The organism is Pigmentiphaga humi (genome assembly GCF_900606115.1).
Lineage (GTDB): Bacteria > Pseudomonadota > Gammaproteobacteria > Burkholderiales > Burkholderiaceae_B > Pigmentiphaga > Pigmentiphaga humi.
The window spans coordinates 1-54,753 of record NZ_UWPJ01000017.1 but is presented as its reverse complement, the minus strand read 5'-3'; the positions used below and the strand labels follow the sequence as shown (position 1 = coordinate 54,753).

Annotated in this window: 51 protein-coding genes, 1 pseudogene and 2 riboswitches (1 of these 54 only partly in view); of the genes and pseudogenes, 27 read left to right on the top strand and 25 right to left on the bottom strand. The window is 69.1% G+C overall.

Going from position 1 to position 54,753, the window contains the following annotated elements; all coding sequences use genetic code 11:
* Both aspA and PIGHUM_RS10465 read right to left on the bottom strand, forming a co-directional pair.
* Nucleotides 1-678, bottom strand: partial view of an aspartate ammonia-lyase gene (gene aspA / locus PIGHUM_RS10470; RefSeq protein ID WP_124079534.1) — the start only. It extends 747 nt beyond the left edge of the window; only the first 678 of its 1,425 coding nucleotides appear in the window; the start codon lies at nt 676-678; its stop codon lies off the left edge, out of view.
* Nucleotides 679-829: 151 nt separating this feature from the next.
* Nucleotides 830-1,744, bottom strand: a complete 915-nt coding sequence (locus PIGHUM_RS10465; RefSeq protein ID WP_124079533.1) for a LysR family transcriptional regulator — start codon at nt 1,742-1,744, stop codon at nt 830-832.
* Between the two features lie 209 nt (nt 1,745-1,953).
* Here PIGHUM_RS10465 and PIGHUM_RS10460 point away from each other — a divergent pair, with 209 nt between their 5' ends.
* Both PIGHUM_RS10460 and PIGHUM_RS10455 read left to right on the top strand, forming a co-directional pair.
* On the top strand, nt 1,954-2,322 hold the full coding sequence (locus tag PIGHUM_RS10460) for an acyl-CoA thioesterase (protein WP_124079740.1): 369 nt from the start codon (nt 1,954-1,956) through the stop codon (nt 2,320-2,322).
* A gap of 257 nt (nt 2,323-2,579) precedes the next feature.
* Entirely contained in the window at nt 2,580-3,179 is a 600-nt protein-coding gene (locus tag PIGHUM_RS10455; RefSeq protein WP_124079532.1) for an SRPBCC family protein, read from the top strand.
* An 8-nt stretch (nt 3,180-3,187) separates the two neighbouring features.
* On the opposite strand, the gene PIGHUM_RS10450 is transcribed toward PIGHUM_RS10455, so the two are convergent.
* Nucleotides 3,188-4,627, bottom strand: a complete 1,440-nt coding sequence (locus PIGHUM_RS10450) for an MFS transporter (protein ID WP_342773187.1) — start codon at nt 4,625-4,627, stop codon at nt 3,188-3,190.
* 103 nt (nt 4,628-4,730) lie between these two features.
* On the opposite strand from PIGHUM_RS10450, the gene PIGHUM_RS10445 reads away from it, so the two are divergent.
* Entirely contained in the window at nt 4,731-5,309 is a 579-nt protein-coding gene (locus PIGHUM_RS10445; RefSeq protein WP_124079531.1) for a type 1 glutamine amidotransferase domain-containing protein, read from the top strand.
* 195 nt (nt 5,310-5,504) lie between these two features.
* Nucleotides 5,505-6,407: a LysR family transcriptional regulator gene (locus tag PIGHUM_RS10440; RefSeq protein ID WP_124079530.1), complete on the top strand. Its 903-nt coding sequence runs from the start codon at nt 5,505-5,507 to the stop codon at nt 6,405-6,407.
* Between the two features lie 45 nt (nt 6,408-6,452).
* On the opposite strand, the gene PIGHUM_RS10435 is transcribed toward PIGHUM_RS10440, so the two are convergent.
* The 3 genes from PIGHUM_RS10435 to PIGHUM_RS10425 all read right to left on the bottom strand — a co-directional run bounded on the left by PIGHUM_RS10435 (nt 6,453) and on the right by PIGHUM_RS10425 (nt 10,290).
* Nucleotides 6,453-7,802 (bottom strand): amidohydrolase family protein, encoded by a 1,350-nt coding sequence (locus PIGHUM_RS10435; RefSeq protein ID WP_124079529.1) that lies wholly within the window; start codon nt 7,800-7,802, stop codon nt 6,453-6,455.
* 9 nt (nt 7,803-7,811) lie between these two features.
* Nucleotides 7,812-8,849 carry a Bug family tripartite tricarboxylate transporter substrate binding protein gene (locus PIGHUM_RS10430; RefSeq protein ID WP_124079528.1) on the bottom strand — a complete coding sequence of 346 codons (1,038 nt, stop codon included), beginning with the start codon at nt 8,847-8,849 and terminating at the stop codon, nt 7,812-7,814.
* 199 nt (nt 8,850-9,048) lie between these two features.
* On the bottom strand, nt 9,049-10,290 hold the full coding sequence (locus PIGHUM_RS10425) for a DUF445 domain-containing protein (RefSeq protein WP_124079738.1): 1,242 nt from the start codon (nt 10,288-10,290) through the stop codon (nt 9,049-9,051).
* 173 nt (nt 10,291-10,463) lie between these two features.
* Between PIGHUM_RS10425 and PIGHUM_RS10420 the strand changes: the two genes are divergently transcribed.
* A complete protein-coding gene (locus PIGHUM_RS10420) occupies nt 10,464-11,153 on the top strand; it encodes a substrate-binding domain-containing protein (protein WP_124079527.1) in 690 nt (229 codons plus the stop codon).
* A gap of 18 nt (nt 11,154-11,171) precedes the next feature.
* Here PIGHUM_RS10420 and phhA read toward each other — a convergent pair whose 3' ends face one another.
* From phhA to PIGHUM_RS10395, 5 genes are all read right to left on the bottom strand, one after another.
* Nucleotides 11,172-12,053: a phenylalanine 4-monooxygenase gene (gene phhA / locus PIGHUM_RS10415; RefSeq protein ID WP_124079526.1), complete on the bottom strand. Its 882-nt coding sequence runs from the start codon at nt 12,051-12,053 to the stop codon at nt 11,172-11,174.
* Nucleotides 12,050-12,358 carry a 4a-hydroxytetrahydrobiopterin dehydratase gene (locus PIGHUM_RS10410; protein WP_124079525.1) on the bottom strand — a complete coding sequence of 103 codons (309 nt, stop codon included), beginning with the start codon at nt 12,356-12,358 and terminating at the stop codon, nt 12,050-12,052. The genes phhA and PIGHUM_RS10410 overlap by 4 nt, the downstream gene beginning before the upstream one ends.
* Before the next feature lie 26 nt (nt 12,359-12,384).
* Complete coding sequence (locus PIGHUM_RS10405) at nt 12,385-13,584, bottom strand: acetyl-CoA C-acyltransferase (RefSeq protein ID WP_124079524.1); 1,200 nt, start codon at nt 13,582-13,584, stop codon at nt 12,385-12,387.
* Between the two features lie 161 nt (nt 13,585-13,745).
* On the bottom strand, nt 13,746-16,151 hold the full coding sequence (locus tag PIGHUM_RS10400; protein WP_124079523.1) for a 3-hydroxyacyl-CoA dehydrogenase/enoyl-CoA hydratase family protein: 2,406 nt from the start codon (nt 16,149-16,151) through the stop codon (nt 13,746-13,748).
* A 74-nt stretch (nt 16,152-16,225) separates the two neighbouring features.
* Nucleotides 16,226-16,792, bottom strand: coding sequence for a TMEM165/GDT1 family protein (locus PIGHUM_RS10395; protein WP_124079522.1), 567 nt, complete (start codon nt 16,790-16,792; stop codon nt 16,226-16,228).
* Nucleotides 16,793-16,801: 9 nt separating this feature from the next.
* Nucleotides 16,802-16,985: riboswitch (yybP-ykoY riboswitch) on the bottom strand.
* 63 nt (nt 16,986-17,048) lie between these two features.
* Between PIGHUM_RS10395 and PIGHUM_RS10390 the strand changes: the two genes are divergently transcribed.
* Both PIGHUM_RS10390 and PIGHUM_RS10385 read left to right on the top strand, forming a co-directional pair.
* Nucleotides 17,049-17,831, top strand: coding sequence for a M15 family metallopeptidase (locus PIGHUM_RS10390; protein ID WP_124079521.1), 783 nt, complete (start codon nt 17,049-17,051; stop codon nt 17,829-17,831).
* Between the two features lie 53 nt (nt 17,832-17,884).
* The gene (locus PIGHUM_RS10385; RefSeq protein ID WP_124079520.1) at nt 17,885-19,237 is read left to right on the top strand and encodes an MFS transporter; all 1,353 of its coding nucleotides are present in this window, start codon (nt 17,885-17,887) and stop codon (nt 19,235-19,237) included.
* A gap of 31 nt (nt 19,238-19,268) precedes the next feature.
* On the opposite strand, the gene PIGHUM_RS10380 is transcribed toward PIGHUM_RS10385, so the two are convergent.
* On the bottom strand, nt 19,269-20,141 hold the full coding sequence (locus PIGHUM_RS10380; RefSeq protein ID WP_124079519.1) for an endonuclease/exonuclease/phosphatase family protein: 873 nt from the start codon (nt 20,139-20,141) through the stop codon (nt 19,269-19,271).
* A gap of 221 nt (nt 20,142-20,362) precedes the next feature.
* Here PIGHUM_RS10380 and PIGHUM_RS10375 point away from each other — a divergent pair, with 221 nt between their 5' ends.
* The gene (locus tag PIGHUM_RS10375) at nt 20,363-20,920 is read left to right on the top strand and encodes an NADPH-dependent FMN reductase (protein WP_124079518.1); all 558 of its coding nucleotides are present in this window, start codon (nt 20,363-20,365) and stop codon (nt 20,918-20,920) included.
* A 57-nt stretch (nt 20,921-20,977) separates the two neighbouring features.
* On the opposite strand, the gene PIGHUM_RS10370 is transcribed toward PIGHUM_RS10375, so the two are convergent.
* The 3 genes from PIGHUM_RS10370 to PIGHUM_RS10360 all read right to left on the bottom strand — a co-directional run bounded on the left by PIGHUM_RS10370 (nt 20,978) and on the right by PIGHUM_RS10360 (nt 22,988).
* Nucleotides 20,978-21,346 (bottom strand): DUF423 domain-containing protein, encoded by a 369-nt coding sequence (locus tag PIGHUM_RS10370; protein WP_124079517.1) that lies wholly within the window; start codon nt 21,344-21,346, stop codon nt 20,978-20,980.
* A gap of 49 nt (nt 21,347-21,395) precedes the next feature.
* Entirely contained in the window at nt 21,396-21,818 is a 423-nt protein-coding gene (locus tag PIGHUM_RS10365; RefSeq protein ID WP_124079516.1) for a VOC family protein, read from the bottom strand.
* Nucleotides 21,819-21,983: 165 nt separating this feature from the next.
* The gene (locus tag PIGHUM_RS10360; protein ID WP_124079515.1) at nt 21,984-22,988 is read right to left on the bottom strand and encodes a LysR family transcriptional regulator; all 1,005 of its coding nucleotides are present in this window, start codon (nt 22,986-22,988) and stop codon (nt 21,984-21,986) included.
* Nucleotides 22,989-23,100: 112 nt separating this feature from the next.
* Here PIGHUM_RS10360 and PIGHUM_RS10355 point away from each other — a divergent pair, with 112 nt between their 5' ends.
* From PIGHUM_RS10355 to PIGHUM_RS10335, 5 genes are read left to right on the top strand one after another with little or no spacing between them, the layout of a single operon-like run.
* Nucleotides 23,101-24,120, top strand: a complete 1,020-nt coding sequence (locus tag PIGHUM_RS10355) for a Bug family tripartite tricarboxylate transporter substrate binding protein (RefSeq protein WP_160142234.1) — start codon at nt 23,101-23,103, stop codon at nt 24,118-24,120.
* A gap of 40 nt (nt 24,121-24,160) precedes the next feature.
* A complete protein-coding gene (locus PIGHUM_RS10350) occupies nt 24,161-25,387 on the top strand; it encodes an FAD-dependent monooxygenase (RefSeq protein WP_124079513.1) in 1,227 nt (408 codons plus the stop codon).
* The gene (locus PIGHUM_RS10345; protein WP_124079512.1) at nt 25,384-26,034 is read left to right on the top strand and encodes an isochorismatase family protein; all 651 of its coding nucleotides are present in this window, start codon (nt 25,384-25,386) and stop codon (nt 26,032-26,034) included. Before PIGHUM_RS10350 ends, PIGHUM_RS10345 begins: the two co-directional genes overlap by 4 nt.
* 15 nt (nt 26,035-26,049) lie before the next feature.
* Nucleotides 26,050-27,114 carry a 2,5-dihydroxypyridine 5,6-dioxygenase NicX family protein gene (locus PIGHUM_RS10340; RefSeq protein WP_124079511.1) on the top strand — a complete coding sequence of 355 codons (1,065 nt, stop codon included), beginning with the start codon at nt 26,050-26,052 and terminating at the stop codon, nt 27,112-27,114.
* On the top strand, nt 27,111-28,133 hold the full coding sequence (locus tag PIGHUM_RS10335; RefSeq protein ID WP_222929245.1) for an alpha/beta fold hydrolase: 1,023 nt from the start codon (nt 27,111-27,113) through the stop codon (nt 28,131-28,133). Before PIGHUM_RS10340 ends, PIGHUM_RS10335 begins: the two co-directional genes overlap by 4 nt.
* A 94-nt stretch (nt 28,134-28,227) precedes the next feature.
* On the opposite strand, the gene aspS is transcribed toward PIGHUM_RS10335, so the two are convergent.
* The 5 genes and pseudogenes from aspS to PIGHUM_RS10315 all read right to left on the bottom strand — a co-directional run bounded on the left by aspS (nt 28,228) and on the right by PIGHUM_RS10315 (nt 34,353).
* Nucleotides 28,228-30,027, bottom strand: coding sequence for an aspartate--tRNA ligase (gene aspS / locus PIGHUM_RS10330; RefSeq protein WP_124079510.1), 1,800 nt, complete (start codon nt 30,025-30,027; stop codon nt 28,228-28,230).
* A gap of 70 nt (nt 30,028-30,097) precedes the next feature.
* Nucleotides 30,098-30,214, bottom strand: a pseudogene (locus PIGHUM_RS24415) (DUF502 domain-containing protein); the annotation flags it as partial.
* 79 nt (nt 30,215-30,293) lie between these two features.
* A complete protein-coding gene (locus tag PIGHUM_RS10325) occupies nt 30,294-30,647 on the bottom strand; it encodes an FmdB family zinc ribbon protein (protein WP_124079509.1) in 354 nt (117 codons plus the stop codon).
* Between the two features lie 182 nt (nt 30,648-30,829).
* Nucleotides 30,830-32,107, bottom strand: a complete 1,278-nt coding sequence (locus PIGHUM_RS10320) for a putative Na+/H+ antiporter (RefSeq protein WP_124079508.1) — start codon at nt 32,105-32,107, stop codon at nt 30,830-30,832.
* 218 nt (nt 32,108-32,325) lie between these two features.
* Nucleotides 32,326-34,353: a methyl-accepting chemotaxis protein gene (locus tag PIGHUM_RS10315; RefSeq protein ID WP_124079507.1), complete on the bottom strand. Its 2,028-nt coding sequence runs from the start codon at nt 34,351-34,353 to the stop codon at nt 32,326-32,328.
* Nucleotides 34,354-34,610: 257 nt separating this feature from the next.
* Between PIGHUM_RS10315 and PIGHUM_RS10310 the strand changes: the two genes are divergently transcribed.
* From PIGHUM_RS10310 to PIGHUM_RS10255, 12 genes are all read left to right on the top strand, one after another.
* Entirely contained in the window at nt 34,611-35,294 is a 684-nt protein-coding gene (locus PIGHUM_RS10310) for a PIG-L deacetylase family protein (protein WP_124079506.1), read from the top strand.
* Nucleotides 35,281-36,201, top strand: a complete 921-nt coding sequence (locus PIGHUM_RS10305; RefSeq protein WP_124079505.1) for a glycosyltransferase family 2 protein — start codon at nt 35,281-35,283, stop codon at nt 36,199-36,201. The genes PIGHUM_RS10310 and PIGHUM_RS10305 overlap by 14 nt, the downstream gene beginning before the upstream one ends.
* Before the next feature lie 61 nt (nt 36,202-36,262).
* Nucleotides 36,263-38,974 (top strand): ATP-binding cassette domain-containing protein, encoded by a 2,712-nt coding sequence (locus PIGHUM_RS10300; protein WP_124079504.1) that lies wholly within the window; start codon nt 36,263-36,265, stop codon nt 38,972-38,974.
* Between the two features lie 31 nt (nt 38,975-39,005).
* Entirely contained in the window at nt 39,006-39,527 is a 522-nt protein-coding gene (locus tag PIGHUM_RS10295; protein WP_124079503.1) for a hypothetical protein, read from the top strand.
* 191 nt (nt 39,528-39,718) lie between these two features.
* Nucleotides 39,719-41,011, top strand: a complete 1,293-nt coding sequence (locus tag PIGHUM_RS10290; protein ID WP_124079502.1) for a glycosyltransferase family 4 protein — start codon at nt 39,719-39,721, stop codon at nt 41,009-41,011.
* A 19-nt stretch (nt 41,012-41,030) separates the two neighbouring features.
* On the top strand, nt 41,031-41,762 hold the full coding sequence (locus tag PIGHUM_RS10285) for an SDR family oxidoreductase (protein WP_124079501.1): 732 nt from the start codon (nt 41,031-41,033) through the stop codon (nt 41,760-41,762).
* Nucleotides 41,753-42,334 (top strand): D-glycero-alpha-D-manno-heptose-1,7-bisphosphate 7-phosphatase, encoded by a 582-nt coding sequence (locus tag PIGHUM_RS10280; RefSeq protein ID WP_124079500.1) that lies wholly within the window; start codon nt 41,753-41,755, stop codon nt 42,332-42,334. The genes PIGHUM_RS10285 and PIGHUM_RS10280 overlap by 10 nt, the downstream gene beginning before the upstream one ends.
* The gene (locus PIGHUM_RS10275; protein WP_246013099.1) at nt 42,331-43,500 is read left to right on the top strand and encodes a glycosyltransferase family 9 protein; all 1,170 of its coding nucleotides are present in this window, start codon (nt 42,331-42,333) and stop codon (nt 43,498-43,500) included. The genes PIGHUM_RS10280 and PIGHUM_RS10275 overlap by 4 nt, the downstream gene beginning before the upstream one ends.
* Before the next feature lie 20 nt (nt 43,501-43,520).
* The gene (locus PIGHUM_RS10270) at nt 43,521-45,260 is read left to right on the top strand and encodes a carbamoyltransferase family protein (protein ID WP_124079498.1); all 1,740 of its coding nucleotides are present in this window, start codon (nt 43,521-43,523) and stop codon (nt 45,258-45,260) included.
* The gene (locus PIGHUM_RS10265) at nt 45,257-46,297 is read left to right on the top strand and encodes a glycosyltransferase family 2 protein (protein WP_246013097.1); all 1,041 of its coding nucleotides are present in this window, start codon (nt 45,257-45,259) and stop codon (nt 46,295-46,297) included. Before PIGHUM_RS10270 ends, PIGHUM_RS10265 begins: the two co-directional genes overlap by 4 nt.
* On the top strand, nt 46,297-47,379 hold the full coding sequence (locus tag PIGHUM_RS10260; protein WP_124079496.1) for a glycosyltransferase family 9 protein: 1,083 nt from the start codon (nt 46,297-46,299) through the stop codon (nt 47,377-47,379). The genes PIGHUM_RS10265 and PIGHUM_RS10260 overlap by 1 nt, the downstream gene beginning before the upstream one ends.
* Nucleotides 47,372-48,370, top strand: coding sequence for a glycosyltransferase (locus tag PIGHUM_RS10255; protein ID WP_124079495.1), 999 nt, complete (start codon nt 47,372-47,374; stop codon nt 48,368-48,370). Before PIGHUM_RS10260 ends, PIGHUM_RS10255 begins: the two co-directional genes overlap by 8 nt.
* Nucleotides 48,371-48,382: 12 nt before the next feature.
* Here the strand turns inward: PIGHUM_RS10255 and PIGHUM_RS10250 are convergent, their stop codons facing one another.
* From PIGHUM_RS10250 to PIGHUM_RS10240, 3 genes are all read right to left on the bottom strand, one after another.
* Nucleotides 48,383-48,706, bottom strand: a complete 324-nt coding sequence (locus PIGHUM_RS10250; protein WP_124079494.1) for a hypothetical protein — start codon at nt 48,704-48,706, stop codon at nt 48,383-48,385.
* A 93-nt stretch (nt 48,707-48,799) separates the two neighbouring features.
* Nucleotides 48,800-50,005: an MFS transporter gene (locus tag PIGHUM_RS10245; protein WP_124079493.1), complete on the bottom strand. Its 1,206-nt coding sequence runs from the start codon at nt 50,003-50,005 to the stop codon at nt 48,800-48,802.
* Nucleotides 50,006-50,106: 101 nt separating this feature from the next.
* Complete coding sequence (locus PIGHUM_RS10240) at nt 50,107-51,588, bottom strand: AMP nucleosidase (RefSeq protein WP_124079492.1); 1,482 nt, start codon at nt 51,586-51,588, stop codon at nt 50,107-50,109.
* Nucleotides 51,589-51,806: 218 nt separating this feature from the next.
* Nucleotides 51,807-51,875: riboswitch (Fluoride riboswitch) on the top strand.
* 171 nt (nt 51,876-52,046) lie between these two features.
* On the opposite strand from PIGHUM_RS10240, the gene crcB reads away from it, so the two are divergent.
* On the top strand, nt 52,047-52,430 hold the full coding sequence (crcB, locus tag PIGHUM_RS10235; RefSeq protein WP_124079491.1) for a fluoride efflux transporter CrcB: 384 nt from the start codon (nt 52,047-52,049) through the stop codon (nt 52,428-52,430).
* A gap of 19 nt (nt 52,431-52,449) precedes the next feature.
* The gene (locus tag PIGHUM_RS10230) at nt 52,450-52,779 is read left to right on the top strand and encodes a DUF190 domain-containing protein (protein WP_124079490.1); all 330 of its coding nucleotides are present in this window, start codon (nt 52,450-52,452) and stop codon (nt 52,777-52,779) included.
* Between the two features lie 118 nt (nt 52,780-52,897).
* Here the strand turns inward: PIGHUM_RS10230 and ssb are convergent, their stop codons facing one another.
* Together ssb and PIGHUM_RS10220 are read right to left on the bottom strand one after the other, a co-directional pair.
* Nucleotides 52,898-53,407, bottom strand: coding sequence for a single-stranded DNA-binding protein (gene ssb / locus PIGHUM_RS10225; RefSeq protein ID WP_124079489.1), 510 nt, complete (start codon nt 53,405-53,407; stop codon nt 52,898-52,900).
* Nucleotides 53,408-53,724: 317 nt separating this feature from the next.
* Nucleotides 53,725-54,753: MFS transporter (locus PIGHUM_RS10220; protein ID WP_148087255.1), on the bottom strand; the 1,029-nt coding region annotated here is incomplete at its 5' end.

Here is a 54,753-nt window from a genome sequence, read left to right as displayed (position 1 = left end):
GCGCGCCTCGCCCAGCCGCGCCTCGTCCTCGCCCAGCATGACCGCGTAGGTCAGGAACTCCTGGCCCATCGTCATGGGTACGGCGTCCTGCAGTTGCGTGCGGCCCATTTTCAGGATGTCGCCGAACTCCAGCGCCTTGGCTTCGAAGGCGCTGCGCAGCTCGGCCATCGCGACCAGCAGGCGCTCCAGCGAAAAGCACATGGCGATGCGCAACGCGGTGGGATAGACGTCGTTCGTGCTCTGCGAAGCGTTGACGTCCTGGATCGGATGCAGGAGCTCGTAGCGCCCCTTCGCTTCGCCCAGCAATTCGAGCGCGCGGTTGGCGATCACCTCGTTGGCATTCATGTTGGTCGAGGTGCCTGCGCCGCCCTGGATCACGTCGACGATGAACTGCTCGTGCAATGCGCCGTCGATGATTTCCTGGCACGCCTGCACGATCACCCCGGCCTTGTCGGCCGGCAGGACGCCGAGGTCGCGGTTGGCGCGCGCCGCGGCCATCTTCACGCAGGCCAGCGCCTTGACCAGGCCGGGCTGGCCGCCGATGGCGGAGCCGGAAATCGGGAAATTCTCGCGCGCGCGCAGGCTGTGGATGCCCCAATAGGCATCGGCGGGAATCTCGCGCTCGCCCAGCAGGTCGTGTTCGATACGGAGCCGGTCGGAGGTGGCAATGCTGCTCATGTCTGTGTCCATTCGCCGGGGCCGCACCATGCGGCGCCGGTGTTGAACACTATAGGCTCGCCCAGGCGGACGTCGATGCCGTCTTCGCATTGGGCAATGTTTTTTTCGCATTGCCAGGAATTCGCGGGCATGCCAGCCTTGCGCCCGAGGCTCAGCCCCCGCGCGACAGGAACTCCCACAGCGCGTCCACCGCCGGCTTGGCCGGCGCCCCCGCCCCGGGCCGTTCACGGTACAGGCGGATCTCCATGGTCTCGGTGTAGGCGGCCCCCGCGCAGGCCAGGCGGCGCGCCTCGAGTTCGCGGCCCACGGCGCTCTCGGGCAGGAAGGCCACGCCATGCCCTTCCAGCGCCATGGACTTCAGGCCCTCGGCCATGTCGGTCTCATAGCGCTCGTCGAGCAGGGGCCGCGGCCGGGCCGCCGACAGGATCAGGTCGACGATGCGGCCGAGATAGGCATTGGGCGCATAGGCCAGATAGGGCACGCTCGCGCCGCCCTGCCCCAGCACGTATTGCGGCGAGCCGTCGGGATGGGCCCGCGCATAGGGATAGACGGCCTCGGTGCCCAGCACCAGCATGGCGTAGTGGCGCGGGTCCAGTTGCACGGGCAGGCGCGGATGGTAGTAGACCATGGCCAGGTCGCAGCCGCCCTGGACCAGGCTCATGGCCGCGTCGTGCACGTTCAACGCGTTGAGCCGGGCGGTGAAGGCCGGCAGGCCGGCCTGGGCGCGGATCCTGCCCAGCCAGCGCGGGAAAAAGGTCAGCGACAGCGTATGCGGCGCGGCGAAATCGATGACGGCCTGCGAGGCCGGGCGCATGCCCCGCAGCATGGCGCGGGTCTCGTCCAGCTTGGCCAGCATGGCGATGGCTTCGGCGCGGAAGGTTTCGCCGGCGGCGGTCAGGCGGGTCGGATAGACCGCGCGGTCCACCAGGTCGGTGCCGACCCAGGCTTCCAGCGCCTGGATGCGGCGGGAGAACGCCGGCTGGGTGATGTGGCGCAGCTCGGCGGCGCGCGAAAACGAGCGCGTCTCGGCGAGCGCGATGAAGTCTTCGAGCCACTTGGCTTCCATGCTTGCTACCGTGGGGGACCGGCGCAAATTGTAGCGCCGCCGCGCCTGCGGTCCATGCCGCGGCGGGCCCCGCATGCGCGGCGGCAGGGGCTACACTTTCCTCCTGGGCCGCGCCTAGCGCGGCCGCGCCATTTTTACTGGAGCCCGCAGTGTCCGATACCCCGCCGTCCGACTCCCCCACCGCCGCCGGCCGCCTGCCCGAGGGGCAGATGCCCGTGCTGCGCGTCATCCCCATGCCCAAGGACGCCAACCCCTCCGGCGACGTTTTCGGCGGCTGGATCATGGCGCAGGTCGACCTGGCCGGCTCGGTGCCCGCGCAGGGCCGGGCCAACGGACGCGTCGCCACGGTGGCGGTGACCTCGTTCGTCTTCAAGGAGCCGGTCCTGGTGGGCGACCTGCTCAGCTTCTACGCCCAGATCGTCAAGACCGGCCACACCTCGATCACGGTCGAGGTGGAGGTCTACGCCGAGCGCATCCGGCTCAATTCCGAGGTCGTCAAGGTAACCGAGGCCATGCTGGTCTACGTCGCCACCGACCACCAGCGCCGCCCGCGCCCGCTGCCCGACATGCGCGCCTGACCAGCGCGCCGGGTCTGGACACCCGCAGCGATTGGTGGCACATTGACCGTACGGTAAGCGCATAAAAAATACGCCACCCGACTCAGGGCGTCGCGGATCCGGCTCCGCCGGTCCGCCAGCGCCGCCCCCTGGGCCCGGCGCCGGGCCGCCCCAAGGCGGGCCCAGGCCCCCTCGGGGCTGCCGCGTAGCGGCTGGGGGCTCACCATGCTGGGCGCGCGTAAGCGCGTAGGGGGGGGGTCCCTTCTAGGAGACATGCCATGGAACTATCCGGCTCCCGCCTGATTCCGGCGTCCCAGGAACATACCTGGGAAAAACTCGTCGCTCCCGACACCCTCAAGGTCTGCATCAACGGCTGCGAACGAGTCGAGCGCCTGTCCGACCACGAATACCTAGTCAAGCTGCGGGCCCAGGTCGGCCCCCTGTCCGCCCGCTTCGAAGGCCGCCTGGAAATGGCCGATATCGATGCCCCCCATTCGTACCGCCTGCGCTTCGAGGGCTCGGGCGGCGCCGCGGGCTCGGCCAGGGGCAGCGCCACGATCCGGCTCACGCCCGAGGGCGACGCCACGCGCGTCTCCTACACGGCGCACGCCGACCTGGAAGGCCGTCTCAGCCAATTGCGGCCCGAGCAGGCCGAGAAAATAGCGCGCAAGATGATGGACAACTTCTTCGCGCTGTTCTCGGTCTGTGCGTGCCGCGCGCTGGAGCGCCCCGCGCCGCGGCCGCCCCGCAGCGCCCGGCCCCTGCCCGCCCGCGCACCGGCCCTGGCGCTGCACGGCGTCTGGGTGCACAGGCTGTCGTGGCTGGCTCCGCCCATCGTGATCGCGGCGCTGATCGCGTACCACACGTTCATGCACTAAAGAGCGGGTCAGCGGCGCACGTTCTTCATTTTGATGCGCAGGGAAAGCGCGATCATGGCGAAACAGGCCAGGATGGACGCGGCCATGGCCGTCTCGATGCCGGCGCTGACCGAGGTGCGGGCGATGACGAGGCCGACCAGCGCCGTGCCCAGGGCGCTGCCCAGGGTGCGGGTGGTCTGGATCAGCGCCGAGGCCACGCCTACGTCGCGCCGATCGGCGATCATCTGGATGAACAAGGTCAGGTTGGGAATGAGAAAGCCCAGGCCGACGCCGCACATGCCGAAGGTCGCCACCGCGAAGGCCATGGACGAGCCGCGCTGCAGGAACATCACGCCCGCGCATCCCACCGCCAGCACCAGCGCGCCGGCCACCATCAGCCGCTGCGGCTCGCTCTGGCGCGGGAACAGCCGGCCGTTGATGACGCTGCCGACGGGGATGCAGGCCACCAGCGGCGCCAGGATCATGCCCGCCTGCGTCGGACTCAGGCCGACCTCGGCCTGCAGCAGCAGGGGGCCGTAGTAGATCAGGACGAACATGACCGCGCCGGTCATGACGGCCACCACGTTCAGCAATTGCGACTGCCGGGATTCGAGCACCCGCAGCGGGAACATGGGCTGCTCCACCTTGCGCTCGACCCGCACCAGCAGACCGACGGCCGCGGCGGCGACGGCGATGAACAAGAGCCCCATGGCCGCCGAGCCATTCGAGGAGAAGCCCAGTTCCAGCGCCGCCATCGGCGTGCCCACCGCGAGCGCCAGCAGGATGCCGCCCAGCCAGTCGATGCGCGGCGGCCGTTCGTGCAGCGGCTTGAGCAGCGGGAAATAGCGCCACAGGATGACGAAGGCGATCACCGCCATGACCGGGCTGACCATGAAAGCCGCCCGCCAGCCGAACGCCTCGGTCACGATGCCGCCCAGCATGGGGCCCACGCCGCTGGTCACCGCGAAGCAGGTCGAGATCAGCGCCTGCCAGCGCACCCGGCGCAGCGCATCGGGAAACAGGTCGGCCGGCGCGGCGAAGGCGGTCGCCACCATGATGCCGCCGCCCACGCCCTGCAGGGTGCGGGCGGCGATCAACTGCGGCATGGACTGGCAGACGCCGCACAGCACCGACCCCAGGGCCACCAGTCCGAGCGACACCAGGATGAAGTATTTGCGCCCGTACAGGTCGCCCAGGCGGCCGAAGATGGGAATGAGGATGGCCGAGGCCAGCAGATAGCCCGTGCCCACCCACGCATAGAGCGGCATGCCGCCCAGTTCGCCGACCACGCGCGGCAGTATGGTGCCGACGATGGTGGAGTCCAGCGCCACCAGCATGACGACGGCGCATATGCCGGCCAGCGCCATCATCAATTGGCGCGGGTCTTCGACGGGAGACGGATGGCCGGGAGCATCGGCGCTGGCCGTGCTTTCGAGGAGGCCAGGGCCGGGTACGGGGAGCTTGGACATGGGCGCCCATGATACATCCCCGATATTGCAGCCTCGCCGGGGCCGCCGGGCACGGCACTTGCTGCCTGGGGGCGCCCCTTACCCCTTTCCGAGGAGACCGACCATGATAGCGCCCCTGAAGGATCTCGTCGTCGCCATCTTGACCACCGACAATTTCGAGCAGGTCGAGCTGACCAGCCCCAAGGCCGCCCTGGAGCAGGCGGGCGCCCGGGTCCGAATCCTCTCGGCCCAGGCCGGACCGTTGCAGGCGATGCAGCATGACCGCCAGGGCGACCGTTTCCAGGCCGACGGCAGCTGGGACGATGCCGATCCCGACACATTCGCCGGCGTGGTGCTCCCGGGCGGCGTGTTCAACGGCGACCAGATCAGGACGGAAGCGGGCGCGCAGCGCTTCGTCCAGGCGATCCACCAGCAGGGCAAGCCCGTGGCCGCGATCTGCCACGCGCCCTGGCTGCTGGTGTCGGCCGGGCTGGTGGACGGGCGGCAGTTGACCAGCTATCCCTCGCTGCAAGACGACATCCGCAATGCCGGCGGCACGTGGGTGGACGAGGAGGTGGTGCTGGACGGCAACCTGATCACCAGCCGCAAGCCCGACGACCTGCCGGCCTTCAACGAGAAGCTGATCGCGGCGCTGGCCAAGGTCGAGAAGGCGGAGGCGCCTTCGGCTGCGCAAGCGACGTAGAAGGCCCCCTGTAGAAGGCCCCCCCTACGCGCTTACGCGCGCCCCCAGGGGCGGCGCTGGCGGACCGGCGGAGCCGGATCCGCGGCGCCCTGGGTCGGACCCCGACCTGCTTCGTGGGAAGGCGTCAGAGAGTGCGGGCGGCGGGCGGGGGTGGACCGTATACTGCCGGCATCGTTTCCGTCGAGCCTGCCCCCAATGAACGTGACGCTGCGGCAGTTGCGAGCTTATGTCGAAGTCGTGCATTGCGGCGGGTTTACCGCGGCTTCGAAGCGGCTGCATTTGACGCAGTCGGCCACCAGCCTGCTGGTGCGCGAACTCGAAGGCCAGTTGGGGCTGCAGCTGCTCGACCGGTCTACCCGCAAGCTGGCGATGACCGAGGCGGGGCAGGAGTTTCTGCAGAGCGCGGAGCGCATCCTGGGCGACGTCGAACTCGCGGTCAATCATGTGCAGGACAGGCTGGAGAAGCGGCGCGGGCGCCTGACCGTGGCCACTACGCCGGTCATGGCGGCCACGCTGCTGCCCGAGGTCATCGCCAGTTTCCAGCAGGCGCACCCGGCCATCAGCGTTCGCCTGGCCGACTGTCCGATCGATGAAATCATCCGGCAAGTCCAGGACGGCGAGGCCGATTTCGGCGTGGGCGTCTTCACCGGCATCGAGGCCGACTTGCAGCGCACGCCGCTGATGCGGCACGCGCTGGGCGCCATGATTCCGCAAGGCTGGCCGCTGGCGCGCCGCCGCCGGGACATCGCATGGGCCGACCTGGCCGACCAGCCCATGATCGTGGTGCCGCAGTCCAGCGGCTCTTTGCCGCAGATCGACCGGGTGCTGCACCAGTCGGGCATCGCCGCCAAGCCGCGCTTCGAGGTGCGCTACATCTGGTCGGCGCTGGGGCTGGTCGAGGCAGGCCTGGGCATCGCGGTCGTGCCGTCCTACGCCAAGCTGGCGCTGCGGCCCCGGCGGGCGCGCTTCCGCATGCTGCACGACCCGGTCGTGCACCGGAAGATCGAACTCGTCACCCAGACCGGGCGCTCGATGTCGCCGGCCGCCGAGGCCTTCCGCGAGCACCTGGCGGCGCGCTGCCGGCAATTGCAGGAATGAGGCGAAGGGACCCGGCATGGCGGGCGCCGCGCCGGGCGCCAGCCGTCAGGCCGCTTGCGCGGCCAGGCGCTCGATGGAAACGCGCGCCTCGCGCATGATCTCGCCCGGATCGCAGGCGGTGAACTCCCCTCCCCGCAACAGGATGCGGCCATCGACGATGACCGTATCGACATTGGCGGGCTGCGCCGAATAGACCAGCGAGAAGGCCGGATCGGTGACCGGCGCCATGTTGAGATCTTCCATGCGCACCAGGATGATGTCGGCCCGCTTGCCGGGATCGAGCGAACCCACCAGCCCGTCCAGGCCCAGGTCGCGCGCGCCGTCCAGCGTCGCCAGCCGGAGCAGGCGGCGCGCGCTCAGCGGCACTTTGGCGCCGAAGCGCTGTTTGTGCGACCACAGCAAGGTACGCATGCATGTGAAGAAATCGGCATTGGCCGAGGCCGAGGAACTGTCCACCGACAGGCTCTGCGCGACGCCTGCCTCCTCCAGCTCGTGGAACTGGATCTCGCCGCGCGCGGCCTGCGCGTACAGCACTTCGATGGTGGGCGAACACGAAAAAGAGGTGCCGCATTCCGCCAGCCGGCGCCGCTCGGCGGGCGACACGCCCTGGGGGTGGACCAGTTGCAGGTCGGGCCCCAGCAGCCCGTGCTGGTCGAGCACCGAGACGATGCCCGGCCGCGCGTGCATGGTGATGGGCAGGCCCAGCGCGCGCACGCCTTCGAACTCCTGCCTGGCGACGTCGATGGGCACGATGCCGCGCGGATTGGCGATCGGCGTGCGCAGCGCGGCGCCGGCCGACAGCAGGCCGTCCTCGGCAGCCAGCTGCGCCTGCACGCGCGCCAAGTCGCGCAGGTCCATGGGCCGCTCCAGCGGCAGGTCCTGGCCCCAGCCATAGGCATAGCGGCCGCGCACCCCCATCGCGCGCATTGCGGCGATTTCGGCATCGGCATGCGCGGGGCTGCGCGTGTTGTGCGACCAGTTCTGCACCGTGGTGATGCCGCTTTGCAGCCCTTCGGCCAGCCCCAGGCGCACCGAGCAATACGAATCCTCGGGCGCGAAGCGCGGCCCCACGCCCAGCGTCACCGGGAAATAGCCCCGCTCGGGATCGTCGCCGCGCACCAGCGCGCGCAGCGAACAGTTCCACAAATGCCAGTGGGTATCGACGAAACCCGGCATCACGATCATGTCCGCCGCATCGACGACCGGCACGCCGCCGGCACGCGCCGCCAGGCCGGCGCCAACGGCAGCGATCGCGCCTCCGCGCACGTGGACGTCCGCGCCCGGCATGTCGCCGAGTGCGTCGCTCATGGTCATGACGTAGCCGCCGCGCAGGATGAACTCTCCGCCGTCCGGCAAGGAATGGGGCCGCCCCTGCGGCCCGATGCGTTGCTGCATGAAACGCTCCTAGTCCGCCTTGGCGCCGGTCAGGCGGATCAGGCGTTCTTTCTGGCGCATCTCGTCCTGGATGGCGGCGGCGAACTCGCGTGGACTGGAGAACACCGGATCGAAGCCCTTGGCGGTAACGAAACGCTGGCGGAACTCGGGATCGGCCGTGACCTGCGCCACGTCGGCATAGAGCTTTTGCACGACCGCGTCGGGCGTGCCGCCGGTGACGAACAGACCGAACCACGATTCGCGCGGATCGATATCGGCATAGCCGGCTTCGCGCAGGGTCGGCACGTTCGGCTCGGATTCCAGGCGCTTGCCGCGCGCCACCGCGATGGGCTTCATCTTGCCGGCGCGGATGTGCGGCTCGGCGATCGCGGTTCCCACCATGGCCAGCTGGACTTCGCCGGCCAGCAGCGCCGTCACGGCCGGCATGATGCCTTTGTAGGGCACCTGCGTCATCTGCACGCCCGCCCGGGTCTTGAGCCCTTCGAAAAACAGATGCGGCAGGCTGCCGCCCCCCATCGACGCGTAATTGAGCGAATCCGGCCGCGCCTTGGCCAGGGCAACCAGTTCGTCGATCGAACCGGCCTTGACCGAAGGATGCACCAGCACCATCTGCGGCAGGCTGACCAGTTGCGAGACCGGCGCCAGATCGCGCAAGGCATCGTAGGGCAGCTTGTCGTACAGATAGGGATTGCTGGTGATGGTCGATTCGCTCGTCACCAGCAGCGTATGGCCGTCGGGCGCCGCCTTGGCGACCGCGTCGGCGCCGATGATGGACGCCGCGCCGACCTTGTTCTCGACGATGACCGGTTTGCCCCACTTCTGCCCGAGTCCATCGGCCAATCCGCGCGCCACGACATCCACGCCGCCGCCCGGCGCATAGGGCACGACGATGCGCACCGGGCGGGCGGGATAAGGCGCTTGCGACCATGCCGGCGCGGCACAGGCCAGTCCCAGTGCGGCGGCCCCGGCGGACAGCCAGGCCCGGCGGCCGGCTCGTAGCGATGCGGGACGCCGGACGCCGAGGGCGGGCTGACGCGTATGTTCCATGGACATTCCTCCTGACGGATCGAGGGGGCCGCGCCACATCCGCGGAAAGGCGGGCAGGCACGGCGGCATGGCGAGCATTTCACTCGCCCAGGCGGCCGCCAGGCAAACGAGAAAAAATTCTAGATCCATCAGTTCCGCATCTGAATCTGCCCGAGGCGGAAGCGCTGCCGGAGTCGGCAAGCCCCGGAGGCCGGCCCGCTCAGGCCATCAGCAGGACCAGCGCATGCAGCGCGATGCCGATCAGCCCGCCCACCAGCGTGCCGTTGTAGCGGATGTACTGGAGGTCGCGGCCCACGCTCAGTTCGAGCTCCTGCACCAGGTGGCGCTCGTCCCAGCCCTTGACCGTCGTGGCGATGTGCTCGGTCACGCCGTGGCGCAGCCGCTGCGCCAGGCTCTGCGCGCCGGTCATGACGTGCTCGTTGATCGCGTCGCGCAGCGCGGGGTTGGCCGCGACCTGCCTGCCCATGGCCAGCAGGCCCTGTTCCAGGTGGCGCGCCAGCGGCGTGTCCTCGCCGTCCAGGTTGCGCCGCAAGGCGCCGTGGATCTCGCTCCACAGGCCTTGCACGTAGGCCTGCATGGTGGGATGGTCGATCAGGCGGGACTTGAGCGCGTCGACCTGCTCGCGCAGCGCCGGATCGTCCCGCAGGCGATCCACATAGGCGCGCAGCCAGGCCTCGTAATCCTGCCGCAGCGGATGATCCGGCTGCGACAACACCTCCTGCAGCTCTTCCAGCAAGGCGCGCGCGAGCCGGTCGGCCAGGTTGTCGGCAATGCTGTCCACCGGCTTCACCAGGTTGACCGTGCCGACGATCCTGGGCCACTCCTTGCGCGCGTACTTGACCATCAGATCGGACACGCGCGCTTTCACGCCTTCATGCGAAAGGTAGTCGCCCAGGCGCCGCAAGGCTTCGTCCAGCAATTGCTGGTGGCGGCCGTCGCGGGTCAGGAGGCCCAGCACGTCGACGGCGGTCGCGGCCGCGTCCCAGCTGCGCAGCCGCGCCACCACGAAGCGCTGGATCGCGTCCCGCACCGCCTGCTCGTCCAGCAGGTCGAGCGCCTGGCGCGCCCATGCGCGCGCCATGGCCGCGGCGGCCTTGGCCTGGGCCGGCTCGGACAGCCAGGCGCCGAGCCGGGCTGCCGGGTCGAACACCTTGAGCTTGGCGAGCAAGGCCTCGGGATCGAGGAAATGGTCGCGCACGAACACCGCGAGATTGTCGGCCAGGCGCTGCTTGTTGGACGGGATGATGGCGGTATGGGGAATCGGCAGCCCGAGCGGATGGCGGAACAGCGCCACCACGGCGAACCAATCCGCCAGGGCTCCCACGGTGGCCGCCTCGCAGAAGGCGCGCAGCCATCCCCATGCGCCCTGCCCGCCCATTGCATGGCTGAGCGCGAAGCCTGCCAGCGACGCGGCCAGCAGCCCCAGCGCGCCGAGCTTCATGCGGCGCAGGCGGGTCAGACGGGGATCGGGAGGCGGAACGGGGGTCGGCACCCCTTCATGCTAAAAGCGCGCGCGGCAAATGTAAAACCGGGGCCCGCCCCAGGCCCGCCCTATGCTTTAATCGCCGCCAAGCGCCCGCGCGGCGCCCCACCCGCTACCCAGGAGTCCACGCAATGGCATCCCCGCTCCACTTCATTTCGTCGATGGCGACCAAGCAAGTGCTTGCCGACCTGGCCGCCCGCTACCAGCAATCGCATCCGCTCGAGATCGTGTTCGAGACGGTGGGCGGCGTGGACGCCGCCAAACGCGTGCAAGCCGGCGAGTCTTTCGATGCGGTCGTGCTCGCCGCCAACGTCATCGATCAATTGACCGAAGCCGGCCGCGTCATCGCCGGCAGCCGCGTGGACCTCGTGCAATCGGGCGTCTACGTGGCCGTGCGGAGCGGCGCGCCGCATCCCGACATTAGCTCGGAAGAAGCGGTCAAAGCGGCAGTCCTTGCCGCCGGCAGCATCGGCTACTCCACCGGGCCCAGCGGCATCTACCTGACCAAGCTGTTCGAACGCTGGAGCATCGCCGGCCAGATCGAGGGCCGCACTGTGCAGGCCAAGCCCGGCACGCCCGTGGGCACGCTGATGGCGCGCGGCGAAGTGGAGCTGGGCTTCCAGCAGTTGAGCGAGCTGATGGGCTTGCCCGGCATCGAGATCGTCGGGCCGCTGCCGCCGGCCATCCAGCTGATGACCACGTTCTCCGCCGGCGTGCCCGCGACCTCGTCCAACCCCGAGGCGGTGCGCGCGCTGCTGGCCTTCATGGCCGGCGCCGACACGGCCGACATCAAGCGCGAAAACGGGATGGAACCCGCCTGACGGGGCCGAGCCGTGCGGCTAACGCCGCGCGGCGTGATGGCTGCCCGTGCCGCGGCTCAACACGCCGTCTTCGGGCAGGACGATGCCGGGCTCCCATTCGGCCAGGCCGCGCACGCTTTCATAGAGCGGCGCAAAGTCCACGCTGGCCAGTTCGAGCAGGTCTTCCAGATCGTCCAGGACGAAATAGCTCTCCTGGAAGTCGTCGATCCGATAGCGCGTACGCATGACGCGCGCCAGGTCGAAGCGGATGCGGTTGGGCGAGGGATCGTCCAGCGCGAACAGGCTTTCGGCATACGACGAGATGATGCCCGAGCCGTAGATGCGCAGGCCCGCGTCCTGCCGGACCAGGCCGAACTCCACCGTGTACCAGTAGACCCGCGCCAGATTGGGCAGCACGCCCAGCCGCTGCGCGCGCAGCCCCCCTTCGCCGTAGGCTTGGACGAAGTCGGCAAGCGTGGGGTTCATCAGCATGGGAACGTGGCCGAAGACGTCGTGGAACACGTCCGGCTCTTCGAGATAGTCGAGCTGGTCGGCTCGGCGGATGAACCGGCCGGCCGGAAAGCGGCGGTTGGCCAGGTGCTCGAAGAACACCTCGTCGGGGACCAGTCCCGGCACCGCTACCACCTGCCACCCGGTGCGCCGCGCCAGCACGTCGCTCAGGCGGCGGAAATCCGGGATCCTGTCCGCGCCTATGGGCAGGTCGCGCATGCCTGCCTCGAACTCGCGGCAGGCCCGCCCCGGCACCAGCCGGGACTGGCGCTCGAACAGGAATTTCCAGACCGCGTGCTCCTCGGCGGTATAGCGTTTCCAGCCCTGGTCCACCGTCCAGTCCGCGCGCTCAGGCCGGCCCGCTTCGCCCGCGGCCAGGCCGTGCTTGGGCGCGGACGCGCGGGGTTTCATCCCCGCTCTCCGCCCCCGGCCTGCGCGACGCCGTCGGCATGGCGGGCGAAATCCACGTCGCGCTGCGTCAGGCCGCCGGCGTCGTGGGTGGTCAAGGTCACGTCCACCTTGTTGTAGACGTTGGACCATTCCGGATGGTGGTCGTGTTTTTCCGCGTAGAGGGCGATGCGCGTCATGAAGGCGAACGCCTGGGAAAAATCCGCGAACGTATAGCGCCGGGAAATCGCGCCCCGCGCGCTGTCCAGTTCCCAGGCCGGCAATTGCGCCAAGGCCTGTTCGATTTCCTGGAAGCTCAGTTTTTTCATGGAAGCTCCTTGCGCCCCCCGGGAGGCTACAGGTTCTCGAAGATTCCCGCCGCGCCCATGCCGGTGCCCACGCACATCGTCACCATCCCGTACTTGAGCTTGCGGCGCCGCAGGCCGTGCACGAGCGTGGCCGCGCGTATCGCGCCGGTGGCGCCGAGCGGGTGCCCCAGCGCGATCGCGCCGCCCAGCGGATTGACCTTGGCCGGGTCGAGGCCGAGGTCGCGGATCACCGCCAGCGACTGCGCGGCGAACGCCTCGTTCAACTCGATCCAGCCGAGATCGTCCTGCGACAGCCCCGCCTGCGCCAGCGCGGCCGGCACGGCTTCCTTCGGGCCGATGCCCATGATCTCCGGCGGCACGCCGCGCACCGCGAAGGTGACGAAGCGCGCCAGCGGCACCAGGTTGCAGGCCTTGAGGATTTTCTCGGAAACCAGGATCAGGGCCCCCGCGCCGTCCGAGGTCTGCGAGCTGTTGCCCGCGGTCACGCTGCCCTTGGCCGCGAACGCCGGCTTGAGCCTGGCCAGCGCATCGGCGGAGGTGTCGGCGCGCGGCCCCTCGTCGAGCGCCAGCGTGCGCCGGCGCGTGACGATGGCCTGCGCGTCGAGGTCGGGCACGTGCGCCACGACCTCGATGGGGGCGATCTCGTCCGCGAACTCGCCCGACTGCTGAGCCGCCAGCGCCTTCTGGTGCGAGGCCAGCGCGAAGGCGTCCTGGTCCTCGCGCGAGACGTGCCACTGCGCGGCGACTTTCTCGGCCGTCAGCCCCATGCCGTAGGCGATGCCGAGGTTCTCGTCGCCCTCGAACACGCGCGGATTGACCGAGGGGGTGAAGCCCATCATCGGCACCATGCTCATGGATTCGGTGCCGGCCGCGATCATCACGTCCGCCTCGCCGACCCGGATGCGGTCCGCCGCCATCGAGATCGCCGTCAGCCCGGAAGCGCAGAAGCGGTTGACCGTCACCCCGCCCACGCTCTGCGGCAGCCCCGCCAGCAGCGCCGCGATGCGCGCCACGTTCAGCCCCTGCGCGCCCTCCGGCATCGCGCAACCCGCGACGACATCCTGGATCAGCGCCGGATCCAGCCCGGGCACCTGCGCCAGCGCCGCGCGGATCGCGTGCACCAGCAAATCGTCCGGCCGCACCGTCCTCAACGCGCCGCGCGGCGCCTTGCCCACCGGCGTCCGCACCGCCGCCACCACATAGGCATCCTGGATTTGTCGCGACATCACCACCTCTCCTGTTCCAAATTCGGCTACACCCGCCCGACACTTCTCGCAAAGCGCCTCGGGTTCAGACCCAGGAAGCCGCGGATCCGGCTCCGCCGGTCCGCCAGCTTCGCCCCCTGGGGGGCGCGCGTAAGCGCGTAGGGGGGGCATTCCCCCGGGGGTCAATTCCTTATAGGCTTGCCCGTCTGCATCATGCCCGTCAAGCGCTCCTGCGTCTTCGGCTCGGCCAGCAATTCCATGAACACCCGGCGCTCCAGCGCCATGATCCATTGCTCGTCGACCCGGGAGCCCGCCTCGATGTTTCCGCCGCACAGGATCTCGGCAACCTTCCTGCCCAGGTGGAAGTCGTACTCGGAGATGAAGCCGCCGTCGCGCATGTTGACCAGTTGCGAGGTCAGCGTGGCGATGCCTTCGCTGCCGGCGACGGCGAAGGTTTCTTTCCACGGCGCGCGCCAGCCGCGGTCGGCGAGCGCCCGGGCTTCGCGGATGGCCGTATACAGCACTTCGTGCACATTGAAGACAATGGGATCGTCTTCCCGCAGATAGCCCATGCGGCGCGCCTCGATCGCGGACTTGGACACCTGCGCGGTGGCTGCCTGCAGCGCATACTTCTTGAGGAACTGCAGCAGCGCCGTATCGGGCGCGGCGGCATGCTCTTGCGCGGCCCGGCGCGCCAGGTAGGTCAGGCCGCCGCCGCCGGGGATCAGCCCGACGCCGACCTCGACCAGGCCGAGATAGGATTCGAAATGCGCCACGCGGCGGGTGCAATAGACCGACAGCTCGCAGCCTCCCCCCAGCGCCATCCCGGAAATCGCGGCCACGCTCGGCACCTGGGCGTAGCGCAGCCTGAGCATCAGCTGCTGCAGGCGCTCTTCCTCGGGCGCGACGGCCTGCACGCCGCCGCTCAGGAACAGCGGCACGATGGCCTGCAGGTCGGCGCCTGCGGAGAAAGGCTCGCCGTCGTTCCAGATCACCAGGCCCCGGTAATCCTGCTCGGCAAGGTCCACGGCGCGCAGCAGCCCCAGCGTCACGGCCGGGCTGATGGTGTGCATCTTGGTCTTGAACGAAGCGATCAGCACGTCGTCCAGGTCGGCGCGCTCCAGCGTCCAGAGGCGGATGGCCTCGTCTTCGAATACGGTCTTGCCGGCGGCCAGCGGCACGATGCCCTCGCCCGCCAGCGGCGCGCGGAACACCTGGCGGCCGTAGACCGGCAGGCTGGAACGGGGCTCGAAACGGCCGGCCGCGGGATTCCACGAACCTTCCGGCGCATGAACGCCGCCGCGCTCGGCCACCGGCCCGCTGGTGACCCAGGCGGGCAGCGGCGCATCCGACAGCGTCTTGCCGGCGTCGATGTCTTCCTGCACCCATTGCGCCACCTCCAGCCAGCCGGCGTGCTGCCACAGCTCGAAGGGGCCGATGCCGTGACCGAAGCCCCAGCGCATCGCGAAATCCACGTCGCGCGCGGTATCCGCGATGTCGGCCAGGTGCACGGCGATGTACTGGAAGGTGTCGCGCAGCAGCGCCCAGACGAATTGCGCCTGCGGATGCCCGCTGTCGCGCAGCGCCCGCAGGCGCTGGCCGGCATCCTTGTTCTTCAGGATCTTGGCGACCGCGTCGTCGGCCTTGCCGTCGGCCGGCACGTAGTCGCCGGTGGTAGGATCCAGCCTCAGGATGGCCTTGCCCTGGCGGCGGAAGAAGCCCGCGCCGCTCTTCTGCCCCAGCGCCCCCTGCCCGATCAGCCCGGCCAGCACCGGCGGCATGCCGTAGTGCGCGGCGAACGGATCGTCGGGCAGATAGTCTTCCATGGTCTTGATCACGTGCGCCAGCGTATCGAGCCCGACCACGTCGCCGGTGCGGAAGGTGCCCGACTTGGCGCGGCCCAGCTTGGCGCCGGTCAGGTCGTCGACCACGTCGTAGGTCAGGCCGAACTTCCCGGCCTCGATCATCGCCGCCAGCAGGCCGAACACGCCCACGCGATTGCCGATGAAGTTGGGCGTGTCCTTGGCGCGCACCACGCCCTTGCCCAGCACGGTGGTCAGGAAGGCTTCCAGGCGGTCGAGGATGGCCGGGTCGGTCGCGGCGGTGGGGATCAGCTCCACCAAATGCATGTAGCGCGGCGGATTGAAGAAATGCACGCCGCAAAAGCGCGGCAGCAAACCGGCCGCGAACCCCTTGGACAGCTCCGTGATGGACAGGCCCGAGGTATTGGTGGCGAAGATCGCCTGCGGACCGATGGCCGGCGCGACCTTGGCGTACAGGTCGTGCTTCCAGTCCATGCGCTCGGCGATGGCCTCGATCACCAGGTCGCACTCCCCGAGCCTGGCCAGGTCTTCCTCGTAATTGGCCGGCTCGATCAGCGCGGCCAGTTCCGGCGCGCCCAGCGGCGCGGGGCTGAGCTTGCGCAGGTTCTCGATGGCCTTGATGGCGATCCCGTTCTTGGGGCCTTCCTTGGCCGGCAGGTCGAACAGCACCACCGGCACGCGGGCATTGACGCAATGCGCGGCGATCTGCGCCCCCATGACCCCTGCGCCCAGCACTGCGACTTTACGAATGACGAAATTCGACATGATCTTCCTGGCGGTAAGCGGGCCGGCGCGGCCGGTCCTTCAGTCTTCAGCGATACGGATAGTCTACTAGGCCTTTACGGGCCGAACAGTCCCAGCAGCGTCGCTACGCCCAGACAGGCGAAGATCAGCGCGGCGACGGCGTGCACCAGCCGCACCGGCAGCCTGTGCGCCATCCTGTCGCCCAGCATGACCGCGGGCGCATTGGCAATCATCATGCCCAGCGTCGTACCGGCCACCACCGCCAGGTAATCGTGGAAGCGCGCCACCAGGGCGACCGTGGCGATCTGGGTCTTGTCGCCCATCTCGGCCAGGAAGAAAGCCAGCACGGTCGTGCCGAACACGCCCAGCCGCCATTTTCCGGCCTGCGCTTCTTCAAGCTTGTCGGGCACCAGCATCCAGGCGGCCATGGCAATGAAGGAAATGCCCAGGATCCAGCGCAGCGCGTCGGGCCCCAGGACCTGGGTCAGCCAGGCGCCCACGGCGCCGGCAAGGCCGTGGTTGACCAGGGTAGCCACGAAGATGCCGGCGATGATGGGCCAGGGCCGGCGCCAGCGGGCGGCCAGGAACAGGGCGAGAAGTTGGGTTTTGTCGCCGATCTCGGCCAGGGCGACGATGCCGGTCGAGACGAGGAAGGCTTCCATGATGGATACGGTTCCGGGGCCGGACGGTTGACCGAATGACCGCGCGGCGCCCCCGGCCCACCGGGTGCTGCGCGGTCAAAGGTCTTGCCAAGTCCAGGACCGTCTGCGCCATGCCGCAAGGCAAGTATGTTGACGCAGACCCCCGCGCGGGCGGCGCGAGGCGGCTACTCCCCAATGACGCGGCGCAGTATAGCGCAACTGGCATTCGCGCCGCCGGCCGCCGCATAATACGGCCTGTCCCGTTGCAGGAGCCCGCATGAAGAACCGTCCGTCCGGCCCCGCCGCGCCGCCCGAGGCGCGCCCGCTGGCCCGCGCCACCGGTGCCTGCCTGGCCGCCGCCGCGCTGCTGGCCCCTCCGGCCGCCCCGGCCCAGGAAGCCGGACCGCCCGCCCCCGTCGGCTTCGTCCATCTCACCGACGTCGTGCAGACCGTGCAACTGGACATCCGCTATCACGGCCGGGCCAACTTCCTGGGCCGCCCGGTAGCCGGCTACGATGCGCCGACCTGCATCGTCACCGCGCCGGCCGCCGAGCGGCTGCGCGCCGCGCAGGAAGAGCTGCGGCCCCAGGGGCTGACGCTGAAGATCTTCGACTGCTACCGCCCGCAGGCGGCCGTCAACGATTTCGTCGCCTGGGTCGGCGACCCGAAAAGCCAGGCCGGCAAGGCCGAGTACTTCCCGGACGTGGACAAGAGCCGGCTGCTGGAGTTGGGCTATATCGCGGAGCGCTCCGGCCACAGCCGGGGCAGCACGGTGGACCTGACCCTCGCCGCGGTCGATCCCGCCCATGCCGACGGCCTGCCCACGCACGGCCCGCTGCTGCCCGGCGGCGAGGTCGACATGGGAACTCCCTTCGATCTTTTTGATGTAAAGTCACACACCGACAATCCTGATTTACCCGAAGCCGTCCGGCACAATCGCCAGTTCCTGAAGGCACTGCTGGCCAGACACGGTTTTCGCAATCTGCCCGAGGAGTGGTGGCACTACACCTTGGAAAGCGAGCCGTACCCCGACAGCTACTTCAACTTCCCCGTACGCTGAACCGTGCCGCCAATGCGAGCGCCGCAACGTCACGGTCATAACAAGAACAGCACATGTCCTCCCTGAACGGACTCCCCGCTCCCCGCAAATACTGGGCGCTCGCCGCCACCATGATGGCGATGGCGATGACCGTACTGGAAGCGACGATCACCAACGTCGCCCTGCCGTCCATCGCCCGCGACCTGGGCATCTCGCCGGCCCAGTCGGTCTGGATCGTCAATACCTACCAGCTCGCCATCGTCGTGGCGCTGCTGCCGTTCTCGTCGCTGGGCGAGATCGTCGGCTACCGCCGCGTCTTCACCGCCGGGATGGCGGTATTCACCGCCGCGGCGGCCGGCTGCGCCCTGTCCGGCAACTTCAACGCATTGATCTGGTTCCGCGTGTTCCAGGGGCTGGGCGCCGCCGCGGTCATGAGCGTCACGCCGGCGCTGCTGCGGTTCATCTATTCGCAGAAGGAATTCGGCCGGGCCATCGGCTACAACGCCCTGGTGGTGGCGACGTCGTCCGCCGCCGGCCCCATGCTGGGATCGGCGATCCTGGCCATTGCCCCGTGGCCGTGGCTGTTCGCCATCAGCGTGCCCATCGGCGTGTTCGTGCTGTCCATCGGCGGTCGGATCCTGCCCCACGCGCCGCTCGCCGAGCGCCGCTTCGACTGGCTCAGCGCCGCGCTGAGCGGCCTGACCTTCGGCTTGCTGGTGATCGGCGTGGACCGGCTGCTGAGCGACTTCGGCTCGGCGCTGATGCTGCTGGCAGGGTCCGGCGTCTGCGGCCTGCTGCTGGTCCGCCGCGAACTGATGCAGGCCACGCCGCTGCTGCCGCTCGATCTGCTGCGCATCCGGCCGTTCGCCTTTTCGGTCGGCGCATCGATCTGCGCGTTCTCGGGCCAGACCATCGCCTACATTTCGCTGCCGTTCTATTTCACGCAAGTGCTGGGGCGCAGCCAGCTGGAAGTCGGCATGCTGATGATGCCCTGGCCGCTGGCCGTCGCCATTACCGCGCCGATCGCCGGCCGCCTGTCCGAGTCCATCCTGCCTGCCGTCCTGTGCTCGGCCGGCGCCGGGCTGGTGGCGGTCGGCCTGCTGATCGTCGCGCTGCTGCCCGCCGACATCTCCAATGGCTGGGTGATGGCCTGCATGGTGGTCTGCGGCATGGGCTTCGGCACGTTCCAGACGCCCAACAACCGCGTCATGCTGACCGCCGCCCCGCGCCACCGCAGCGGCGGCGCGGGCGGGCTGCAGGCGACGGCGCGGCAGTTCGGCATGGCGCTGGGCGCGGCATTGGTGGCGCTGGCCTTTACCGCCGTGCCCACGCATGGCGCCACGACCGGCCTGGTGCTGGGCGCCGTCTTCCTGGCCGCTTCCTCGGCCGTCAGCGCCGCGCGGCCCAAGCGCGGAACCGCCTCCTGAGCCGTCCGCCGCGCCGTTGCGGCGGGCGGGCTCAGGGCAGTTCCAGTTCCGCAAGCAAAGGCGCGTGGTCGGACAGGCGCGTCCAGGGCCGGCCATAGAGCACGCTCGCCTGGCGCACCGAAAAGCCCCGCTGGTAGATGCGATCCAGGCGCAGCCACGGAAACACGGCCGGGAAAGTACGGGGCGGCCGCGGCGCCATCAGCTCGTTGCCCTGCCCGAGCTTGGGCGGCGCGATCGGCCCGATGCCCGGCCGCCAGGGACACATCTCGCCGCCGCGCAGCACCCGGCCGAGCATGCGCACCGAGTCGCGCAGGCGCGGCAGCTCGACGTTGTTGCCCCGGGGCGCGCTGGCGAACACCTCGTGCAGGCCCAGCCGGTCGCCTAGCACCCCCGACAGCACATTGGTCCAGTCGTTGAAATCGCCGGCGATCAGAATGGGATCCTGGGCCGGCACGAGCTCTTCGATGCGCGATACCAGCGCATCGAGCTGGCGCGAGCGGCTGCCCGCGAACAGCCCCAGGTGGACCACGAAACAATGCACGGCGTGGTCGCCCACGGCCACCTGCGCATGCAGCAGCCCGCGCTGCTCCAGGCGATGGTCGGAGATATCCTGGTTCTGGTGTTCCACGATGGGAAAGCGCGACAGCAGCGCATTGCCGTGGTCGGTATGGCGATGCACCGCGTTGCGCCCGTAGGCGGCCTCCAGCTTGAGCGCCGCCGCCAGCATCTGGTGCTGTTCGTGCAAGGTCCCGGCGCGGTCGTTGCGCCCCTGCACCTCCTGCAGGAAAGCCAGGTCCACCCGCAAGCCGTGCAGCCCCAGCCGCAACTCGTGCAGGGATTCGCGCGCTCCCATGGCGGACATGCCTTTATGGATGTTGTAGCTGACGATCCGGACGATGGACATCGTGCACTGCGAGGAATGGGTAAGCGGCCATTTTAGTGCTCCCTGGCGCGGCGCGCCTTCCGGCTCACGAAACTGCCGCAGCAGGCGGATACAAGTGCCCGCGCGGGGCCCATGGCCGCTGCGCTATCATGAAACGGCAACTCCCGCTCCGGCGCCGCCGGCCGGCAAGCCCGCGCACAGGCGGCAGGTTCGGGCACTCCACCCCTTCGATTGGAATCTCCATGAGCACGACCAGGATCGGCATCATCGTCGGCAGTCTTCGCAAGGATTCTTTCAACCGCCAGTTGGCCAAGGCCGTCGCCGCGCTGCTGCCGCAGCCGCTGCAGGCCGTGGACATCCCCATCGGCGAACTCCCTCTCTACAACCAGGATCTCGACAGCGCGCTGCCCGAGGCCGCGGTGAAATTCAAGCAGCAGGTGGAATCGGTCCAGGGCCTGCTGTTCTTCACGCCCGAATACAACCGCTCGTATTCCGGCGTGCTCAAGAACGCCCTGGATTGGGGGTCGCGCCCGTGGGGCAAGAGTTCATGGCCCGGCAAGCCGGCCGGCATCATGGGCGCCTCGCCCAGCCAGGTGGGCACGGCGCTGGCGCAGGAACACCTGCGCATGGTGCTGTCGGCGCTCGACGTGCCGGTGCTTCCTCAGCCGAGCATTTTCGTCCAGTACGGCGAAGGCCTGGTCGATGCCGACGGCCGCATCACCAACGAAACCACCGCGAAGTTCGTCCAGGGATTCGTGGCCCGCTACGTGGCCTGGCTGGACAAGCTCGCCGCCAAGTAATCGGGCCGGGGCCGCGCAGCCGCCCGCGCGACGCGAAGGCAGCCGCAGCGCTTGCGCTCAACGCTGCGGCAGCAAGGCGGGAATCACCACCCCCAGCCAGCCGACGATCATGGCGCCGCCGCCGAACGGCGCGGTGCCCCACAGCAGCTTGACGCCGGCCAGTTGGCGCAGCGCCAGGTCGACCGAGAACAGCAGGGTGCCGGCAATGATCAGGCCCGCCGCGCCCACCAGCGCAGCCCGGCCGCGCTGGACGTGCGGCACGACGGCAGCCAGGCCGACCACCGCCGTTGCGTGCAGCAGCAGGAACAGGGCGGCGGTGGAAAGAACGCCACCGCCGGTCAGATGCGTGGCCATCGCGGCCAGGATGACACCCGCCGCGCCCATCGGTGCGGCGCAGCCCAGCAATACTCGAGACGATAACAACATGCAGCGCTTCCTAGGAAAACAGGAGGCGGGCGGCGCGCGATGATGATGCCTACTTGGCGAAGACCTGACTCAGGTCGCCGAAAGCCTTGAACTCGAGCGCGTTGCCCGACGGGTCCAAAAAGAACATAGTAGCCTGTTCGCCCACTTCGCCCTTGAAGCGCACGTGCGGTTCGATCACGAACCGGGTCCCGGCCGCGCGCAATTTTTCCGCCAGCGCTTCCCACTCGTCCATGGGCAGGATGGCGCCGAAATGGCGCACCGGCACGTCGTCGCCGTCTACCGCGCTGGTATGCCGGGTGCCGGCTTCGCCCGGCGACAGATGCGCCACGATCTGGTGCCCGTGGAAATTGAAATCCACCCACGCATCGGAACTGCGCCCCTCCGGACAGCCCAGCAAATCGCCATAGAAGGCGCGCGCCTGGGCCAGGTCGTCGACGGGGAAAGCCAGGTGGAACAGGGGAATGCCGGCCATGCTCAAGCCTCCAGAAGGAAAGCGCGTCTGCCGCCGAAGCCCGGCCGCGCGCCAAAACCATAGTCCCCGATTGTAAACACCCGTACCTAAAAGGTACGCCTCTCGATCCAGGAAACCGCGGATCCGGCTCCGCCGGTCCGCCGGTTTCGCCCCTGGGGGCGCGCGTCAGCGCGTAGGGGGGGTCATATTCGCCACCAGCACCTTGCAGAACTCGTCCCGGAGCTTGTGCGTCTTGTGTCCTTTCCTGACGATGCGGAAGAAGTCGATGTCGACGGCCGGCTCGAGTTCGTACAGGGACACGCGATAGTGGCGGCACGCGGGCAGCGCGAACGCGGGCACGATGGCCCAGCCCAGCCCCAGCTCGACCATGGCGATCTGCGTTTCGATGTGGTTGACGATCGCCCGCTCGGCAATGCCCGTGCCTTCTTTCAGCCTGACCGCCCCATGCGGAGCAGGCCGCCCCTGAGCGGGCGGCAGGCGGGACGCGCGCAGCACCGGTGGTTCTTCGCGCGGCAGATGCCGGTCTATCAGTTGCTGCATCGCATTCTCGGACGGCAGGCTGATGAGCGGCTTGCCACGCAGGTCGTCCCACGTCATGGCGCCGATGCGGCGCAGCGGGTTGCCGGCGCGCGAGGCCGCCACGCGCCGGTTGTCCGGACCGACGCAGAACAGGCGCGCGCTGAACAGCCGCGAGCGCTCCAGGTCGGCAATCGGCCGAGGGAACACGCCCAGGCCGAAATCGAGTTCGCCGGCGCTCACGGATTCTTCGATGATCTCGGGCGACACCCCGAAGATTTCGAGCTTGACGTCGGGGTGGGCGCGGCGGAATTCCACATAGGCTGCCGGCAGCAAGTCATTGGCCACCAGCGGCGTCGCGCCCACGCGCAGGGTGCCGCGCGCCACCGCTTCGAGTTCGTTGACTTCGGCCATGACCCGCTGCAGATCGGATACCGCGCGCTCCGCCACGGGCAGCAGCCGCTGGCCGGCCTCGGTCAGCGAAATCAGGCGCGTGGTGCGGTGGAACAGCCTGCTGTCCATCTGCACTTCCAGTTCCCGGATGATCGCGCTCAAGCCCGCCTGCGTCATATGCAGGCGCTCGGCTGCGCGCGTAAAGCTGCCCAGCTGCGCGGCATAGATGAACGCTCGCAGTTGCTTGGTCGAGATGTTCATAGGAGTTCTTTGTGAATTCAATCCGTTCCGTAGCTTGTCCGATCCGGCCCGCCCACGCAAGAATCAACACCGAGCAGTATCCGTTTCCCCGACGGTCCCACTGGAGAAAACCATGATCGGTGTTGCCCCTGCCTCGCCAGTCTCTTCCGGCAGCGCCACCGCGCGGCGCTGGACATTCGCGCTGGGCGCGCTGGTGCTCGCGGCCCTGCTGCCGGGCCCGGGCGCGGCGCAGACCTACCCTGCCAAGCCCATCACGCTGGTAGTGCCCTTCGCACCGGGCGGTCCGACCGACGCCAGCGCGCGGGCGATCGCCCAGGCTCTGGGGCCGCGGCTGGGCCAGCAGATGGTGGTCGAAAACCGCGCGGGCGGCGGCGGCACCGTTGGCCCGATGGCCGTGGTGCGGGCCGCGCCCGATGGCTATACGCTGCTATGGGCCGGCACCAGTAGCCTGGCGATGGGCCCGGCGCTCTACCCCAAGCTCGCCTACGATCCGATCAAGTCGTTCACCCCGATCAGCCAGGCGGTGCGCAGTCCCCACGTGCTCGTGGGCCGCGGCGACCTGCCCGCCAAGACGCTGCCCGACCTCATCGCGCTGGTCAAGTCGCAGCCCGGCAAGCTGACGTACGGCTCGGCCGGGACGGGATCGTCGACCCACCTGACCGGCGAGCTGTTCGAATCGACGTTCGGCGTCGATCTGCTGCATATCGGCTACAGCGGCGTCGCGCCGGCGCTGAACGACCTGCTCGGCAAGCAGATCGACCTGCTGTTCGACGCGGTCTCCACGTTGCGGCCCCACATTCGCAGCGGCGCACTCGTCCCCTATGGGATCACCGGCCAGAACCGCAGCCCGATGCTGCCCGAGGTGCCCACCATCGCCGAGATGCTCCACAAGCCCTTCGACGCCTATAGCTGGTTCGGGCTGGTCGCGCCGGCGGGCACGCCGCCCGACATCGTCGCCAAGCTGACACGCGAGTTGAGCGCGACGCTGGCCGACCCGACCGTTCGCGGCCAGCTCGAAGCAGCGGGTTTCGAGGTCCTGGGCACCACCTCGGAGGAATTCGCGCAAAGCATCTCGTCCGAACTGAAAAAGTGGACGGCCGTAGTCCAGCGGACCGGCATCAAGAACGAATAGCGCGGCGCGCCCGCCGCCTGCACAGCAATATGGAGCCAGCATGCATTCTTCCAACCCCAGCAAACCGCCCGTCCTGATCGCCGGAGCCGGGATCGGCGGCCTCGCCGCCGCCCTGGCCCTGCTGCGCAGGGGCCTCGACGTCGAGGTATACGAACAGGCCGACCAGTTGCGCGAAGTCGGCGCCGGCGTGCAGATCAGCCCCAACGGCTCGCGAGTGTTGGCCGACCTCGGGGTACTCGACGCAGTGCGCGCAAGCTCTTGCGAAACCGAAGGGAAAGAGATCCGGCTCTGGAACACGGGCCAGACCTGGAAGCTGTTCGACCTGGGTGCCGAGGCCGTCCGGCGCTTCGGCTTCTCGTACTTCACGGCATACCGCGTCGATCTGCACAACGCGCTGGTCGACGGGGTGCGCGCGCTGAAACCCGACGCGATCCGCCTGGGCGCCCGCTGCGCCGGCTTCGAGCAGGACCGGGACGGCGTCACGCTCCAGCTCGAATCGGGCGCGACCGCGCGCGGCAGCGCGCTGATCGGCGCCGACGGCATCCATTCGATGACCCGCACCCGGCTTTTCGGCTCCGACCGCGCCACCTTCGCCGACATGATGGCCTGGCGCGCCGTGATCCCGATGGAGCGGGTGCCGCAGCATCTGCGGCGTCCGGTCGGCACCAACTGGGTCGGCCCGGGCGGCCACGTGATCCACTATCCGCTGCGCCGCGGGGAACTGATGAACTTCGTCGGCTACCTGGAACGCACCGGCTGGGTAGCCGAATCGTGGAACGTGCAAGGCACGACCGAGGAATGCGCGGCCGACTTCAAGGGTTGGCACGATGACGTGCAAGCCCTGATCCGGGCGATCGACGCGCCGTTCAAATGGGGCATCGTGCGCCGCCCGCCGCTCGATGCCTGGACAGAAGGCCGAGTCACGCTGCTGGGCGATGCCTGCCACGCGATGTTCCCGCTGCTGGCCCAGGGCGCCAACGTCGCGATGGAGGACGGCGTGGTGCTCGCCCGCTGCCTGGAACGCGACGACGACGTAGCGGCGGCGCTGCAGCGCTACGAGCGTGCGCGGCACGAACGCGCCTACCGCATCGTGGCCGGCTCGACCGAGAACATCAACCGCTTCCACAACCGGGCGCTGGCCGATCCGGTCGAAGGGCCGGCTTTCATCGACCGCGAATGGGGAACCAGCAAGGTCCAGGCCCGCTACGACTGGATCTTCGAATACGACGCCGCCACGGTACCGCTGGACGACGAGGCAAGCGCATGAGTTCGGCGGCAGAGGATATCTTCGCGCGACAGCACTTCGGCCAGCGCATGGGGCCCGGCCGGCGCCCGGCACTGCTCGTGATCGACTTCACGATCGGTTTCAACGACCCTGCCGCGTTCGGCGGCGGCAACATCAGCGCCGCCATCGCACGCACCACCACGCTGCTGGCCGAGGCGCGCCGGCGCGGCTGGCCCGTCGCGCACACGCGCATCGTCTACGCCGGCGACGGCAGCGACGACAACGTCCATTGCCTGAAAGTCCCGCGCCTGAAAACGCTGACCGAAGACAATCCGCAAAGCCATTTCGTGCCCGAACTGCAGCCTGCGAGCGGCGAGACCGTGATCCGCAAGCGCCTGCCGTCGGCCTTCTTCGGCACCGACCTGGCCGGCATTCTCATTGCCAAAGGCGTCGATACGCTCTACATCGCCGGCTGCACCACCAGCGGCTGCGTGCGCGCCAGCACCCTGGACGCGATGTGCCACGGGCTGCGCCCGATGGTGGTGTCGGACTGCGTCGGCGACCGCTCGGCCAGCGCCCACGATGCCAGCCTGTTCGACCTGGACAAGAAATATGCGGACGTGATCACGCTCGACGCCGCGCTGGCGGGCTTCGACGCTTTCATCCCCTGGCGCCCAGGCGCCGCCTGACCGGAGGACGACATCATGGCCGTCAGCGACGATCACCGCCTGGCGATGTGGCGAGGCGTGCTGGAACTGTGCAGGCTGCAAAGCAGCGAGGGCGTCATCGTCCTGACCAGCGAGACCAGCCATCCGCAGAACGTCGATGCCGCGCTGCGCGCCGCGCTGTCGTTCGGCACCCGGGCCTTCCGCGTCGAGCTGCCGCCGCTCGCGCCTCACCAGCCCGGCAGCGACCGTACCGCCCACCTGGGCGCGACGCCGCTTTCAGGCAATCCGCTCGCGGTCGGGCTGCTCAAACAGGCCGACCTGGTCATCGACTTGATGGGCCTGCTGCACTCGCCGGAACAACTCGACATCCTCGCCGCCGGCACCCGGATCCTGATGGTGGTGGAGCCGCCCGAGATCCTGGCGCGCCTGATGCCGACCGAAGACGACAAGCGCCGGGTGATGGCCGCGGATGCGCGGCTGCGGGCGGCGCGCACGATGCACGTCACGTCCGCGGCCGGCACCGACCTCGTCCTGCCGCTGGGCCAGTTCGGCACGCTGCCCGAATACGGCTATGCCGACGAACCCGGCCATTGGGACCATTGGCCCAGCGGCTTCATCTCGACCTGGCCGGCCGAGCGCTCGGCCCAGGGGCGCGTGGTCATCGACGTCGGCGACATGCTGTTCCCGATCAAGCGCTACGTCGAAAGCGCGCCCATCGTCCTCGACGTGCGCGACGGCTACATCACGCGCATAGACGGCGGCTTCGAGGCCGCCTACCTGCGCCGGTACCTGGAGTCCTACCGCGATCCCGACGCCTACGCGGTCGCGCACGTGGGCTGGGGCCTGCAGCCCAAGGCGGCCTGGACCGCGCTCGGCGCGCGCGACAAGCAGCAATCCCTGGGCATGGACGCCCGCTCCTTCTACGGCAACTTCCTGTTCTCCACCGGCCCCAACGCCGAGGCCGGCGGGAACAACCATTCGGCCTGCCACGTGGACATTCCGATGTCGCGCTGCTCCGTATCGCTGGACGGTGAACCCATCGTGACCGACGGCGAGATCGTGGCCGCGGATCAGCGCCTCGATCACGGAGCCTCGCGATGATGGCGGACGGTCATCACGATTTCGAGCGCGTCGAACTGTTGAGCGGCGCCACCCTGCCGCGCGCCCGCCTCGCCTTCGCGACTTGCGGCACGCTGAACGCCCGGCGCGACAACGCCATCCTGTTCCCGACCTGGTTCAGCTCCACCCACCACAAGAATGCCTGGCTGATCGGACCCGGCAAGGCGCTCGACCCGTCGCGCCACTTCATCGTGTGCGTCGACCTGCTCGGCAACGGCCTGTCGAGCTCGCCCAGCAATACCGCCGCCCCCTTCGACGGCCCGCGCTTTCCGGCGGTCCACATCCTCGACAACGTTCGCCTGCAGCGGCGCCTGCTGGCCGAACGTTTCGGCATCGACCTCCTGCAACTGGTGGTGGGCCGCTCCATGGGCGCCCAGACCGCGTTCCAATGGGCGGCAAGTTTTCCGTCCCAGGTCGGCAGGATGTTCGCGCTGTGCGGGTCGGCCAGGACCACGCCGCATAACTACGCCTTCATCGACAGCATCAAGGCCGCGCTGCAGGCGGACTGCCGCTGGAACGGCGGGAACTACGACAGCTCGCCGCTGGCCGGGCTGCGCGCGGTCGGCAGGGCTTATGCCGCCTGGGCGATGTCGCCCGAGTATTACCGGTCGGGACTGCACCTGCGCGAGGCCGACACCCTCGACGCGTATCTCGAACGCCGCTGGGCCGACAATTTCATCCATAGCGACGCGAACGACCTGCTGGCGATGATGCGGACCTGGCAGACCGCCGACATCGGAGCCGATCCGCAATTCGGCGGCGACTGGCAACGGGCACTGGCCGCCATCGCCTGCCCGGCCATCGTCATGCCCAGCCGCACCGACCAGTATTTCCCGCCCGAAGACAGCGCCCAGGCGGTCGCGGGCATGCCGCGCGCCGAACTGCGCATCCTGGATTCGATATGGGGCCACCGCGCCGGATCGCCGGGTTCGGACCCGGCCGACATCGCCGCCGTCGAGGCGGCGATAGCCGAATTGGTGGACTCACCCCCTACCCGCTGACGCGGGCCCCCTCCCCCCACCCGCTATGCGGGTGCCTCGAGGAGGCGGCACTGGCGGACCGGCGAAGCCGGATCCGCGGTGCCCTGGCGGAAGCTTATTGCGCCGTCTTGACTTCGGCGGCGCGCAGGCGGATGTGCAGTTCGCGCAGCTGCTTCTCGTCGACCATGGACGGGGCGCCGGTCAGCAGGCATTGCGCGCGCTGGGTCTTGGGGAAGGCGATGACGTCGCGGATGGATTCGGCGCCGGTCATCATGGTGACGATGCGGTCCAGGCCAAAGGCGATGCCGCCGTGCGGAGGCGCGCCGTACTGCAGCGCGTCGAGCAGGAAGCCGAACTTGACCTGGGCCTCTTCGGCGTCGATCTTGAGGGCGCGGAACACCTTGCTCTGCACTTCCTCGCGGTGGATACGCACCGAGCCGCCGCCGATTTCCCAGCCGTTGAGCACCATGTCGTAGGCCTTGGCCAGGCACGCGCCGGGATTGGTCTCGAGCAAGTCCTCGTGGCCGTCCTTGGGCGAGGTGAACGGATGGTGCGCGGCAGTGTAGCGCTGCTCTTCCTCGTCGTACTCGAACATCGGGAAGTCGACCACCCACAGCGGCCTCCAGTCGCCTTCGACCAGGCCCTGCTTGCGGCCGAATTCGCTGTGGCCGATCTTCACGCGCAGCGCGCCGATCGAATCGTTGACGATGCGCGCCTTGTCGGCGCCGAAGAACAGGATGTCGCCGTTTTGCGCGCCGCTGAGCTTGAGCAGCTCGGCCAGCGCGGCGTCGTGGATGTTCTTGACGATGGGCGACTGCAGGCCGTCGCGGCCCTTGGCGATCTCGTTGACCTTGATCCACGCCAGGCCGCGCGCGCCGTAGATGCCGACGAACTGCGTATAGGCGTCGATCTCGCTGCGGCTGAGCTCGGCCCCGCCCGGCACGCGCAGTGCGACCACACGGCCGCCTTCGCTGTTGGCGGCGCTGGCGAACACCTTGAAGTCGACGTTCTTCATGACGTCGGTCAGGTCGGTGAACTCGAGCTTGACGCGCAGGTCGGGCTTGTCCGAACCGAAGCGGCCCATGGCCTCGCTCCACGGCATGACCGGGAACGGATCGGCCAATTCGACGCCCTTCACTTCCTTGAACACGTGACGGATCATGTTCTCGAAAATGTCGCGGATCTGCTGCTCGTTCAGGAACGAGGTCTCGCAGTCGATCTGCGTGAACTCGGGCTGGCGGTCGGCGCGCAGGTCTTCGTCGCGGAAGCACTTGACGATCTGGTAGTAGCGGTCGAACCCGGCCACCATCAGCAACTGCTTGAACAGTTGCGGCGACTGCGGCAGCGCGAAGAAGTGGCTGGCATTGACGCGCGAAGGCACCAGGTAGTCGCGCGCGCCTTCGGGCGTGCTCTTGGTGAGCATGGGCGTCTCGATGTCGATGAAGCCCAGGCTGTCCAGGTATTTGCGCACTTCGATGGAGACACGGTAGCGCAGCATCATGTTCTGCTGCATCTGCGGGCGGCGCAGGTCCAGCACGCGGTGCGTCAGGCGCGTGGTTTCCGAGAGGTTCTCGTCGTCGAGCTGGAACGGCGGCGTGACCGAGGCGTTCAGGATCTCGATGTCGTGCGCCAGCACTTCGATCTCGCCCGACTTCAGCGCGGGGTTGGTGGTGCCCTCGGGGCGCTTGCGCACCAGGCCGGTCACGCGCACGCAGAACTCGTTGCGCAGGCGTTCGGCGGTCTGGAAGGTGTCGGCGCGATCGGGGTCGCAGACGACCTGGGCCAGGCCCTCGCGGTCGCGCAGGTCGATGAAGATGACGCCGCCGTGGTCGCGGCGCCGGTGCACCCAGCCGAACAGTGTCACGGTTTGTCCCAGGTACTCGGTAGAGACCTGGCCGGTATAGCAGGTACGCATGAATTCTCCGTCTAAATTGGTGTGTGTCGATGCAGGGGCGCTCGCTCGCGCGCCGGCCCATGGCCGGGCGTCAATTGCCCCGCGCCGGAGTACCCGGCGCCATCACTCCCATCGACACGATGTCTTTCAAGGCCGCATTCACAGTCATACCCAGTTCGGCGATATCGGCGCGCGGCGCCATCAAAAAAACTACCCTCGAGCCATGCCTTCGGCTGCGCTGCCCCAGAAGGGACGATTTTTGCCCTGGGGCGGCCCGGCGGCAAAAGTCAGGCAGAAGCGGCCGGCCCCGAAGCAGACGGCGCGGGCGAAGGCGACGACCCGCCGCCGGACGACGAAGCGCTGTCCGGCGTGCCGGACGAAACCGGCGCGCTGTCCGAAGCGCTGGACGCCGAAGCCGGCGAAGGCGAAGCGGCCGCGCCGCCGCTGCCGGACTTATTGCCGTTGCGGAAATCGGTCACGTACCAGCCCGAACCCTTGAGCTGGAAGCCGGCGGCCGTCAGCTGCTTGGAAAAGGCCGACTGGCCGCACTGCGGGCAGTCGGTCAACGGCGCATCCGACATCTTCTGCAGCGCGTCTTTTTCAAACCCACAGGCACTGCATTTGTAGGCGTAGATAGGCATTGCCAAGACTCCTCGGGCCTGTCCGGCCCGAACGTCCGGGCGCCGCAACGAGCGGCGCTGGCCGGACTTCTGGAAAATTAATCAAAGCCTTGAATTTTAGCGACTTTTTGGGTAATCGGCGCGGTTGTTCCCAAATCGGGCCGGCCCGGCCCGAGCAAGGCTTCTTTTGGCGTGAACAGGCCCTAGACCGGCAGCAGGAAGAACACCACCGCCACCAGCGTGGGCGGCAAGGCGCCCAGCAGCAGCGCCAGGGGCGTAATAGTGCTGCCCGGGAACGCCCCCTTGAGCACTGCGAACCCGGCGGGATTCGGCGCATTGGCGATCACGGTCAGGCCGCCGCCGGTCACGGCGCCGGCCACCAGCATGACGCGCCAGGCCTCCGAGGTGCCGTCCACCAGCGACCCCAGGTAGGTCAGCGCGGCATTGTCGGTCACGGCGGTCAGCACGGCGGCGCCCCAGTAGAGCGCCAGCGGCGACAGGCCGGCCAGCAGGCCCTGCAGCCACCATTTCTGCAGGCCGCCGAGCACCACCAGGCCGGCCAGGAAGAAGCCCACCATCAGCCCCTCCTTGATCAGCAGCGGGCTCTGGAAGGACTTGTAGGCCTCGGTATAGCCGATGAACAGCAGGAACAGGCCGACGAACACCGCCGGGTGGTGCGAATAGAGCACGACGGCCGCCAGGAAGGCGACGTGCACCGCGGCCACGACGGCCGGAATGCGTGGCGCCGGCGCGGCATCGGCGCGCGGCGGCGCATCCTGCGCGGCGATCAGGCGGCGGAAGCAGAAGGTCAGCACGCAGGCATTGAGCACTACGGCGCAGGCCGCGCGCCAGCCGAAATGGGCCAGCATGTATGCGGTATCCCAGCCGAACGTGGCGGCGACCATCAGCACCGGCGGGGCGGCATACGAGGTCAGCACCCCGCCTATGGACACGTTGACGAACAGCACGCCCAGCGTGCAGTACTTGAAACGCGTGTCGTCCACATGCCGGAAACAGCTGTCGCGCAGCATGACCGCGGCCAGCGTCATGGCGGCGGGCTCGGTGATGAACGAACCCAGCAGCGGCACCAGCGCCAGGGTCAGGCCGTAGGTCGCGACGGCGCGGTTGCCCGGCAGCCGGCCGGCCAGCCCGCCCACCGCGCGCGTCACCAGGTCCAGGATGGGCCTGCTCGCGGCGATCACCATGATGGCGAACACGAACAAGGGTTCGGTGAAATTGCGCGTGTCGAGGTAGTCGACCGCGGCGCCCGCGCCGGCCAGCGCCGCCATGGCCAGCAGCAACACGAAGGCCCAGACGCCGAACACGGCCTCGACCTCGGACAGCAGGTGCCAGAGCCCCGCATGCCTGCCGCCGCGATGGGCCAGCCTGGCGAAGACCGGCACGGAGAACGTATGGACGATGGCGACGGCGAAAAGCAGGGTGGCGATCAACTCGATCGCGCTGGCCGGGACGGTGGGCATGCCGAAGAAAGCTCCTCACAAAAAAACAAAGGCGCAGGCAGTGTATCGCCTGCGCCCTGGCGCATGAAAGTAGCCCCGAGGCACAGCGGATCCGGCTCCGCCGGTCCGCCAGTGCTGCCCCTTGAGGGGCGCGGCGTAGCCGCGTGGGGTGGGCTTCCCTTCCGGTCCGCCGGTTTCGCCCCCGGGGGGGCGCGCGTCAGCGCGTAGGGGGGGGGTCCCTACGTCCGCAAGGTCCGGATGGTCTCGTCCAGCACCTGCGCCTGGTTCTGCAGGGACTCGGCCGAGGCTACCGACTGCTGCACGGCGGCGGCGGACTCTTCCGAATACTGGGCGATCTGCTCGACCCGGCTGGCGATCTGCTCGGAGGCCGATTTCTGCTCCATCGCGGCATTCGAGATGTCGGCGATGACCTCCGCGGTCCGGCCCGCGGCGTCGCGGATGCGCGCCAGCACGTCGCCGGCCTGGCGCGCGCCTTCGGCCGAACGCTGCATGTCGGCATTGACCTGGCGCATGGCCTCGGCCGCGAGCGCCGTCTGCTTCTGCACGGCGGCGATGACCTGGGCGATCTGCGCGGTGGAGGTCTTGGTGCGCTCGGCCAGGCCGCGCACCTCGTCGGCCACGACCGAGAAGCCGCGCCCTTCCTCGCCGGCGCGCGCAGCCTCGATGGCAGCGTTCAGCGCCAGCAGGTTGGTCTGCTCGGCGATCTCCTGGATGGTCTTGACCACGGCCGAGATCTGGCGCGACGACGCCTCCAGTTCCTGCACCACCTCGGCCGAGTCGGCCACCTGCGTCGCCATCTTCTCGATCTCGGCCACGGTCTGCGTCACCACCACCGCGCCCTCTTCGGCCGCGGTGCTGGACGTCCGCGAGAAGCCATTGGCCTCGCGGGTGTTGTCGGCGATCTGGGAGATCGAGACAGTCAGTTGCTCGACCGCCGCGGCCACGCCGCTGGCGGCCTCGGACTGGACTTCGGTGCCCTTGCCGATCTGGTTGAGCGCCTGCAGGGTCTGCGTGGTGGCCGCGGCCACCTGCGAACCGGTGGCGTTCATCTGCTGGGCCAGGTTGGCGATGCGGGTGCGCGTGGCGTTGATCCGGTCGGCCATGATGTGGATCTCGTTGCGCGAACCGCGCGGGCCGGCGGGTACGTCGCGCGTCAGGTCGCCGTCGCCCAGGCGGGCGATGCCCTCGACCACGCCGCGCACCGGACGCAGCGCCACGGACATCTGCAGGTAGATCAGCAGGCCGGTCATGACCCCGCCCGCCACCAGCAGCGCCACGATCAGCAGGACCTGGCGGTACTGCGTCGCCATGAAGTCCGACTTCGAACCGGCCGCCGCCAGGGTCCAGCCCCAGTTGGGCACGGTCTGGTATGCCACCAGCTTGGTCGTGTCGTCGCTGGAACGGGTGACTTCGAGGAAGCCATGGTCGGAATCGACCAACTGATAGTAGAAAGCACGGTCCGACTCCGGAGCATCCTCGACCGGCTTGCCCTTGTAGACGGGATCGACCAGGAACTCGGACGTGCCGTTCACGCGCGGGGTCAGCGCGAACATGTCGGCATGGCCCGCCACCCGGGTCTTCTCGATGAATTCGAGCGTGCCGGCCACGTCGTCGGACATGTCCACCTGCAGCGCGAGGCCGCCGAAGAGCTTGCCGTTGTCGTCCTTGAGCGGACGTACGTGAATGGCATACCAGCGATTGTTGCGGTAGACGATGCTGGTGGCGGGCTGCTGGCTCTCCAGGGTCTTGACCACGAAGTCCTCGGGCGGCACGGGCTGGCCGGTCAGCGGCGTGCCGTCGCTGCCGCGCAGCAGCGTGGCGGCGCGGATCCAGCGGCCCTGGTGGTTCACGATCAGTTCGGGTTCGGCGCCGGTATAGCTGCGCATGCGCTGCAAGACGGAGACGTTGAGTATGGTCTCGCCCGCGCGTATGGTGGCGACCTCGCCGGCCGCGCCGGTCTCGGTGAACGTGCCGTCGGGCGAGGGCAGTTCGCCCAGCATGCGCTGGAACACCAGCAGTTGGCGCTCGACGCGTGCACGCGAAGACTCGAACGAGGACACCAGGCTGGCGTTGATCGAGCCGAGCGCGTCCATCATTTCGCGCTCGACGTTTTCCCGGCCGGCGCGCAGGCCCTGCCAGGCCACGATGGCGGCTGTCACGATCGACACGACGGCGCTGACCGCGAGCGCCAGTACCAGCACCTGCTTGGCCAGCGAACGCTGGCCCAAGCCGAGAGATACATTCATTGTTTACCCCAAACCGTTATGCCGGCTCGTGCCGGTCGTTTTGATCGCGCACCGGCTCCTTTGCGGCCCGGCGTGTGACTGTTTACGGCAGGGGTAGCCAGGAGTTGAGCGTTTTTCGCTGCGGGAATCCCCCGAGGCGCCTGCGCTTTCCGCCCAAGCGGCGGCGGGCGGATCGATCCGGCCCCGCGCCACACCGTTACACCCGATGCGGGGCAGAGGTGGCAAGGTGGTCCATCCTCCCTGCCGGTCCAACCCCCATGGAAGCCCTCGCCGCCCCAGGCCCGTTGATTGCCGTGTCTCCGCACCTGGACGATGCGGTGTTCAGCTGCGGCGACCTGCTCGGCCTCGTGCCGGGCAGCCTGGTGGTGACGGTATTCGCCGGCATTCCGGACGAGGGGCCGCCGACCGAATGGGACAGGCGCTGCGGCTTCGGCAGCGGCGCCGAGGCCATGCGCGCCAGGCGCGAAGAAGATGCGCGCGCCCTGGACCGGCTCGGCGCCCGGCCCGTGTGGCTCGACCTGCTCGATGCCCAGTACGGCGCCCGCTGCACCCCCCGGGATGCGGCTCAGTCTCTCGCCGCTGCGCTGGACCGGCTCGATGGCCGGACCGTGCTCGCCCCTCTTGGGCTTTTCCACTCGGACCATGTGCTGGCCCACGACGCCTGCATGCTGCTCTGCCGGACGGAGCCGGCACGTACCTGGCTGCTTTACGAAGACGCGCTGTACCGCCGCCACCCTGGGCGGGTACAGCGGCGCCTGGCCGCCTTGCTGTCCACGGGCATCGTCCTGACCCCGGCAGCCGGGCCGCCGGCCGGCTCCTGCGCCAAGCGCCGGGCGGTGCAGGCGTATGCCAGCCAGTTGCGCGCCTTCGGCGAGCACGGCTACGACGACACCCGGCTGCCCGAGCGCTACTGGACGGTAGAGAACGATGACCGCCGCTGACGCCCGCGTGACCGTCGTGGTCCTGACCCACAACCGGCGCGAGGAAGTCCTGCGCACCGTGGCGGGCCTGCGCGCCTTGCCCGACCGTGCGCATATCTGCGTGGTCGACAACGGCAGTACGGATGGCACGGCCCAGGCGCTGCGGACGGCCTGCCCGAATGTGCGGGTGATCACCGCGGACGGCAATGCCGGCGCAGCGGGCCGCAACCTCGGGGTGAACGGCGCCGCCACCCCCTATGTCGCCTTCTGCGACGACGACACCTGCTGGCAGGCGCACGCGCTGGACCGGGCGGCCGACATACTGGACCGGCACCCGTCCATGGCGGTGCTGTGCGCGCAGGTTCGCGTCGGTCCCGGCAACAGGCTCGACCCGGCCTGCGAGTCCATGGCCGCCAGTCCCCTGCCTTCCGGCGGCCTGCCGGGCAAGGCGCTGCTCGGCTTCCTGGCGGGGGCCAGCGTCATGCGCGTGCAGGCCTTTCTCGGCGTCGGCGGCTATCGGCCGGAATTCTTCATCGGCGCCGAAGAAGCGTTGATGGCGCTGGACTTCGCCGCGGCCGGTTGGCGCATGGCCTACTGCCCGGAAATCATCACGCGCCACGACCCCTCGCCCCGGCGCGATGCGGCCGGGCGCCGCCGCCTGCTGGCCCGCAACCAGATCTGGACCGCGTGGCTGCGCTTTCCGGTACGGGAAGCCTGCGCCGAGACCGTCCGGATAGTGCGCAGCCTGCCTCCCGCGGCCAGGCCGGGCGCGCTGCGCGACGCACTGGCCGGCTGGCGCTGGGTCGCCGCGCAACGGCGGGTGGCGCCGCCGCACGTCATGCAGATGCGACGCGCGCTGGCGGCCCCCAGGCTTGCGTCCCCGGCAGAAAACACGCCTTCGGCCGCGCCGCCGCCCTCGCCCCGCTGAACCGGCCGGGTATGCATATTGCTGCCGCGGTACGTCCGCCGGAACCAGGAAGCTGCCGCTCATGGCCCAGCCACATGGCGCGATTCGCCGACAACTCATGCAGACGCTATGGCCGCCGGTACGCATCGCCGGGCGGCGCGTCGGCGCGGCCATGGGACTGCTGATCGCGGCCAAGCTGGTCATGGTGGCGGTTCCGCTGCTGCTCAAGCTCATCGTGGACGAACTGGGCTCGCCCGGCGCGGCGGTGCTGCCGGTGTTCCTGCTGCTGGCCTATGCCCTGCTGCGTTTTCTCGGCACGCTGTTCAACGAATTGCGCGACGTGACCTTCGCGCCGGTCCTGCACGAGATCGTGGCCGGCTTCAATGAGCGTGCATTCGCCCACCTGCACCGGCTCGGTCCGCGCTTCCACGTCACGCGCCAGACCGGGGCCCTCGCGCGCGACGTAGAACGAGGCGCCGCCGGCATCTCGTTCCTGCTCGGCACCACGCTGTTCACGGTCGTTCCCACGCTGTTCGAAATCGGCGCCGTGGCCGTCGTGCTGGCCATCGGCTACGACATCGGATTCACCGTGATCGTCGTCCTGGCGCTGGCGGGATACAGCCTGTTCACGTTCGCGCTGACCGAACGGCGCGCCGCCCTGCAGCGCGAAATGAATGCCGCGGACTCGGCCAGCAGCGGCCGGCTGGTCGACACCCTGCTGAACTACGAGACCGTCAAGTTCTATACCAACGAACACTACGAACTGGTGCGCTTCCGCAAGCTGCTGGAGCGCTGGCGCCAGGCCGGCATCGCCAACCAGCGGGCGCTGTCCGTCCTGCACGTGGGGCAGAGCGCCATCATCGCCATGGGCGTGGCCGCGATCATGCTGCTCGCCGGCCGCGACGTCGTGGCAGGCGCGATGACGGTGGGCAGCCTGGTCCTGGTCAACGCCTACATCATCCAGATCAGCCTGCCGCTCAATACGCTGGGCATGGTGTTTCGTCAATCGAAGGATGCGGTCATCAATGCCGAACGGCTGCTCAGCCTGCTGGACACGCCGGCCGAAGCCGACGGCACGGAGGCGGGCGTCCCGCTGCAGTTCGAGCGCGGCGAGGTGCGCTTCGAATCGGTGGATTTCGGCTACGAACCGGGCCGGCAGATCCTGTGGAGCGTGGACCTGCACATCGAATCCGGCGCGACCCTGGCCGTGGTGGGCGGAAGCGGCTCGGGCAAGTCCACGCTGGCGCGCCTGCTGTTCCGTTTCTATGAGCCGGATAGCGGACGCATCACGATAGACGGCCAGGACCTCAGGCTGCTCGACAGGCAGAGCCTGCGCGCCCACATCGGCATGGTGCCGCAGGACACCGCGCTGTTCAACGAGACCGTGGCCTACAACATCGGCTACGGCCGTCCTGGCGCGTCGATGGCGGAGATCATCGAGGCCGCGCGCGCGGCGCGCATCCACGAGTTCATCGATGCCTTGCCGGCCCAGTACGACACCATGGTGGGCGAGCGCGGCGTCAAGCTGTCCGGCGGCGAACGGCAGCGCATCGCCATCGCGCGCGCCATGCTCAAGAACCCGCCCATCCTCATCTTCGACGAGGCGACCTCGGCGCTGGACACCCTGGCCGAACGCGCGATCCAGGCCGAACTGTCCAAGCTCGCGCGCGACCGGACCACACTCATCATCGCGCACAGGCTCTCCACCGTCGTGGAAGCGGACGAGATCATCGTGCTGGACCAGGGACGCATCGTCGAGCGCGGCACCCACGGCGCGCTGCTGGACAGGCAGGGCATGTACGCGCGCATGTGGAACCTGCAGCTCAAACAGAACGAGCTCGAGCAGGCCGGCCGCAAGCTCGGATCGCAGCCGGTCAATATGGTCGCGCTGGTGGCCGGCGTCCTCGACGGCTTGCGGCCGCTGCTCGAAGCGCGCGCCATCGAGCTCTACACCTTCATGGGATCGGAGTCCTACCGCGTCATGGGCGACCCGAGCACCCTGCAGCAAATCGTTTCCGAACTGTGCATGAACGCCATTGCCGTCAGCCCCCCGCATGGACGCATGGAACTGCGCCTGCACGCGGCCGGAGAAACCGTGCAGTTGGCGGTGACGGACGGCCGCGACGACGAGACGGTCGTGGCGATGGAATCGCGCGCCCTCTCGGCAGAGCCGGCCGGCATGGGCTCTACCGTCTTCGATCCCATGCATATCCGCGCGATGGCGCAGAGCCAGGGCGGCGCGCTTGCGACACGGCCCGCGCCCGCGGGCCGGGGCGAGACCCGGGTGCTGAGCCTGCCGCTGCGCGCCGTGCCTGCCGACGCGGTGCGCAGCCCGGCGCAGCCGCGCGGCGGCGCCGTGTCGCTGGCCGGGTTGCGCATCATGCTCGTCGACGACCAGGCCGAGGTGCTGGAGCAGGTCGGCGCGGTACTCGAGACCTACGGCGCGGCCACGATCGCGATGAACTCGGGCCGCGCGGCGCTCGACTACCTGGAGCGATCGCCGTCGCCGGACTGGCCCGACGTGCTCGTCTGCGATCTGTCGCTGGGCGACGAAGACGGCCACCAGGTCCTGCAGGACATCCGCGCGATCGAGTCGCGCCGCGGCACTTCCCTGCCCGATCTCATGCCCGCCATCGCCCTGACCGGCCGCGCCCAGCCCATGGACCGCATGCGCGCGCTGCTGGCCGGCTTCCAGGTGCACCTCGCCAAACCGGTGGACCCCGCCGAGCTGGCCATGACCGTGGCCTCGCAAGCGCGCGGCACGGCGCCGCCCGGCCCGGCAGGACCGGCCTGACTCCCTTTCCCCTCGTCCACAAGGAACCCGCATGAACAGCAACCCCTTCCTGGCCGCGGCGCCGACGACATCGGCCCCCAGTTTCTATGCCGACCGCCAGGCCGCCGCCCAGGCGGTCAGGATGGCCCTGCCGCTGATCGAAGCGGCCATGCAGGACAAGGATCGCGTTGGCGAAAGCGGCTTTCTCTACATCGTGATCATGGACCCGGCCAGCTCGCCCGCGCGCGACCAGTTCGAAACGGCCATTCTCTATGAATACGCGGTGGGCGATCCCGCAACGTGGGACGCGGACTACGGCGCGTTCGCGCGCGGCAAGGCCTACCTGAGCTGGCGCACCGGGCTGGACAGCCATCTGGTCCAGACCGTCTATCCGCATTGGCTGCAAAAGGGCGACTCCACGCTGTGGGGCACCGCCTGCCTGGACGGGTACGTGGTGGCCGCCAGCGGCGCGCACCCCTGGTACGACGAGGCATTCGCCGCCACGGTCGCCGCCTGCCTGAGAGCGATCGTGAAAGGACGCGCGCACACCGAAGCCCGTGGGCTCACGCTCTAGTCTGCCAACGCCAAGAAGGCCTCGCACACCGCCTGGCTATCCGGCCATGTCATGGATCAGCAACCCTTGCTGATAGGGGCAGGCGAATGTGCAAGCTCGCGCTCCGCCTCCCCGAAAACGGGACGGACCCCCCTCAGGCATGCATCGTGCGTAGAAGACCCCCTGCCACTTTCCACCGTCAGGAAACCGACATGCGCACCATCGCCCTCATCAGCGAGCACGCATCGCCGCTTGCGTCCCCAGGCAGCGTCGATAGCGGCGGCCAGAACATTTATGTCGCCAACCTCGCCCGCGAAATGGCGGCACGCGGCACGCACGTCGACATCTTCACGCGGCGCGACGATCCCGACCTGCCGCCGGTCACCCACTGGCTTCCGGGCGTGCGGGTCCTGCACGTGCCGGCCGGCCCTGCGCACGCCATTCCCAAGGAAGAACTGCTGCCCTACATGAACGCGTTCAGCGCGTTCCTGCAATATCACTTCCGCAATGCCGCCCGGCCTTACGACGTCGTGCATGCCAACTTTTTCATGTCGGGCCATGCGGCTCTGCCGGCGGCGCGCGCCAACGGCATCCCGCTGGTCATGACCTTCCACGCGCTCGATCGCGTACGCCGCCAGCACCAGGGCAGCGCCGACCGTTTTCCTCCGGAGCGCTATGCGATCGAACGGGAGCTGGTGCGCCAGGCGCAGCGGCTGATCGCCGAATGCCCGCAGGACCGGGAAGACCTGATCCTCCACTATGGCGCGGAGGTTTCCAGGATCGACGTCATCCCGTGCGGCTTCGACGATCGAGAGTTCGTTCCGCTCGACAAGCGGACCGCGCGGCTGGCGCTGGGATGGCATCCGACACGCTTCGCCATTCTGCAACTGGGCCGCATGGTGCCGCGCAAGGGCGTGGACAACGTGATCCGCGCGCTCGCCCTGTTGCGGCACCGCTACGGCGTCGAGGCCCAGCTCTATATCGTCGGCGGCGACGCGCCCGATCCGAACGATATGGCGACGCCGGAATTGGCGCGGCTGCGCGCGATCGCCGCCGATGCCGGCGTGACCGACGCGGTGGAGTTCTGCGGCCGCCGCGACCGGGACCTGCTCTCGCTGTTCTACGGCGCCTGCGACGCGTTCGTCACCACGCCCTGGTACGAACCGTTCGGCATCACGCCGGTGGAAGCCATGGCGTGCGCGCGGCCGGTCGTGGGCGCGGCCGTCGGCGGCATACGTTCGACCGTGGTAGACGGGCACACCGGCTATCTCGTTCCCCCTCGCGACCCCGAGGCGCTGGCCGAACGGCTTGCATACCTGGCTGCGCGTCCGGACACCGCCAGGCAACTGGGCATCCATGGCCTGCAGCGGGCCCGGCAACGGTACACGTGGAGCGGCGTGGCGCGCGACATGCTGCGCAGCTATGCAAGCCTGGTCCGCCCCGCCGCCGTGGCGCACAGCGGGATCGGCCACCCGGTCGCCGACGAAGCACTGGTAGCGAAGTGAACTGCAAAGGAGAGCAGGCATGACATCGAGTTCACCGTCGAACATGGCGGGCAAGACCATTCTCGTAACCGGCGGCGGGCGCGGCCTGGGGGCGGCGATCTGCCAGGAACTGGCCGCCGACGGGGCGCACATCCTGGTCGGCGATATCGACGAGGAGGCCGCGCATGCCACCGCGCAGCGCCTGGGCGCCCAGGCCGACGCGGTCGGCCTGGACGTCGGCAACGAAAGCGCCGTGCGCGCGGCGCTGGACCGTGCCGTCAGCCGCTTCGGCCACCTGGATGCCGTGGTCAACAACGCCGCCATCGACCTGACCGTTCCCATCGAGGAACTGGGGCTGGCCGATTGGGACCGCATCCTGCGGACCAATCTGACCGGCCCTTTCCTGATTTCCAAACATGCCTGCGCCCACATGCGCAGCCGGGGGGGCGGGCACATCGTCAACATCGCGTCGACGGCGTCCAAGCGCGCCTGGCCGAACGCGGCCGTCTACCACGCCACCAAGTGGGGCTTGCTGGGCCTGTCGCATGCGCTGCACGCCGAGTTGCGCCCGCTGGGCATCAAGGTGTCGGCGGTCGTGGCCGGCGGCATGCGCACGCCGTTCCTGCTGGACCGCTTCGCCGACATCGACGTCAGCACCCTGCAGGACCCCGCCAACGTGGCGCGGGCGGTGCGCTTCGTCCTCATGCAGCCCGAGGAAACCGTCATCCCCGAAATCATGGTCCTCCCGATGAAGGAAACGTCATGGCCCTGAGACCCGCGGTATTCCTCGACAAGGACGGCACGCTGCTGGTCAACGACGCCTACAACGTGAACCCGGCGCGCATGCGCTTCGGCTTAGGGGTCGATGCGGGGCTGCGGCGCCTCGCGCTCACGGGCGCGCCGCTGATCGTCGTCACGAACCAGCCCGGCGTCGCCCTCGGCCTGTTCGAGGAAGCAGCGCTGGACGGCGTGCGGCGGCAACTGGCCCATATGTTCGCGGCGGCGGGCGCGCGCCTGGACGGTTTCTATTACTGCCCGCACCTGCCCCAGGGCGTCCGGCGCGCCTATGCGCTTGCGTGCACCTGCCGCAAGCCCCGGCCCGGCCTGCTGCGGCGCGCGGCGCGCGATCACGCTATAGATCTGGAGCAATCCTGGTTCATCGGCGACATCCTGGACGACGTCGAGGCCGGCCAGCGTGCCGGGTGCCGGACCATGCTGCTAGACAACGGCCATGAAACGGAATGGAAGCAGGGTCCATTCCGCCAGCCCGACTGCGTCGCCAGCACGTTCGAGCAAGCGGCCACCCTGGTCGCAAACGCGCTGCCGGTCCGGGAGGTCGCGTGAACACGCCGCCGGCGGAGCGGGCCGTCGAACGATCGGCTGCCTGCGCCGGCGGCGGCTGGGGGCAGGCGCGCAATATCCTGTGCATCCGGCTCGACAATCTGGGCGACGTGCTGATGACGACCCCGGCCTTGCGGGCCCTCAAGCAATCGGCTCCGGGCCGCCGCCTGAGCCTGCTGTGCTCGCCCTCCGGAGCGCGGCTGGCGCCGCACCTGGACTGCGTGGACGAGGTCTTGCCCTACCAGGCGCCATGGATGAAAAACACGCGCGGCGCCGATCCGGCGCCGGACCTGGCCATGATCGAAACGCTGCGCGCCGCCCGCTTCGACGCCGCGGCGATATTCACCGTCTATAGCCAGAGCGCGCTGCCCGCCGCGCTGATGTGCATGCTGGCGGGCATACCGCGGATATTGGCCCATGCGCGCGAGAACCCGTATCGGCTGCTCACCCATTGGATCAAGGACGACACGCCGCTCGACGGCGGCCGCCACGAGACGCGCAGGCAGCTGGACCTGGCGGCCTCGGTGGGGGCGGCCTGCGATGACGAATCCCTAGCCTTCGCGCTGCGCGCGGAGGATCGCCAGGGTGCCCGCGACCGCCTGGCTCGGCACGGCATCGGCGCCGGCGAGCGCTTCGTCGTCGTTCATCCGGGCGCAACCGCGCCGTCCCGACGCTATCCGCCGGAGCGCTTTGCCGTGGCGGTGCGGCTATTGTCCAAGCAGATGCGGGTCGTGCTGACCGGCGATGCCGGCGAGCGCGAATTGGCCGGGCACGTCGATGTCCTGGCCGGGCGCCGCGCCGTGAACCTGGCCGGCCAGCTCGCGCTGGGCGAACTCGGCGCCCTGCTTGCCGATGCCGAGGTGCTGGTGTCGAACAACAGCGGCCCCGTCCACATCGCCGCCGCGGTAGGAACGCCGGTGGCCGATCTCTACGCCCTCACCAATCCCCAGCATGCGCCGTGGGGTGTCGCGCACCGCCTGCTCAACCAGGACGTCCCGTGCAAGTACTGCTACCGCAGCATCTGCCCGGAAGGCCACCACGCCTGTCTGGCCGGCGTCGAGCCGGCGACCGTCGCGGCCGCCGCCTTCGAACTGGCCGGCGCGCGCCGCCGTTCATCCAGCGATTCGTCCAGCCCTCCGCCCGGCCATGCCCGGCGCGCGGCGGCTTGAGCAACGTGAAGGAGACTCACGTGTATACATTGGGAATCAATGCCGTCTATCACGATTGCTCCGCGACGCTGGTGCGCGACGGCGTCGTGCTGGCCGCCGCCGAGGAAGAACGCTTCACCCACGTCAAGCACGGCAAGCGGCCGCTGCCCTTCACCACGTGGCAGCTGCCCTTCCATGCCATCGACTACTGCCTCGGGCATGCCGGCATAGACATCCGCGAGGTCGACCATTTCGCCTACTCCTACGATCCCGCCCTGCTGCTCGAAGCGCAAGGGCGGCCTACGCACATCCAGCTGCCGCTCGAGCCGTCGCGCCACGGCCGACCCGACGCCACTTCGTCGCCGTGGGACCCCTTGTTTCTCTCCTATATCGTCAATGCCCCGCGCCAACTGGCCGACGGCGCGCCCCATCACCTGCAGGAGCGCCTGAGCGGCGCGACGGCCGAAGACATCGGCCGGCGCTGGCATTTCGTCGAGCATCACCTGGCCCATGAGGCCAGCGCCTTCCTGGCCGCGCCGTTCGACGAAGCCGCCGTGCTCACCATGGACGGGCGCGGGGAAAACGCCACGACCAGCTATGGCCATTACACCGGCCGGACGTACCGCCGCATCAAGCAAGTGAACCTGCCCCATTCGCTGGGCCTTCTTTACGAGGACGTCACGCGCTACCTGGGCTTTCTCCACTCCTCCGACGAGTACAAGGTCATGGCGCTGGCATCGTTCGGCCAGCCCCGCTACGTGGACTTCTTCGAAGCGCTCATGCGGGTGGACGACGATGGCGGGTTCACGATGTCCGCGCCCGCCCTGGTCGAGCGTTTCGGGCCGCCCCGGCGGCGCGGCGGGCCGCTGGATCAATTCCACTACGATCTGGCGCGCTCGCTGCAGTTCGCGCTGGAGCAGGCGGTGGAGCGCATGGCGCGCTGGCTGCACCGCGAAACCGGGGCCGAGCGTCTCTGCATGGCCGGCGGCGTGGCGCTCAACTGCGTCATGAACGCCCGGCTGCGCGAGCACGGCCCCTTCAAGGAGGTCTGGGTGCAGCCCGCGGCGGGCGACTCGGGCACCTCGCTCGGCGCAGCGCTCTGGATAGACGGGCAAGTGCGCCAGGACCCCGAGCGCCGCTGGTCCATGGAGCATGCGTTCCTGGGGCCGGAGTTCAGCGACGCAGAAATCGAGGCTTTCCTGCAGCGCTCCAAACTGCGCTACCGGCGCCCCGACGACATCGCCCAGGCCACGGCGGAGCTGCTGGCGCAGGACAAGATCATCGGCTGGTTCCAGGGCAGGATGGAGTTCGGACCGCGCGCGCTCGGCGCGCGCTCCATCCTGGCTTCGCCCATCGATCCCGGCATGCAGGCCCGCCTCAACGAAATCAAGGACAGGGAAGACTTCCGCCCGGTCGCGCCCGTGGTCATGCAGGAACGCGCGCGCGAATGGTTCGCCACCCGCCGGCCCGGCGACATCGTCGCGCCGTTCATGCTGTTCGTCTTCGACGTGCTGGAAGACAAGGCAGACCGCATACCGGCGGTGCGCCACACCGACGGCACGGCGCGCGTACAGACCATCCGGCGCGACCAGCATCCGCGCTACTACGATCTGCTTGCCGCGTTCGAACAGCGCACCGGCGTGCCGGTACTGGTCAACACGTCGTTCAACACGCGCGGCGAACCCGTCGTCTGCACCCCGCGCGATGCCATCGAATGCTTCTGGACCTCGCCGCTGGATGCGCTGGCGATCGGCTCCTTCCTGCTGGAGAAATCGGCATGAATCCGGTCACCCTGCCCAGCGGCCGCCGGTGGATCGCGGACATCCTCCCTGCGCTCGACAAAGAGCCGCGCGTCTCGGTGGTGATTCCGACCTACCGCAGGCCCGACATGCTCATGCGCTGCCTGGCGGCCGTCGCGGCCCAGGACATGGATCCCATGGAGTTCGAGATCCTGGTAGTGGACGACGGCCCCGATGAAGGCACTCGCGACGCCGTCGAACGCTTCGCCGGCGCGCAGCGCGCCAGGGGCCTGCCGGTGCGCTACCTGCAGGCCGAAGGCACCCAGGGGCCCTCGGGGGCGCGCAACCGCGGCTGGGAGAACGCCCGTGCGGCGGTGATCGCCTTTACCGACGACGACACCATCCCGACGCCGTCGTGGCTCGCGCGCGGACTGGCGGCCATGGCGGACGGCGCAGCCGCCGCCGTGGGCGGCATCCGCGTGCCGGTACCCGCGCGCCCGCGCGACCACGAGCGGGACACCGCCGGCCTCGAACGAGTGGAGTTCGCCACCGCCAATTGCCTGGTGCGCAAGAGCGCGCTGGCCGCCGTGGGCGGCTTCGACGAGCGTTTCACCATGGCGTGGCGCGAAGACTCCGACCTGCAGTTCATGCTGATGGCGCGCGGCCTGCGCATCGTGCGCGCGCCCGACGCCGTCGTGCTCCATCCGGTGCGGCCCGCGCCTGCCGGGATCAGCGTGCCGATGCAGCGCAAGGTCTATTTCGACGCCTTGCTCTACAAAAAGCACCCTTCGCTCTATCGCCAGCGCATCCGCCCCCGGCCGCCGTGGAATTATTTCGCGATCGTCGCCGGCGTGATCGCCATGGCCGCCGGGTTCGCGGCCGGCGCGCCGTGGCTGACCTGGGCCGGCCTGGTCCTGTGGGCCGCGCTGACGCTGCAGTTCTTCCTGGCGCGCCTGCGCGGCGCCTCGCTGGCGCCTTCGCATGTGGTGGAAATGCTGGTGACGTCCATACTCATTCCGCCGCTTTCGCTCTTCTGGCGGCTGCGCGGCGCCTGGCATTTCAGGGCGAGGTTCCTGTGATGCAGGACGCGCGCACGCATCCGCTCTGGCAGCCGGAACCGCGGCGCATCGCCGTGTTCCGGGCGCTCCAGCTGGGCGACCTGCTGTGTTCGCTGCCTGCCTTGCGCACGCTGCGCCAGCGCTTTCCGCACGCCCGCATTACTTTGGTCGGACTGGCTGGCGCCGCGGACTTCGTGCGCCGCTTCGGCCGCTACATCGACACGCTCGCCCCTTTTCCCGGCGCGCCCGGCATGCCGGAGCAGGCGGCACGGCCCGAGGAGCTGCCGGCTTTCTATGCCTGGGCGCGCAGCCAGCGCTTCGACGTCGCGCTGCAGATGCACGGCAGCGGCGCATCGACCAATGCCATCGTCTCGCAGTTGGGAGCCGCCCGCATCGCGGGCTTTTGTCCATCGCCCGCGCGCGATGCGCGGACGGCCGGCTGGTGGCTGCCCTGGCCCGACGAGCTTCCGGAAATCCGGCGCTATCTCGCGCTCATGCGTTTCCTGGGCATAGCCTGCACCGATGCCGAGCTCGAGTTTCCGCTGGCGGACGACGACCGCCGGGCGGCGGCGAGTCTCCTCGCCGCGGAAGGATTGCAGCCGGACCGCACCGTGCTCGTCCATCCCGGCGCGCGCCTGGCGTCGCGCCGCTGGCCGGCCGCGCGCTATGCCGCGGTCGCGGCTTCCCTGGCGCGGGCGGGATACGACGTCGCCCTCACCGGCAGCGACGAAGAGCGTTCGCTGACCCGACAGGTCGCTGCGCTCGCCGAAACGCCGGTGCGCGATCTGGCGGGGCGGACCTCGCTCGGCGTGCTCGCCGCGTTGCTGGAGCAAGTGCGCCTGCTGGTTTGCAACGATACCGGCGTCTCGCACCTGGCGGCCGCCGTAGGCGCACGCAGCGTCGTCATCGCCAGCGGCAGCGACGTGCGCCGCTGGGCGCCGCTCGACCGCTCCCGCCACGTCGTCCTGTGGCGCGACGTGGCCTGCCGCCCCTGCGCCTACCCGAGCTGTCCGATCGGCCATCCCTGCGCGCTGGGAGTCGAAACCACGGACGTCATCCGCCACGCCGGGCACATGCTTTCCACGGAGCCCCTCCATGCCTGAGACCCACGGCCGCCGCCTGCGCATCCTCACCTGGCACATCCACGGCAACTATCTTTACTATCTGAGCCAGGTCCCGCACGACTTCTACATCGTCACCCGGCCGGACGCGGCGCCGGGGTATGCGCCGCTGGGCAGCGGCCTGCCATGGGGGGACAATATCCACGAGATTTCCGCCGACCGCCTGCGCGACCTGCGCCTGGACTGCGTGCTGTATCAATCCCGGCAGGCCTACCTGGAAGACCGCATCAACATGCTGTCCGCCACGCAGCGCCGGCTGCCGCAGCTCTACCTGGAACACGACCCGCCGCAGCAGCATCCGACCAATACGGTGCATTGGTTCCAGGAGCCCGCAGGCACGCTGGTCCACGTCACCGCGTTCAATGCCCTGATGTGGGACAACGGCTGCACGCCCACGGCCATCGTGGAACACGGCGTGCGGCTTCCGCCGAACGTGGCCTATCAGGGAACGACGCCGCGCGGCATCGTCGTGGTCAACCACCTGGCGCGCCGCGGGCGCCGCCTCGGCGCCGACGTCTTCGCGCAATTGCGCGCCAGCGTGCCGCTCGACCTGGTGGGAATGGACGCGCAGGCGGCGGGCGGCATCGGCGAAATTCTCAACCTCGAACTGCCGGCTTTCATGGCCCGCTACCGGTTCTTCTTCAACCCCATCCGCTATACCAGCCTGGGGCTCGCCGTCATCGAGGCCATGATGGCAGGCGTGCCGGTGGTCGGGCTGGCGACGACGGAGATGGCGACCGTGATCGAGAACGGCGCGAACGGCTACGTCGACACGCGCCTGGACGTGCTGGCAGACGTCATGCAGGAATTGCTCGCGGACCCGGACCTGGCGCGAGCGTGGGGCCGCGAGGCCCGCTTGCGGGCGATGCAGCGCTTCGGCATTGAACGCTTCGTGCGTGACTGGATGGCGGTGTTCGCCGCCGCGGCCGGTAGCGGGGCACTTGCGCGGGAGCCGCTCCAGGAACGGTCCTGATCCCGCTCACGCTCAACTGCGATTGTCCACCTCGGGCGCGCCGGGCGTCTGCTTGCCCGGATCCGTGGCCGTGTCGCGGTCTATGCCGGGCGGCAGGCCCGTGCGCGCGGGCAGGCCGTTGGGATCCACGGGATGGTTGCCCAGTGTGCGCTCGCGCTTGGGCGGAGAGCTGGGGCCTTCCGGCGTGCGCTTGCGGGATTGCTCGGTCAGCTCGCTGCCGGGATCTTCGTTCCCCGTAGGTTCAGCCGCGGCTTCGGCAAGCTCGGGCGCCACGGGCGGATGGGACTGCCCGGCCGGCGCGGCGGGGCGTTGCGCGGATTCTTGTCGAGAAGACATGGCGGTCTCCGGATAGGGTCATGGCCCCATTGTGGGACAAGTCCGGCGCCGCAGGCGTAAGCATTTGAGAACGCTCCGCGCCGGCCTCCGGAGTCATGCCTTGCGCCAGTAGAGCAGCGTCACCAGCCCCACGCACGCCGCCAGCACCGAGGCCATGGTGGCGAATGCGCCCGTGACGGCGAACGCCTCGGAAAACGACCCGACCAGCAGATAGCCGAACGGCATGGTGCCGTTGTAGGCCATGCCGTAGAGCCCGACCAGCGCGCCGCGCACGGAGTCGGGACAGCGCTGCTGGATGGTGGCGTTGGTGGAGGTGGAAGCGAAAGTCAGGCTGATCCCGAGCAGCAGAAAGGCCGCGCCGCTGACCGCCACGTGCCAGGAGGTGGACAGCAGGGCCAGCGCCACGCAGGCCGTCCACGGCGCCAGGCGCAGCAGCCCGGCGGTGCGCCCGGCGATGGACGAGGACAGCACGACGGCCGCCGTCAGCGACCCCATGCCGGCGCAGGCGAAGAACACGCCGGTGAACTTGGCCGCATCGTGGAACACCCGGTCGGCCAGCAGCGGCACCAGGGTCTGGTAGCTGCCCGCCAGCAGGCCCATGCACGCTAGGATGGACAGGTATTTGGCGGTGAACTTGTCGTCCAGGACGTAGACCAGCGCATCGCGCAAGCCGCGCTGCTGCTCGTCCTTGCGCGCGACCGCAAGCTCGCGCACGGGCATCGAACGCACGCACGAAGCCATGAACAGCAGCGCGCCCGCATAGGTGAAAAACGCGGCCGCCTGTCCCGCCAGCGGATAGATGATGGCGGCGAAACTCGGCCCCACCATCCGGCCCACGTTGTAGACCATGGTATTCATCGCGATGGCGTTGGGCAGCAGCGCGGCGTCTTCCAGACCCGTCAGCAACAGCATCTGGCGCGCCGGCGATTCGGCGGCGCTGAGCAATCCCGCGCACAGGGCCAGCGCAAGAATGAGCGGCAGGACCAGCAGGTCCAGCAGCGACAGCACCGCCAGACAGCACGCCACGGCCATCGACGCATACAGCACCGCGGTCGTCGCGCGGCGCGCATTGCCCGCATGGATGCGCGCGCCGGCCAGCGGCGCCACGACCAGTTGGGGCCCGTACAGCAGGAAGTTCAACAAGGCCAGCACCGCCGCCGATCCCGACAGGTGGTAGACGACCAGGTTGAGCGTGATGTTCTGCGTCCAGCTTCCCAGCACCGACACGGCCTGCCCCATCAGGTAGCGGCGCATCGTGGCTTCGGACAGGGCGGGAAAGACGCGCTCGAGCAGGGACATGGGAAGAGGAGAAGAACGGCGGAGATCCTGGCAATGTTAGCCCAGGCGCGTCCGGCGGCCCGCCGCGCCGGGCGCGCGCACGGGCCGGAGGCGGCCGCCGGCTATTGGAAGGCGCTTTCCAGGAAGCTGCGCAGCTTGCGGGAATGCAGGCGCTCGGGCGGCATCTTGCCGAGGATCTCCAGCGCCCGCAGGCCGATGTCCAGGTGCTGCGCGACCTGCATGCGATAGAACGCGCTGGCCATGCCGGGCAGCTTCAGCTCGCCGTGCAGCGGCTTGTCCGACACGCACAGCAGGGTGCCGTAAGGCACCCTGAAGCGGAATCCGTTGGCGGCGATCGTCGCCGACTCCATGTCCAGCGCGATCGCCCGCGATTGCGAGAACCGCCTTACCGGCTCCTGCTGCTCGCGCAGCTCCCAGTTGCGATTGTCTATGGTCGCCACCGTGCCGGTGCGCATGATGCGCTTGAGATCCCAGCCGGACAGCCCGGCCACCTCCTCCACGGCCTGCTCGAGCGCCACCTGCACCTCGGCCAGCGGCGGAATCGGCACCCAGGTGGGCAGGTCGCCGTCGAGAACGTGGTCCTCGCGCACATAGCCGTGCGCCAGCACGTAGTCGCCCAGCCGCTGCGAGGCCCGCAGCCCGGCGCAATGGCCGAGCATCAGCCAGACGTGGGGCCGCAGCACCGCGATGTGGTCGGTAATCGTCTTGGCATTGGACGGCCCCACGCCGATATTGACCAGCGTGATGCCGGCGTGTCCGTCGCGCACCAGGTGATAGGCCGGCATCTGCGGCATGCGCGTCACCGGCTCGGCCGGCGGCGTGTCGCCCGCCCGGGTAATGCGGTTGCCCGGCTCGACCAGGGCGTCGTACTCGCCGTTCGCCACCAGCGCCCGCGCGCGCAGGCAGAATTCGTCGACGTAGAACTGGTAGTTGGTGAACAGCACGTAGTTCTGGAAATGCACCGGCGCGGTAGCGGTGTAGTGCTGCAGGCGGTGCAGAGAATAGTCGATTCGCGGCGCGGTGAACGGCGCCAGCGGCTCGGGCTCGCCGGGCCGCCCCGCGTGCGTGCCGTTGACGATGGCGTCGTCGGTGATGGCCAGGTCGGGCGTGTCGAACAGGTCGCGCAGCGGGCGCTCCAGCGCCTCGATGTCCTCTCCTTCCACATAGGTGCCGTCGGGAAACGCGAAGTGCAGCGCGATCGGCACCTCCGACTCGCCCACCTCGACCGCCACGCCGTGGTTGCGCAGCAGCAGCCGGACCTGCTCGGTCAGGTAGGCGCGGAACAGTTCCGGCTGGGTGACCGTGGCCTGGTAGACGCCGGGCTCGGCCACGTGGCCGTACGACAGCCGAGTATCCACGCTGCCGTAGGTATCGACGCGGATCCGGACGAAGGGGTAGCAGGCCCGGTGGCGGCGGCCATCGGCCGCACGCGCCGCCACGACCGAGCGGAAGGCGGCGCACAGAAAAGCAGTGTTGCGGGCATAAATGTCCACCAGCCGCTGGACCGCGGCGTCGGGATCGCGAAAGGCCTCGGTGGGCCAGGAAGGAGGGGTCAGGACCGAAACGGGGGACTGTGGACTCATGACGGAAAACCTGCGGGCAGGGAAAATGATGTGAGGGCCAGGCGCAACGGCGCCGGCCGCGCGATGGCGGCCGGCATCGCGCGATGCCGCCATCACGGCACTAGCTTAGCGCTTTGCGCCGCGGCAAAGCGCCGGTGGCTCGCCATTGCCCGCCTTTGCCGCCCCGGGCCCGCTCGCGGGGGACCGGGCTTTGCCGGATGCGCGGCGCCGGGCTAAACTCGAAGCCAGGAGATGGCATGCCTCCTTCAACCGCCGCGCAGCTCGCGGCTGATGATGCCTACAGGTCCCGTCCCGCGGGCTGTAGGTGTTCGCGCCTCCTCCGCCGGCCGGTCGCAGTTCCCCAATCGATGGCCGACTCCCATGCGTTTTCCCGCTCCTTTCTGCCCATCCGGGCCGCCGCTGCCCCGCCGCGGCAAATGCCCGCGCCCGACCGCCGCCCTGCGTTGCGGAGGCCGGCCATGCTAGGCGCCATCATTGCCATCGGCCTGGGCGCAGCCTTGGGCGCGCTGTCCCGCTGGGGCCTGGGCCTCGCACTGAACGCCCTGTTTCCGCCGATCCCGCCCGGCACCGTGGCCGCCAACCTCATCGGCGCATACGTCATCGGCGTGGCGATCGCCTACTTCGCGGCCCATCCGTCGATCTCGCCCGAATGGCGGCTATTCATCATCACGGGTTTCTGCGGCGGACTGACGACCTTTTCCACGTTCTCGGCCGAACTGGTCGTACTGCTCCAGGAACAGCGGCTGGGCTGGGCCCTGGCCGCGATCGGCACCCATCTGGGCGGCTCGGTGGCCATGACCATGCTGGGCATGGCCAGCTACCTCGGCCTCAAACACGCCTGAACACTCGAGGAGACGAATCATGGACGGCTACCAACTGGCGCTCTTCACCCAGCAGGACCGCAAGCACGCCGGACGGCCCCTGGGACACTGGCTGCTCGAATTCGCCAAGGCGCGCGGCGCGCTGGGCGCAACGCTGGTGAGCGGCGCGGAAAGCTTCGGCAGCAACGGACGGCTGCACAGCGCGCACTTCTTCGAACTGGGCGACCAGCCCGTGCAGGTACTGGTCACCGCGGACACGCAGACCTGCGAGCAACTGCTGCAGGGGCTTGCACAAGAAGGCGTGGACGTGTTCTACGTCAAGACGGCGGTACAGTTCGGCCGGACCTCGGGCTCGCCTGTCGGCGCGTGATCGGGGTGCGCTGCATGACAATCTTCCGACAATTGGAACGGCCCGGCACTGCAAAGAAAAGGGAGGCCGTAGCCTCCCCTGTATGCGCTGCGCGAGACGCACGGCCGCCGCGTGGCGCTCAGAACGGAATATCGTCGTCCATGTCGGCGAAGTTCGGAGCGGCGCTCGACTGCGAGGCCGCCGGGCGCTGGCCGCCGCCGGATGCAGGGCGCTGCTGGCGCTGGGCCGGTGCGGAATCGCCGTAGCCACCGCCGCCGCCGTAGCCGCCTTCGCCACCGCCGCCACCGCCTTCCCTGCCGCCCAGCATCTGCATCTGGTCGGCGACGATTTCGGTCGCGTATTTATCGGCGCCGGTATCCTTGTCCTGCCACTTGCGGGTCTTGAGGCGGCCCTCGACGTAGACCGAACGGCCTTTCTTCAGGTATTCGCCGGCGATCTCGGCCAGGCGGTTGTAGAACACCACGCGATGCCACTCGGTTTCCTCGCGGCGTTCGCCCGAGCTCTTGTCTTTCCATTGCGACGTGGTGGCGATGGAGACGTTGCAGATCGCCGCGCCGTCTGGCGTATAGCGGACTTCGGGGTCGCGGCCCAGGTTGCCGACCAGGATGACTTTGTTGACAGATGCCATTACCACACTCCTATAAACGGGGATACGCCGGCCAGCGGCAAGGCGGGGGGATTGTATCGGCCCGCACCCGGCGCGGCCACTGGCCTGGATGAAAGAGAAAATAGTTGCCGCACGCGTCCCGCGCAATGCGGGACGGCGCGTATATGGGACAAAAAAAGCCCCCACGCTTCGCCTTCGGCTACGCTGCCCCCCGAGGGGGCGTTTTTGCCTTGGGAGCGGCCCGGCGGCAAAAAAAGCCCCCACGCTTCGCCTTCGGCTACCCTGCCCCCCGAGGGGGCGTTTTTGCCTTGGGAACGGCCCGGCGGCAAAAAAAACGCTCAGGAAGCCTGGCCGGGCACCGGATCCGGCTGCTTGGAGGCCCTGCGCGCCGGCAGGGGCTTCATGCCCCATGCCGCCAGCAGCCATATTACCGCCAGCACGGCGGCAGCCTGGAAGACCGCGGCGCCGCCCAGGCGCGAAGACAGCCATCCGCCCAGCGCGCCGCCGGCGAACAGACCGATCGCCTGGCTCGTATTATAGAAACCCAGCGCCAGCCCCTTGAGGCTGGGCGGCGCCACGCGCGACACCAGCGACGGCTGCATGGCCTCGAGGATGTTGAACACCGAGAAGAACGCGATCATCGCGACCACCAGCCAGCCGTAGCTGTCCTGCGCCCAGGGCAGGCCCATGCAGACCAGCACCAGGCCGGCCACCGCCGCCAGCAGCGTGCGGCGATGCGTGGCGAAGCGCTCGGTCACGCCGATCACCGGCACCATGACCACGAACGACGCCAGCACCACCGGCAGATAGACCTTCCACAAGGTCGCGGCCTCGAGCCCGCCGGTGCGCGCCAGCGCGGCCGGCACGACCACGAACAGCGCCACCTGGATCAGGTGCAGCGTGAACACGCCCAGGTTCAGCCGCAGCAGATCGGGTTGGGACAGCGCGCTGCGCAGCGGCACGCCGGAGGTGGCCGGCACCCGCGGCGCGGTCGGCACCACCCAGGCGGCCACGCCCAGTGCGGCCACGCCCAGCGCGGCAATGCTCCAGAACAGGCCGCCCAGCCCGCCCCAGCCCACCAGCACCGGCGCCAGCACCAGCGACAACGCGAAAGTCAGCCCGATCGAGGCGCCCACCATGGCCATGGCCTTGGTGCGCACCTCGTCGCGGGTCGCGTCGGCCAGCCACGCCGTCACCGCCGCCGAAATCGCCCCCGAACCCTGGATCGCCCGCCCCACCGTGATCCAGAACAGATCGTCGGTCATGGCGCAGAGCACGCTGCCGATCACGAACAGCACCAGCCCCGTCACCACCACCGGCCGCCGGCCCCAGCGGTCCGACGCCAGCCCGAACGGAATCTGCATGAC

What these genes read in the sequence shown, in the direction of transcription:
- PIGHUM_RS10230 (WP_124079490.1), top strand. Translation starts at nt 52,450, where the DNA reads ATGGACGGCTACCAACTGGCGCTCTTCACCCAGCAGGACCGCAAGCAC.
- PIGHUM_RS10310 (WP_124079506.1), top strand. Translation starts at nt 34,611, where the DNA reads ATGGAAGCCCTCGCCGCCCCAGGCCCGTTGATTGCCGTGTCTCCGCAC.
- PIGHUM_RS10395 (WP_124079522.1), bottom strand. Translation starts at nt 16,792, where the DNA reads ATGGAAGCCTTCCTCGTCTCGACCGGCATCGTCGCCCTGGCCGAGATC.
- PIGHUM_RS10425 (WP_124079738.1), bottom strand. Translation starts at nt 10,290, where the DNA reads ATGAAGCTCGGCGCGCTGGGGCTGCTGGCCGCGTCGCTGGCAGGCTTC.
- PIGHUM_RS10315 (WP_124079507.1), bottom strand. Translation starts at nt 34,353, where the DNA reads ATGAATGTATCTCTCGGCTTGGGCCAGCGTTCGCTGGCCAAGCAGGTG.
- PIGHUM_RS10240 (WP_124079492.1), bottom strand. Translation starts at nt 51,588, where the DNA reads ATGAGTCCACAGTCCCCCGTTTCGGTCCTGACCCCTCCTTCCTGGCCC.
- PIGHUM_RS10455 (WP_124079532.1), top strand. Translation starts at nt 2,580, where the DNA reads ATGGAACTATCCGGCTCCCGCCTGATTCCGGCGTCCCAGGAACATACC.
- PIGHUM_RS10255 (WP_124079495.1), top strand. Translation starts at nt 47,372, where the DNA reads ATGCCTGAGACCCACGGCCGCCGCCTGCGCATCCTCACCTGGCACATC.
- PIGHUM_RS10430 (WP_124079528.1), bottom strand. Translation starts at nt 8,849, where the DNA reads ATGGAACATACGCGTCAGCCCGCCCTCGGCGTCCGGCGTCCCGCATCG.
- PIGHUM_RS10420 (WP_124079527.1), top strand. Translation starts at nt 10,464, where the DNA reads ATGGCATCCCCGCTCCACTTCATTTCGTCGATGGCGACCAAGCAAGTG.
- PIGHUM_RS10345 (WP_124079512.1), top strand. Translation starts at nt 25,384, where the DNA reads ATGAGTTCGGCGGCAGAGGATATCTTCGCGCGACAGCACTTCGGCCAG.
- aspS (WP_124079510.1), bottom strand. Translation starts at nt 30,027, where the DNA reads ATGCGTACCTGCTATACCGGCCAGGTCTCTACCGAGTACCTGGGACAA.
- crcB (WP_124079491.1), top strand. Translation starts at nt 52,047, where the DNA reads ATGCTAGGCGCCATCATTGCCATCGGCCTGGGCGCAGCCTTGGGCGCG.
- PIGHUM_RS10305 (WP_124079505.1), top strand. Translation starts at nt 35,281, where the DNA reads ATGACCGCCGCTGACGCCCGCGTGACCGTCGTGGTCCTGACCCACAAC.
- PIGHUM_RS10370 (WP_124079517.1), bottom strand. Translation starts at nt 21,346, where the DNA reads ATGTTGTTATCGTCTCGAGTATTGCTGGGCTGCGCCGCACCGATGGGC.
- PIGHUM_RS10290 (WP_124079502.1), top strand. Translation starts at nt 39,719, where the DNA reads ATGCGCACCATCGCCCTCATCAGCGAGCACGCATCGCCGCTTGCGTCC.
- phhA (WP_124079526.1), bottom strand. Translation starts at nt 12,053, where the DNA reads ATGAAACCCCGCGCGTCCGCGCCCAAGCACGGCCTGGCCGCGGGCGAA.
- PIGHUM_RS10460 (WP_124079740.1), top strand. Translation starts at nt 1,954, where the DNA reads ATGCCCGTGCTGCGCGTCATCCCCATGCCCAAGGACGCCAACCCCTCC.
- PIGHUM_RS10320 (WP_124079508.1), bottom strand. Translation starts at nt 32,107, where the DNA reads ATGCCCACCGTCCCGGCCAGCGCGATCGAGTTGATCGCCACCCTGCTT.
- PIGHUM_RS10445 (WP_124079531.1), top strand. Translation starts at nt 4,731, where the DNA reads ATGATAGCGCCCCTGAAGGATCTCGTCGTCGCCATCTTGACCACCGAC.
- PIGHUM_RS10250 (WP_124079494.1), bottom strand. Translation starts at nt 48,706, where the DNA reads ATGTCTTCTCGACAAGAATCCGCGCAACGCCCCGCCGCGCCGGCCGGG.
- PIGHUM_RS10335 (WP_222929245.1), top strand. Translation starts at nt 27,111, where the DNA reads ATGATGGCGGACGGTCATCACGATTTCGAGCGCGTCGAACTGTTGAGC.
- PIGHUM_RS10325 (WP_124079509.1), bottom strand. Translation starts at nt 30,647, where the DNA reads ATGCCTATCTACGCCTACAAATGCAGTGCCTGTGGGTTTGAAAAAGAC.
- PIGHUM_RS10260 (WP_124079496.1), top strand. Translation starts at nt 46,297, where the DNA reads ATGCAGGACGCGCGCACGCATCCGCTCTGGCAGCCGGAACCGCGGCGC.
- PIGHUM_RS10300 (WP_124079504.1), top strand. Translation starts at nt 36,263, where the DNA reads ATGGCCCAGCCACATGGCGCGATTCGCCGACAACTCATGCAGACGCTA.
- PIGHUM_RS10385 (WP_124079520.1), top strand. Translation starts at nt 17,885, where the DNA reads ATGTCCTCCCTGAACGGACTCCCCGCTCCCCGCAAATACTGGGCGCTC.
- PIGHUM_RS10375 (WP_124079518.1), top strand. Translation starts at nt 20,363, where the DNA reads ATGAGCACGACCAGGATCGGCATCATCGTCGGCAGTCTTCGCAAGGAT.
- PIGHUM_RS10410 (WP_124079525.1), bottom strand. Translation starts at nt 12,358, where the DNA reads ATGAAAAAACTGAGCTTCCAGGAAATCGAACAGGCCTTGGCGCAATTG.
- PIGHUM_RS10400 (WP_124079523.1), bottom strand. Translation starts at nt 16,151, where the DNA reads ATGTCGAATTTCGTCATTCGTAAAGTCGCAGTGCTGGGCGCAGGGGTC.
- ssb (WP_124079489.1), bottom strand. Translation starts at nt 53,407, where the DNA reads ATGGCATCTGTCAACAAAGTCATCCTGGTCGGCAACCTGGGCCGCGAC.
- PIGHUM_RS10285 (WP_124079501.1), top strand. Translation starts at nt 41,031, where the DNA reads ATGACATCGAGTTCACCGTCGAACATGGCGGGCAAGACCATTCTCGTA.
- PIGHUM_RS10440 (WP_124079530.1), top strand. Translation starts at nt 5,505, where the DNA reads ATGAACGTGACGCTGCGGCAGTTGCGAGCTTATGTCGAAGTCGTGCAT.
- PIGHUM_RS10360 (WP_124079515.1), bottom strand. Translation starts at nt 22,988, where the DNA reads ATGAACATCTCGACCAAGCAACTGCGAGCGTTCATCTATGCCGCGCAG.
- PIGHUM_RS10365 (WP_124079516.1), bottom strand. Translation starts at nt 21,818, where the DNA reads ATGGCCGGCATTCCCCTGTTCCACCTGGCTTTCCCCGTCGACGACCTG.
- PIGHUM_RS10265 (WP_246013097.1), top strand. Translation starts at nt 45,257, where the DNA reads ATGAATCCGGTCACCCTGCCCAGCGGCCGCCGGTGGATCGCGGACATC.
- PIGHUM_RS10295 (WP_124079503.1), top strand. Translation starts at nt 39,006, where the DNA reads ATGAACAGCAACCCCTTCCTGGCCGCGGCGCCGACGACATCGGCCCCC.
- PIGHUM_RS10435 (WP_124079529.1), bottom strand. Translation starts at nt 7,802, where the DNA reads ATGCAGCAACGCATCGGGCCGCAGGGGCGGCCCCATTCCTTGCCGGAC.
- PIGHUM_RS10355 (WP_160142234.1), top strand. Translation starts at nt 23,101, where the DNA reads ATGATCGGTGTTGCCCCTGCCTCGCCAGTCTCTTCCGGCAGCGCCACC.
- PIGHUM_RS10280 (WP_124079500.1), top strand. Translation starts at nt 41,753, where the DNA reads ATGGCCCTGAGACCCGCGGTATTCCTCGACAAGGACGGCACGCTGCTG.
- PIGHUM_RS10340 (WP_124079511.1), top strand. Translation starts at nt 26,050, where the DNA reads ATGGCCGTCAGCGACGATCACCGCCTGGCGATGTGGCGAGGCGTGCTG.
- PIGHUM_RS10390 (WP_124079521.1), top strand. Translation starts at nt 17,049, where the DNA reads ATGAAGAACCGTCCGTCCGGCCCCGCCGCGCCGCCCGAGGCGCGCCCG.
- PIGHUM_RS10380 (WP_124079519.1), bottom strand. Translation starts at nt 20,141, where the DNA reads ATGTCCATCGTCCGGATCGTCAGCTACAACATCCATAAAGGCATGTCC.
- PIGHUM_RS10450 (WP_342773187.1), bottom strand. Translation starts at nt 4,627, where the DNA reads ATGTCCAAGCTCCCCGTACCCGGCCCTGGCCTCCTCGAAAGCACGGCC.
- PIGHUM_RS10245 (WP_124079493.1), bottom strand. Translation starts at nt 50,005, where the DNA reads ATGTCCCTGCTCGAGCGCGTCTTTCCCGCCCTGTCCGAAGCCACGATG.
- PIGHUM_RS10465 (WP_124079533.1), bottom strand. Translation starts at nt 1,744, where the DNA reads ATGGAAGCCAAGTGGCTCGAAGACTTCATCGCGCTCGCCGAGACGCGC.
- PIGHUM_RS10405 (WP_124079524.1), bottom strand. Translation starts at nt 13,584, where the DNA reads ATGTCGCGACAAATCCAGGATGCCTATGTGGTGGCGGCGGTGCGGACG.
- PIGHUM_RS10350 (WP_124079513.1), top strand. Translation starts at nt 24,161, where the DNA reads ATGCATTCTTCCAACCCCAGCAAACCGCCCGTCCTGATCGCCGGAGCC.